Origin of the sequence: Rhodococcus sp. NPDC078407, assembly GCF_044542515.1 — a bacterium.
In the GTDB taxonomy this organism is placed as follows: Bacteria; Actinomycetota; Actinomycetes; order Mycobacteriales; family Mycobacteriaceae; genus Rhodococcoides.
In genome coordinates this window covers 56,423-112,347 of the sequence record NZ_JBITUQ010000018.1, presented here as the reverse complement: position 1 = coordinate 112,347, position 55,925 = coordinate 56,423, and the positions used below count along the sequence as shown (strand labels likewise).

60 protein-coding genes and 1 riboswitch (2 of these 61 running past the window's edge) are annotated in these 55,925 nt (G+C 64.9%); of the genes, 34 read left to right on the top strand and 26 right to left on the bottom strand.

From position 1 onward, the window contains the following. Positions 1-264, bottom strand: partial view of a type I methionyl aminopeptidase gene (gene map, locus ACIGGF_RS18315; RefSeq protein WP_397522581.1) — the 5' portion only. 504 nt of this gene lie to the left of the window's left edge; the window shows 264 of its 768 coding nt (coding positions 1-264); the start codon lies at positions 262-264; its stop codon lies off the left edge, out of view. Positions 265-366: 102 nt separating this feature from the next. Here map and ACIGGF_RS18310 point away from each other — a divergent pair, with 102 nt between their 5' ends. Beyond that, the gene (locus tag ACIGGF_RS18310) at positions 367-1,074 is read left to right on the top strand and encodes a GNAT family N-acetyltransferase (RefSeq protein WP_397522580.1); all 708 of its coding nucleotides are present in this window, start codon (positions 367-369) and stop codon (positions 1,072-1,074) included. Here the strand turns inward: ACIGGF_RS18310 and ACIGGF_RS18305 are convergent. After that, entirely contained in the window at positions 1,071-3,299 is a 2,229-nt protein-coding gene (locus ACIGGF_RS18305) for a DUF222 domain-containing protein (RefSeq protein WP_397522579.1), read from the bottom strand. The two genes, ACIGGF_RS18310 and ACIGGF_RS18305, sit on opposite strands and share 4 nt — an antisense overlap. A 125-nt stretch (positions 3,300-3,424) precedes the next feature. On the opposite strand from ACIGGF_RS18305, the gene ACIGGF_RS18300 reads away from it, so the two are divergent. The 3 genes from ACIGGF_RS18300 (at position 3,425) to fgd (ending at position 5,184) form a co-directional block, all read left to right on the top strand. Next, positions 3,425-3,778 (top strand): hypothetical protein, encoded by a 354-nt coding sequence (locus ACIGGF_RS18300; protein WP_397522578.1) that lies wholly within the window; start codon positions 3,425-3,427, stop codon positions 3,776-3,778. After that, a complete protein-coding gene (locus ACIGGF_RS18295) occupies positions 3,775-4,107 on the top strand; it encodes a YidH family protein (RefSeq protein WP_397522577.1) in 333 nt (110 codons plus the stop codon). Before ACIGGF_RS18300 ends, ACIGGF_RS18295 begins: the two co-directional genes overlap by 4 nt. 63 nt (positions 4,108-4,170) lie before the next feature. After that, positions 4,171-5,184: a glucose-6-phosphate dehydrogenase (coenzyme-F420) gene (gene fgd / locus ACIGGF_RS18290; RefSeq protein ID WP_397522576.1), complete on the top strand. Its 1,014-nt coding sequence runs from the start codon at positions 4,171-4,173 to the stop codon at positions 5,182-5,184. Positions 5,185-5,196: 12 nt separating this feature from the next. Here fgd and ACIGGF_RS18285 read toward each other — a convergent pair whose 3' ends face one another. Next, positions 5,197-5,709: a nitroreductase/quinone reductase family protein gene (locus ACIGGF_RS18285; RefSeq protein WP_397522575.1), complete on the bottom strand. Its 513-nt coding sequence runs from the start codon at positions 5,707-5,709 to the stop codon at positions 5,197-5,199. 104 nt (positions 5,710-5,813) lie between these two features. On the opposite strand from ACIGGF_RS18285, the gene pta reads away from it, so the two are divergent. Next, entirely contained in the window at positions 5,814-7,940 is a 2,127-nt protein-coding gene (gene pta, locus ACIGGF_RS18280; protein ID WP_397522574.1) for a phosphate acetyltransferase, read from the top strand. After that, positions 7,937-9,127, top strand: a complete 1,191-nt coding sequence (locus ACIGGF_RS18275; RefSeq protein WP_397522573.1) for an acetate kinase — start codon at positions 7,937-7,939, stop codon at positions 9,125-9,127. The genes pta and ACIGGF_RS18275 overlap by 4 nt, the downstream gene beginning before the upstream one ends. Here ACIGGF_RS18275 and ACIGGF_RS18270 read toward each other — a convergent pair. Genes ACIGGF_RS18270 through ACIGGF_RS18260 form a run of 3 tightly spaced genes read right to left on the bottom strand, consistent with a single transcriptional unit; the run spans position 9,124 to position 13,842 of the window. Next, a complete protein-coding gene (locus tag ACIGGF_RS18270; protein ID WP_397522572.1) occupies positions 9,124-11,541 on the bottom strand; it encodes a tetratricopeptide repeat protein in 2,418 nt (805 codons plus the stop codon). The genes ACIGGF_RS18275 and ACIGGF_RS18270 overlap by 4 nt on opposite strands. Before the next feature lie 28 nt (positions 11,542-11,569). Continuing rightward, positions 11,570-12,541, bottom strand: coding sequence for a glutamate ABC transporter substrate-binding protein (locus ACIGGF_RS18265; RefSeq protein WP_397522571.1), 972 nt, complete (start codon positions 12,539-12,541; stop codon positions 11,570-11,572). Next, positions 12,538-13,842, bottom strand: coding sequence for a hypothetical protein (locus tag ACIGGF_RS18260; RefSeq protein WP_397522570.1), 1,305 nt, complete (start codon positions 13,840-13,842; stop codon positions 12,538-12,540). Before ACIGGF_RS18260 ends, ACIGGF_RS18265 begins: the two co-directional genes overlap by 4 nt. Positions 13,843-13,928: 86 nt before the next feature. Here ACIGGF_RS18260 and ACIGGF_RS18255 point away from each other — a divergent pair, with 86 nt between their 5' ends. Further along, entirely contained in the window at positions 13,929-14,765 is an 837-nt protein-coding gene (locus ACIGGF_RS18255) for an NUDIX hydrolase (RefSeq protein WP_397522569.1), read from the top strand. On the opposite strand, the gene thiE is transcribed toward ACIGGF_RS18255, so the two are convergent. Next, positions 14,762-15,454: a thiamine phosphate synthase gene (gene thiE / locus ACIGGF_RS18250; RefSeq protein WP_397522568.1), complete on the bottom strand. Its 693-nt coding sequence runs from the start codon at positions 15,452-15,454 to the stop codon at positions 14,762-14,764. The genes ACIGGF_RS18255 and thiE overlap by 4 nt on opposite strands. Positions 15,455-15,489: 35 nt before the next feature. Next, positions 15,490-15,603: riboswitch (TPP riboswitch) on the top strand. Here thiE and thiO point away from each other — a divergent pair. The 7 genes from thiO to ACIGGF_RS18215 all read left to right on the top strand — a co-directional run bounded on the left by thiO (position 15,602) and on the right by ACIGGF_RS18215 (position 21,995). Further along, entirely contained in the window at positions 15,602-16,654 is a 1,053-nt protein-coding gene (gene thiO, locus ACIGGF_RS18245; protein ID WP_397522592.1) for a glycine oxidase ThiO, read from the top strand. (Overlaps the previous riboswitch by 2 nt.) Beyond that, the gene (thiS, locus tag ACIGGF_RS18240; RefSeq protein ID WP_397522567.1) at positions 16,651-16,866 is read left to right on the top strand and encodes a sulfur carrier protein ThiS; all 216 of its coding nucleotides are present in this window, start codon (positions 16,651-16,653) and stop codon (positions 16,864-16,866) included. The genes thiO and thiS overlap by 4 nt, the downstream gene beginning before the upstream one ends. Before the next feature lie 4 nt (positions 16,867-16,870). Further along, positions 16,871-17,656, top strand: coding sequence for a thiazole synthase (locus tag ACIGGF_RS18235; protein WP_397522566.1), 786 nt, complete (start codon positions 16,871-16,873; stop codon positions 17,654-17,656). 255 nt (positions 17,657-17,911) lie between these two features. Further along, the gene (locus tag ACIGGF_RS18230; RefSeq protein ID WP_397522565.1) at positions 17,912-18,874 is read left to right on the top strand and encodes an ABC transporter ATP-binding protein; all 963 of its coding nucleotides are present in this window, start codon (positions 17,912-17,914) and stop codon (positions 18,872-18,874) included. Continuing rightward, positions 18,874-19,644, top strand: coding sequence for an ABC transporter permease (locus ACIGGF_RS18225; protein ID WP_397522564.1), 771 nt, complete (start codon positions 18,874-18,876; stop codon positions 19,642-19,644). The genes ACIGGF_RS18230 and ACIGGF_RS18225 overlap by 1 nt, the downstream gene beginning before the upstream one ends. 25 nt (positions 19,645-19,669) lie before the next feature. Then, on the top strand, positions 19,670-21,136 hold the full coding sequence (locus ACIGGF_RS18220) for a M20/M25/M40 family metallo-hydrolase (protein WP_397522563.1): 1,467 nt from the start codon (positions 19,670-19,672) through the stop codon (positions 21,134-21,136). 37 nt (positions 21,137-21,173) lie between these two features. Beyond that, the gene (locus ACIGGF_RS18215; protein WP_397522562.1) at positions 21,174-21,995 is read left to right on the top strand and encodes an adenylate/guanylate cyclase domain-containing protein; all 822 of its coding nucleotides are present in this window, start codon (positions 21,174-21,176) and stop codon (positions 21,993-21,995) included. On the opposite strand, the gene thiD is transcribed toward ACIGGF_RS18215, so the two are convergent. Then, complete coding sequence (gene thiD / locus ACIGGF_RS18210; RefSeq protein WP_397522561.1) at positions 21,957-22,811, bottom strand: bifunctional hydroxymethylpyrimidine kinase/phosphomethylpyrimidine kinase; 855 nt, start codon at positions 22,809-22,811, stop codon at positions 21,957-21,959. The genes ACIGGF_RS18215 and thiD overlap by 39 nt on opposite strands. A gap of 291 nt (positions 22,812-23,102) precedes the next feature. Between thiD and ACIGGF_RS18205 the strand changes: the two genes are divergently transcribed. The 3 genes from ACIGGF_RS18205 to ACIGGF_RS18195 all read left to right on the top strand — a co-directional run bounded on the left by ACIGGF_RS18205 (position 23,103) and on the right by ACIGGF_RS18195 (position 24,564). Further along, complete coding sequence (locus tag ACIGGF_RS18205; RefSeq protein WP_397522560.1) at positions 23,103-23,429, top strand: GNAT family N-acetyltransferase; 327 nt, start codon at positions 23,103-23,105, stop codon at positions 23,427-23,429. Positions 23,430-23,532: 103 nt separating this feature from the next. Next, complete coding sequence (locus ACIGGF_RS18200; RefSeq protein WP_397522559.1) at positions 23,533-23,883, top strand: GNAT family N-acetyltransferase; 351 nt, start codon at positions 23,533-23,535, stop codon at positions 23,881-23,883. A gap of 84 nt (positions 23,884-23,967) precedes the next feature. Further along, positions 23,968-24,564, top strand: a complete 597-nt coding sequence (locus ACIGGF_RS18195) for a hypothetical protein (protein ID WP_397522558.1) — start codon at positions 23,968-23,970, stop codon at positions 24,562-24,564. On the opposite strand, the gene ACIGGF_RS18190 is transcribed toward ACIGGF_RS18195, so the two are convergent. From ACIGGF_RS18190 to ACIGGF_RS18180, 3 genes are all read right to left on the bottom strand, one after another. Beyond that, the gene (locus tag ACIGGF_RS18190; RefSeq protein WP_397522557.1) at positions 24,534-25,334 is read right to left on the bottom strand and encodes an exodeoxyribonuclease III; all 801 of its coding nucleotides are present in this window, start codon (positions 25,332-25,334) and stop codon (positions 24,534-24,536) included. The genes ACIGGF_RS18195 and ACIGGF_RS18190 overlap by 31 nt on opposite strands. 49 nt (positions 25,335-25,383) lie before the next feature. Beyond that, a complete protein-coding gene (locus tag ACIGGF_RS18185; RefSeq protein WP_397522556.1) occupies positions 25,384-26,259 on the bottom strand; it encodes a GNAT family N-acetyltransferase in 876 nt (291 codons plus the stop codon). Positions 26,260-26,321: 62 nt separating this feature from the next. Beyond that, positions 26,322-26,924 (bottom strand): peptide deformylase, encoded by a 603-nt coding sequence (locus ACIGGF_RS18180; RefSeq protein ID WP_397522555.1) that lies wholly within the window; start codon positions 26,922-26,924, stop codon positions 26,322-26,324. Positions 26,925-27,313: 389 nt separating this feature from the next. Between ACIGGF_RS18180 and ACIGGF_RS18175 the strand changes: the two genes are divergently transcribed. From ACIGGF_RS18175 to ACIGGF_RS18160, 4 genes are all read left to right on the top strand, one after another. Further along, positions 27,314-27,652 carry a DUF3263 domain-containing protein gene (locus tag ACIGGF_RS18175; RefSeq protein ID WP_032380761.1) on the top strand — a complete coding sequence of 113 codons (339 nt, stop codon included), beginning with the start codon at positions 27,314-27,316 and terminating at the stop codon, positions 27,650-27,652. A 60-nt stretch (positions 27,653-27,712) separates the two neighbouring features. Further along, complete coding sequence (locus ACIGGF_RS18170) at positions 27,713-28,261, top strand: LytR C-terminal domain-containing protein (RefSeq protein WP_397522554.1); 549 nt, start codon at positions 27,713-27,715, stop codon at positions 28,259-28,261. Positions 28,262-28,438: 177 nt separating this feature from the next. Next, complete coding sequence (gene sodC / locus ACIGGF_RS18165; protein ID WP_397522553.1) at positions 28,439-29,155, top strand: superoxide dismutase[Cu-Zn]; 717 nt, start codon at positions 28,439-28,441, stop codon at positions 29,153-29,155. A 1-nt stretch (position 29,156) separates the two neighbouring features. Further along, positions 29,157-30,287 carry a glutamate--cysteine ligase gene (locus ACIGGF_RS18160; RefSeq protein WP_397522552.1) on the top strand — a complete coding sequence of 377 codons (1,131 nt, stop codon included), beginning with the start codon at positions 29,157-29,159 and terminating at the stop codon, positions 30,285-30,287. Positions 30,288-30,297: 10 nt separating this feature from the next. On the opposite strand, the gene mnhG is transcribed toward ACIGGF_RS18160, so the two are convergent. Genes mnhG through ACIGGF_RS18130 form a run of 6 tightly spaced genes read right to left on the bottom strand, consistent with a single transcriptional unit; the run spans position 30,298 to position 36,684 of the window. Further along, positions 30,298-30,636 (bottom strand): monovalent cation/H(+) antiporter subunit G, encoded by a 339-nt coding sequence (gene mnhG, locus ACIGGF_RS18155; RefSeq protein ID WP_397522551.1) that lies wholly within the window; start codon positions 30,634-30,636, stop codon positions 30,298-30,300. Between the two features lie 22 nt (positions 30,637-30,658). Next, complete coding sequence (locus tag ACIGGF_RS18150; protein WP_397522550.1) at positions 30,659-30,916, bottom strand: monovalent cation/H+ antiporter complex subunit F; 258 nt, start codon at positions 30,914-30,916, stop codon at positions 30,659-30,661. After that, positions 30,913-31,545, bottom strand: a complete 633-nt coding sequence (locus ACIGGF_RS18145) for a Na+/H+ antiporter subunit E (protein ID WP_397522591.1) — start codon at positions 31,543-31,545, stop codon at positions 30,913-30,915. Before ACIGGF_RS18145 ends, ACIGGF_RS18150 begins: the two co-directional genes overlap by 4 nt. Positions 31,546-31,547: 2 nt before the next feature. Further along, positions 31,548-33,191 carry a Na+/H+ antiporter subunit D gene (locus ACIGGF_RS18140; RefSeq protein WP_397522549.1) on the bottom strand — a complete coding sequence of 548 codons (1,644 nt, stop codon included), beginning with the start codon at positions 33,189-33,191 and terminating at the stop codon, positions 31,548-31,550. Continuing rightward, positions 33,188-33,838: a Na(+)/H(+) antiporter subunit C gene (locus ACIGGF_RS18135; protein ID WP_397522548.1), complete on the bottom strand. Its 651-nt coding sequence runs from the start codon at positions 33,836-33,838 to the stop codon at positions 33,188-33,190. Before ACIGGF_RS18135 ends, ACIGGF_RS18140 begins: the two co-directional genes overlap by 4 nt. Then, entirely contained in the window at positions 33,835-36,684 is a 2,850-nt protein-coding gene (locus ACIGGF_RS18130; protein WP_397522547.1) for a Na+/H+ antiporter subunit A, read from the bottom strand. The genes ACIGGF_RS18135 and ACIGGF_RS18130 overlap by 4 nt, the downstream gene beginning before the upstream one ends. A 284-nt stretch (positions 36,685-36,968) precedes the next feature. On the opposite strand from ACIGGF_RS18130, the gene ACIGGF_RS18125 reads away from it, so the two are divergent. Together ACIGGF_RS18125 and ACIGGF_RS18120 are read left to right on the top strand one after the other, a co-directional pair. Beyond that, positions 36,969-37,322, top strand: coding sequence for an NUDIX domain-containing protein (locus tag ACIGGF_RS18125; protein ID WP_397522590.1), 354 nt, complete (start codon positions 36,969-36,971; stop codon positions 37,320-37,322). A 62-nt stretch (positions 37,323-37,384) separates the two neighbouring features. Further along, the gene (locus ACIGGF_RS18120; RefSeq protein ID WP_397522546.1) at positions 37,385-38,137 is read left to right on the top strand and encodes an isocitrate lyase/phosphoenolpyruvate mutase family protein; all 753 of its coding nucleotides are present in this window, start codon (positions 37,385-37,387) and stop codon (positions 38,135-38,137) included. A gap of 53 nt (positions 38,138-38,190) precedes the next feature. On the opposite strand, the gene ACIGGF_RS18115 is transcribed toward ACIGGF_RS18120, so the two are convergent. The 6 genes from ACIGGF_RS18115 to ACIGGF_RS18090 form a co-directional block, all read right to left on the bottom strand. Then, on the bottom strand, positions 38,191-40,365 hold the full coding sequence (locus ACIGGF_RS18115) for an AAA family ATPase (protein WP_397522545.1): 2,175 nt from the start codon (positions 40,363-40,365) through the stop codon (positions 38,191-38,193). A gap of 21 nt (positions 40,366-40,386) precedes the next feature. Beyond that, on the bottom strand, positions 40,387-41,241 hold the full coding sequence (locus tag ACIGGF_RS18110; RefSeq protein ID WP_397522544.1) for a CDP-alcohol phosphatidyltransferase family protein: 855 nt from the start codon (positions 41,239-41,241) through the stop codon (positions 40,387-40,389). An 8-nt stretch (positions 41,242-41,249) separates the two neighbouring features. Continuing rightward, on the bottom strand, positions 41,250-41,966 hold the full coding sequence (locus tag ACIGGF_RS18105; protein WP_397522543.1) for a phosphatidylserine decarboxylase: 717 nt from the start codon (positions 41,964-41,966) through the stop codon (positions 41,250-41,252). Positions 41,967-42,095: 129 nt separating this feature from the next. Next, the gene (locus tag ACIGGF_RS18100; RefSeq protein ID WP_397522542.1) at positions 42,096-42,368 is read right to left on the bottom strand and encodes a GlsB/YeaQ/YmgE family stress response membrane protein; all 273 of its coding nucleotides are present in this window, start codon (positions 42,366-42,368) and stop codon (positions 42,096-42,098) included. A gap of 87 nt (positions 42,369-42,455) precedes the next feature. Next, positions 42,456-42,920, bottom strand: a complete 465-nt coding sequence (locus tag ACIGGF_RS18095) for an SRPBCC family protein (protein ID WP_397522541.1) — start codon at positions 42,918-42,920, stop codon at positions 42,456-42,458. Positions 42,921-43,079: 159 nt separating this feature from the next. Further along, positions 43,080-43,856, bottom strand: coding sequence for a DUF1206 domain-containing protein (locus ACIGGF_RS18090; RefSeq protein ID WP_397522540.1), 777 nt, complete (start codon positions 43,854-43,856; stop codon positions 43,080-43,082). A 218-nt stretch (positions 43,857-44,074) separates the two neighbouring features. Between ACIGGF_RS18090 and ACIGGF_RS18085 the strand changes: the two genes are divergently transcribed. The 7 genes from ACIGGF_RS18085 to ACIGGF_RS18055 all read left to right on the top strand — a co-directional run bounded on the left by ACIGGF_RS18085 (position 44,075) and on the right by ACIGGF_RS18055 (position 49,425). Beyond that, complete coding sequence (locus ACIGGF_RS18085; protein WP_397522539.1) at positions 44,075-44,212, top strand: hypothetical protein; 138 nt, start codon at positions 44,075-44,077, stop codon at positions 44,210-44,212. An 87-nt stretch (positions 44,213-44,299) separates the two neighbouring features. Continuing rightward, a complete protein-coding gene (locus ACIGGF_RS18080) occupies positions 44,300-45,955 on the top strand; it encodes an FAD-dependent oxidoreductase (protein WP_397522538.1) in 1,656 nt (551 codons plus the stop codon). After that, positions 45,952-47,385, top strand: coding sequence for an ATP-binding protein (locus ACIGGF_RS18075; protein ID WP_397522537.1), 1,434 nt, complete (start codon positions 45,952-45,954; stop codon positions 47,383-47,385). Before ACIGGF_RS18080 ends, ACIGGF_RS18075 begins: the two co-directional genes overlap by 4 nt. Next, positions 47,382-47,726, top strand: coding sequence for a UBP-type zinc finger domain-containing protein (locus ACIGGF_RS18070; protein ID WP_397522536.1), 345 nt, complete (start codon positions 47,382-47,384; stop codon positions 47,724-47,726). Before ACIGGF_RS18075 ends, ACIGGF_RS18070 begins: the two co-directional genes overlap by 4 nt. Further along, positions 47,723-48,142: a DUF1801 domain-containing protein gene (locus ACIGGF_RS18065; RefSeq protein ID WP_397522535.1), complete on the top strand. Its 420-nt coding sequence runs from the start codon at positions 47,723-47,725 to the stop codon at positions 48,140-48,142. Before ACIGGF_RS18070 ends, ACIGGF_RS18065 begins: the two co-directional genes overlap by 4 nt. After that, positions 48,139-48,816 (top strand): GPP34 family phosphoprotein, encoded by a 678-nt coding sequence (locus ACIGGF_RS18060; RefSeq protein WP_397522534.1) that lies wholly within the window; start codon positions 48,139-48,141, stop codon positions 48,814-48,816. Before ACIGGF_RS18065 ends, ACIGGF_RS18060 begins: the two co-directional genes overlap by 4 nt. Positions 48,817-48,822: 6 nt before the next feature. Beyond that, a complete protein-coding gene (locus ACIGGF_RS18055; protein ID WP_397522533.1) occupies positions 48,823-49,425 on the top strand; it encodes a DJ-1/PfpI family protein in 603 nt (200 codons plus the stop codon). Here the strand turns inward: ACIGGF_RS18055 and ACIGGF_RS18050 are convergent. Then, positions 49,405-49,752: a DoxX family protein gene (locus ACIGGF_RS18050; RefSeq protein ID WP_397522532.1), complete on the bottom strand. Its 348-nt coding sequence runs from the start codon at positions 49,750-49,752 to the stop codon at positions 49,405-49,407. The two genes, ACIGGF_RS18055 and ACIGGF_RS18050, sit on opposite strands and share 21 nt — an antisense overlap. Before the next feature lie 79 nt (positions 49,753-49,831). Here ACIGGF_RS18050 and ACIGGF_RS18045 point away from each other — a divergent pair, with 79 nt between their 5' ends. Then, positions 49,832-50,161 (top strand): winged helix-turn-helix transcriptional regulator, encoded by a 330-nt coding sequence (locus tag ACIGGF_RS18045; RefSeq protein WP_397522531.1) that lies wholly within the window; start codon positions 49,832-49,834, stop codon positions 50,159-50,161. Between the two features lie 49 nt (positions 50,162-50,210). Here the strand turns inward: ACIGGF_RS18045 and ACIGGF_RS18040 are convergent, their stop codons facing one another. Then, the gene (locus ACIGGF_RS18040) at positions 50,211-52,076 is read right to left on the bottom strand and encodes a BCCT family transporter (RefSeq protein WP_397522530.1); all 1,866 of its coding nucleotides are present in this window, start codon (positions 52,074-52,076) and stop codon (positions 50,211-50,213) included. A 400-nt stretch (positions 52,077-52,476) separates the two neighbouring features. Between ACIGGF_RS18040 and groL the strand changes: the two genes are divergently transcribed. Both groL and ACIGGF_RS18030 read left to right on the top strand, forming a co-directional pair. Further along, on the top strand, positions 52,477-54,102 hold the full coding sequence (groL, locus tag ACIGGF_RS18035; protein WP_397522529.1) for a chaperonin GroEL: 1,626 nt from the start codon (positions 52,477-52,479) through the stop codon (positions 54,100-54,102). A 131-nt stretch (positions 54,103-54,233) separates the two neighbouring features. Further along, positions 54,234-55,136 carry an alpha/beta fold hydrolase gene (locus ACIGGF_RS18030; RefSeq protein WP_397522528.1) on the top strand — a complete coding sequence of 301 codons (903 nt, stop codon included), beginning with the start codon at positions 54,234-54,236 and terminating at the stop codon, positions 55,134-55,136. A gap of 9 nt (positions 55,137-55,145) precedes the next feature. Here ACIGGF_RS18030 and ACIGGF_RS18025 read toward each other — a convergent pair whose 3' ends face one another. After that, a complete protein-coding gene (locus tag ACIGGF_RS18025) occupies positions 55,146-55,469 on the bottom strand; it encodes a putative quinol monooxygenase (RefSeq protein ID WP_032382260.1) in 324 nt (107 codons plus the stop codon). Positions 55,470-55,579: 110 nt separating this feature from the next. On the opposite strand from ACIGGF_RS18025, the gene ligD reads away from it, so the two are divergent. Then, positions 55,580-55,925, top strand: partial view of a non-homologous end-joining DNA ligase gene (gene ligD, locus ACIGGF_RS18020; protein WP_397522527.1) — the beginning only. The gene runs 608 nt beyond the window's last position; 346 of the gene's 954 nt are visible here — the first part of the coding sequence; its start codon is at positions 55,580-55,582; the stop codon falls past the right edge of the window.

Here is a 55,925-nt window from a genome sequence, read left to right as displayed (position 1 = left end):
ATCGTGCGGAAGGCCATGCAGCACAGCATCGTTGACCGAGGTGCAGATGTAATGATCGAACGGACCGCGACCGAACGACGGCGCGTAGTCGACATAGCAGGACGTCGCACCGGCTCCGAGGATGATGTCCTTGGTCCACTGGTCGATTTCGAGCAGATTGGTGCCGACGGTGGCGCGCTCGCGGACGGTTTCGAGAATCTCGGCGACCAAGGCACCCGATTTACGTGCGAGAGGGATCTTGCTGGGCGGGAGAATCTCGATCATGCGATGCCTTTCGTCGTCCGACGAATAACTATACCGGTATAAGTATTGGTGACCGACTCGACGGTGCGTTGACCGACGACCGTTCGTGCGACTCTATTTGCTGTGTCTGCTCATCCTCTCGACGACCCCGTCCGCAATTCCCTCGACGGTGCGCTCTCGCGCTTCGCAGTCCGGCGCGGACGAATCATGCGGGCGGATCCCGAGGTGTCTCCGTTTCTCGCGCACCCCGACGTGCTCGAACAGCAGGATTGGAACGACATCGCTGCCCTGTTCGGCCCGCGGACAGTGGTGGGGCTGGACGGTCCGGAGCGCGCACTGCCCGGGGGATGGTCGCACGTGGAGACCTTCGGCTTGGTTCAGCTCATCGCAACGCATCTCGAGACACGGCCCTTCGACGACGCCGTCGAGCTGACGGCGGCAGATGTTCCGGAGATGCTCGACCTGGTTCGCCGTACCGAGCCCGGCCCGTTCCTGCCCCGGACCATCGAGCTCGGGACCTACCTCGGAGTCCGACGCGGTGGCGCCTTGATTGCCATGGCCGGTGAGCGCATGCACCCGCCGGGGTGGACGGAAATCAGCGCGGTGTGCACCGATCCGGCATTCCGAGGGCAGGGCCTGGCCACGGACCTGGTGCGCGCGGTCGGTCACGGAATCCGCGCCCGCGGTGAGAAGCCGTTCCTCCACGCGTCGGATGCGAATGTCCGTGCCATCGAGCTCTACCTCTCCATCGGATTCGAGCTACGCCGGACCTCGCATCTGACGCTGGTGAGAACGCCGGCATCGAATTCGACCGAGATAGCGCCGGCCTAGAAGGGCGGTTCGTCTGTGTCGTCGGTAGTCACTTGCGACTCAGGCTCCGGGCTTCGGGGTGTTTCGGGGTAGGCGATGATGCCGGATCTTCTGGGTTTGGTGGGGATATTGGGTCGGAGGTCGTTGCCGAGGATGGGCACAGTTGTTCCGTTGGCGGGCAGGGTGATTCGGGTGGTCTTGGAGGTGGAGGTCCACAGGATCGCGCCGCCGGGGAGCATGACGGCTTGCCAGTAGCCGGCGGTTTTGACGGTGTGGTGGTACTCGCAGAGGCATTGGAGATTGTTGATGGTGGTCCAGCCGCCGCCGCGGGGGTTTGCGTGGTCGAACGGTGCGATGTGGTCGAGTTGGCATTGTGCGGCGGGACGCTGGCAGCCGGGGAAGCGGCAGTGTCGGTCGCGGAGTCGGACTGCTGCGGTGGTGAGGGCGTCGGGTCGGTAGATGAGGGCGCGGTCGGTCAGTGGGTCGCGGGCGACGGATTTTCCGAGGGTGGGGTCGGCGGCGATCGCGGCTTCGAGTGCGGCGGCGAGGGAGGCGTTGCCGAGGTGGATGCCTGAGGGTGTACGGCCTGTGGGATGGATCGTCCGGTTGTTGCGCCGAATCTCGGTGGACAGGTCGAGGGCAGAGCTGTGCCGTGGGCCCCGGCCGACGGGTGTGTGAGTGCAGAACAGAGCCGCGGCGGAGGTCAGTGATCCGGGGCGTCGCTGGTGCCAGTTGTCGGTGGCGGCACCGGCGGTCGGGCCTGTTCCCGGTGCCGGGAAATCGGCTGACGTCGGAGTGGACGCTGTTGAGCCAGGCTGTATGAAGCCGGATGTCGTTGAGGGATTGGCTGGTTGGGAAAGGTTCGGCGCAGAGCGACGTGCCGAGGATACGGTGCTTTCGCCTGAGTGCGGATCTGGGACAACCTCCGTCGATTCTGGGCCGGTTTCCGGCACCGGCTCGGATGGAGGGTCGCTCAGCGCCGAGGCTGCGACTTCTGCTCGCTTCCGAACGGGATTGGTGGTGCCCGGATCGGCAGTTGCTGATGGGGCAATGGTGAGTTCGGGTGTCGACGCAGACTCGTCGTTCTTCTGGAACTCGTCGACGTCGTGCGCCGGTGCCGGTGGTGCCGTTGCGGAGGTGTTTCCCGGCGCAGGTGCCGGTGAATCGGCCGAGGTCGGTTCGGTCGAGGAATCAGCCTCTCCATCCGAATCCGTGGCCGACCCGATTGCCTCTTCATTATCAGTATCCGAGTCTGCGTCCGCCACCGTTCCCGCCTCGGATCCTGTTGCAGCATCGGTCGTTTGGGCGTCGGTGCGTTGTTCCCATTCCCCGGTCTCGGTGTTCTGTACCGCGAGGCCGAGTTTTTCGGCGAGGGTGACTGCTTCGGTGAGCAGGATCTGCCACTGACTTTTGCGCGCCAACTCCCGAGCAAGTTCCGGATCGATGGAGCCGTGGCCGGCCAAGTACGCGGGGTTCGCGCTCAGTCCGATGAGGGTGGCGATGTCGACGGTGACCATCGTCAACGGCACCCGCCGATCCGGCAGCTCAGCATCTGTCTTCGGGCAATCCTCGCGCTGGCACAGACACGCCAGGCGGGGTTCGCCGTGCATCCGGGCCATGAACGCATCGCACAGGCGTTCCTTTTTACCGCGGGGGTCTTTCGGGCAGAGGGTGTCGGCCATTTCTTCCAGGAGTTGCCATGCGGCCGCGGCTTCGGGTGCGGTCAGTTCCGCTCGGATGCGGGCGAGTTCGCCGGCGGGGCTGTAGGTGACGGTGCGGAATCTCTTGGCGAACTCGCGTAGCGCTGCTGCTTCCTCGGGCGCGACCCGTACCAGGATGTCCCAGATCTCCTTCTCGAGCGGACCCGGTGACGACCGCCGCGCTGCTTCGACGATCTCGGCTTCAACGGACTTGATGATGTCGTCGGACAGGTTGTCGAGGATTCGGCACACAGTCCGTACTCGTGGGAGGTCGATCTCGCCGGTCTCGAATGCCTTCTTCACCAGGGGCAGTCGGGTGTGCAGGGCGACTGCGACCGAAACGTAGGCCTCGGCGACGGTGGCCGAACACCCCAACGCCACCGCCATTTCGGTGCGTCCGTATCGGCTGTAGTGCTTGTGTTTGGTGTCGAGGGTGATCCAGTCGCAATGCACGCGATAGCACGCGGCGATCTTGCGGGCCGCTTGACGGTTTTCTGCTTGCGCGGCAGCGGTCAAAGCGTCCAGTGACACGGTCGGTATTGCCATCGTTTTCACCCCCCAGTGAACCGAACCAGAACTGATGTTCGAACTGAAAGAAGACTAACCCGAGCCACCGACAAGTTCTGGAATCTGCCGTTGCGAGACAGCTCCGCGGAGATTTATCGTTACTTGTGCAAATAAATCGCGACGTAATCTACGACGATGGACTGGTTCTTCTCGACGAGTCAGGCGTCACGTTGAGGCGGTACCACTTCCCTCTAGCCATCAGGAAGTTCGTTCCATACGACAAGATTCGCGCCGTCGACACTGCCGTCCTCGGCAATTGGAACGGTCGGTGGCGCCTGTGGGGTGCCTCGACTACGGACCAGTGGTTCCCGCTGGACGTGATGCGTCCTAAGAAGGACACTGCAGTGGTGCTCACCATCCGCCGCATCTCGCCGGTCTTCACCCCCGGCGATCCTGAATTAGTTGCCCATCTGATTCGCGAGCGCATCACCGCCCCGACATCGCGCGCTCAGACGTGACGCGACCCGACGAGCGGTTCACCCTCGCCAGCGAACGCACTTTTCTCGCCTGGCTGCGGACGTCGCTCGGTCTACTGGCAGGCGGAATTGCGATCGTCCATCTGGTTCCCGATTTCAGTACCGGATGGGTTCGGACGGCACTGGGCCTCATTCTCATCGGACTCGCGGCAGCGGCACCGATTGTCGGACTGCGCCGGTGGATGCGCGTCCGAGATGCCCTGGAGAACGGTGCGCCCATGCCCGAGTCCCGAGATCTGTGGATCTTCGCGGTCGGCATCGGTGCAGTAGCGGTGTTGGCAGCCGTGGTCACGGTTCTGGGGATCCAGTAGCGCGCTCTCAACCGCCGCAGGTGCACAATCGAGGTACTAGACGACCAACGACAGGAGTTCGGCGTGGCGCAGGGTCTCAAGCTCGGGTACAAGGCATCGGCGGAGCAGTTCGGGCCGCGGGAGCTCGTCGAACTCGGTGTTCTCGCCGAGCAGCACGGTATGGACTCCGCGACTGTCAGTGACCACTTCCAGCCGTGGCGTCACGAAGGCGGCCACGCTCCGTTCTCGCTGGCCTGGATGACCGCGGTCGGCGAGCGCACGAACACGATTCAGCTCGGTACCTCGGTGCTCACACCGACGTTCCGTTACAACCCGTCGGTCATCGCGCAGGCATTTGCCACCATGGGTTGCCTGTATCCCGGACGCATCATGCTCGGTGTGGGTACCGGTGAGGCACTCAACGAGATCGCCACCGGGTTCACCGGCGAATGGCCGGAATTCAAGGAACGTTTCGCTCGGCTGCGCGAGTCGGTCCGTTTGATGCGCGAGCTGTGGCTCGGCGATCGAGTCGACTTCGAGGGCGAGTACTACACGACGAAGGGCGCGTCGATCTACGACGTTCCCGAGGGCGGGATCCCGGTCTACATCGCGGCCGGCGGTCCCGTCGTCGCGCGGTATGCAGGACGCGCGGGCGACGGTTTCATCTGCACCTCGGGCAAGGGTATGGAGCTCTACACCGACAAGCTGCTGCCGGCCGTCGAAGAGGGCGCGGGCAAGGCCGAGCGCGATGCGGGCAAGATCGACAAGATGATCGAAATCAAGATCAGCTACGACACCGATCCCGAACTCGCACTGGAGAACTGCCGCTTCTGGGCTCCGCTGTCACTGACGCCGGAGCAGAAGCACTCGATCGACGACCCGATGGAGATGGAGAAGGCTGCCGACGAACTGCCGATCGAGCAGGTCGCCAAGCGCTGGATCGTGGCGTCGGACCCCGACGAAGCCGTGGAGAAGGTCAAGCAGTACACCGACGCCGGACTGAATCACCTGGTGTTCCACGCACCCGGCCACGATCAGAAGCGGTTCCTCGAACTGTTCGAGAAGGATCTGGCACCACGCCTGCGCAAGCTCGGCTGACGTCCGAAGAGGCTAGCGATCGGCCGAGAGTGCGAACAACCGCATGTCTCGGTCGGTCCTCGTTTCGTACTCGCCGTACACCTCGACCATCGCGTCGAACTGTCGGTAGATACGGGCCTTCTCGTCGCCGGTGATCCGGGTGGCCGTCACCGGAATCTTCTTGCCGCCGATGGCCACGACGGCTTTCGGGTCGGCGAGCAGATTCGACGTCCACGCCGGGTGGTGTTGCTGACCGAAGTTGGATCCGACGACGTAGATCTTGTCGCCTTCCCGGTAGTACAGCAGCGGACTCGTTCTGGCTTGTCCGGACTTACGGCCCGTGGTGGTCAGCAGCACCACCGGAGCCGCGATCGGTCCCAGGACGGTGAAACGGCCGTTCGACTTGGTCAGCAACCACCGATCGACTCCGGCGAGGTTTCTGATCACCCAGGAACCGGGCTTGGTCGAGGCGAACTTGACGGCGGGCTTTCGGATGAACGATGTCTCGCTGCCCCAACGAACATCCGGAAACGGTGATTCGGCCATGGCTCATAGGACATCGCGGTGCGTCCGGTGTCAACCACGGACTGCCCGTGCGCATGAATCCCGAGGAACCAGCCGCGCCGCTCTGGTCCCATTAGGCTGACACCATGGCTGAGTCCACCACCGCCGAGACGGCAGACATTTATCCCTCGAGCATCTATGTCGCGTCGCCGGAGGGCGACTCCGGCAAGTCCACGATCGCCTTGGGTGTGCTGCAGATGCTCGCGGCGACGGCCGCCCGGGTGGGTGTGTTTCGTCCCATCGCTCGCTCTACGGAGGAGCCCGACTACATTCTGGAGCTGCTCGTCGAGCACACCACCGCAGATTTGACGTACGAGCAGTCGCTCGGTGTCACGTACGAGCAGGTGCACGCCGATCAGGAGGCAGCGCTCAGCAAGATCGTCGATCGATACCACGAGGTGGCGTCCCAGTGTGACGCGGTCGTGATCGTGGGCAGCGACTACACCGACGTCGGCAGCCCCAGCGAACTCGGCTTCAATGCCCGCATCGCCGTCAATCTCGGCGCCCCGGTGTTGCTGGCGCTGCGTGGGTCCGGTAGGACGCCCGACGAGATCGCGCAGTTGGCCACGCTGTGCCAGGGCGAACTACGGCAACATCACGCGCATCTGGCTGCGATCGTGGCGAATCGTTGCGCGCCGGACGATCTGGACGCAGTCACCGATGCGTTGGCGTCGGTGGGAGTGCCGGCCTGGAGCCTGCCCGAGATCCCGCTCCTCGTCGCTCCGACCATGGCCGAACTGCTCGACGCAGTCGACGGAACCCTCTACAGCGGTGATTCTTCGCTGCTGCAGCGGGAAGCGTTGCGGGTGATGGTAGGTGGCATGACTGCCGAGCACATCCTCGAACGACTCACCGAAGGCGTGGTCGTGATCGCACCGGCCGACCGATCGGACGTGCTGCTCGCGCTGGTCAATGCCCATGAGGCCGAGGGCTTTCCGTCGTTGGCCGGCATCATCATGAACGGCGGCATCGAACCCCATCCGGCCATTGCACGTCTGGTCGCGGGGCTCGGTCCCCGGTTGCCGATTCTCACCACCGAACTGGGCACCTTCGACACTGCCTCTGCCGCCGCGCAGACCCGCGGCCGCGTAGCGGTGGGTTCGCAGCGCAAGGTCGACACCGCACTCGGTTTGATGGAACAACGAGTGGATGCGAAAACCCTTCTGGGACGGCTGGATATCGCCATACCGACCATCACCACGCCGCAGATGTTCGAGTACCAGTTGATCCACCGGGCCCGTGCGGACCGCAAGCACATCGTCCTCCCCGAGGGCGGCGACGACCGTATTCTTCGGGCCGCCGGTCGACTGCTGCAGCGTCAGGTGGCAGACCTGACGATCCTCGGCGAGGAAGGTCCCATTCGCCGACGGGCGTCGGAACTGGGCGTCGACCTCGACAACGCCACCGTCCTCGACCCGAACAACTGCGAGTACACCGAGGATTTCGCGGCCGAATACACCGAACTGCGCAAGCACAAGGGCATGACGATCGAACGCGCCCGCGAGATCATGGCAGACATCTCGTACTTCGGAACGATGATGGTGCACAAGGGTATTGCCGACGGCATGGTCTCCGGGGCGGCGCACACCACCGCACACACCATCAAGCCGTCGTTCGAGATCATCAAGACCACCGAAGGAGTGTCGACGGTGTCGTCGATCTTTCTGATGTGCTTGTCCGATCGCGTGCTCGCCTACGGCGACTGCGCAGTGGTGCCGGATCCCTCTGCGGAGCAACTGGCCGACATCGCTGTCTCCTCCGCGCAGACCGCGGCCCAGTTCGGCATCGAACCACGGGTGGCCATGCTGTCGTACTCCACCGGCGAATCCGGTTCCGGGGCAGACGTCGACAAGGTTCGTGAGGCCACCGCGCTGGTCCGCGAACGAAATTCGGAGCTACTCGTAGAGGGCCCGATCCAGTACGACGCGGCCATCGAACCGTCCGTCGCCGCGTCGAAGCTGCCCGATTCCGACGTTGCCGGTCGCGCAACGGTGTTCATCTTCCCGGACCTCAACACCGGAAACAACACCTACAAGGCCGTCCAACGCAGCGCCGGCGCCGTCGCCGTGGGACCGGTGCTTCAGGGCCTGCGCAAGCCCGTCAACGACCTCTCTCGCGGCGCACTCGTCGAGGACATCGTCAATACCGTTGCCATCACAGCCATTCAGGCACAGGGAATTGCCAACGCGACCAAGGAGAACAGCGAATCGTGAGCATCCTCGTCGTCAACTCGGGGTCGTCCTCGGTCAAGTTTCAGCTGATCGATCCCGGGTCGGGGGAGTCGATGGCCAGTGGACTCGTCGAGCGCATCGGCGAGTCCGACGGCCGCGTCGAGCTCGACTACCGGGGCGAGAGCACCGAGCGAACCCAGCACATCGAGGACCACGGTGCCGGTCTGGCCCTGGCCTTCGAGATGCTGTCCGACGCCGGCATCGAACTGGGCTCCGAGGTCACCGCCGTCGGGCATCGAGTGGTCCACGGCGGGAAGGTCTTCCACCGGCCGACGATCATCGACGACGCTGTCCTCCAGCAGATTTCAGACCTGAGCAGCCTTGCGCCGCTGCACAACCCGCCGAATGTCCTCGGCATCGAGGTGGCCCGGAAGCAACTGCTGAACGTGCCGCATGTGGCCGTGTTCGACACCGCCTTCTTTCATTCTCTGCCCGACGCGGCCGCGACCTACGCGATCGATGCGACCGTCGCCGCCGAGCACGACATCAGGCGCTACGGTTTTCACGGCACCTCGCACCAGTACGTGTCGGAACAGGTGGCGCAATTCCTGGGTCGCGATCTCGCGGAGTTGAACCAGATCGTGCTGCACCTGGGCAACGGGGCGTCGGCCTCGGCGGTCTCCGGTGGCCGGGCCGTCGACACCTCGATGGGCCTGACTCCGCTCGAGGGACTCGTGATGGGCACGCGCAGTGGCGATATCGATCCCGGGGTCATCATGCACCTGCGCCGCAGCGCGGACATGAGCGTCGACGATATCGATACATTGCTCAACCGTCGTTCCGGCCTGATCGGGTTGTCCGGGGTCAACGACTTCCGGCAACTCCGGCAACGCATCGACGACGGCGACGCATCGGCGCGGCTGGCATACGACGTCTACATTCACCGGCTGCGCAAATACATCGGCGCGTACATGCTCGGACTGGGCCGGCTCGACGTCATCACCTTCACCGCGGGTGTCGGTGAGAATGCAGTGGCCGTCCGTGCCGACGCGCTCGATAACCTGACCAACTTCGGTATCGAGATCCATGCCGAACGCAATGCTGTGCGCAGCAAGCAGGCTCGGGTGATCTCGACCGATTCCTCGCAGGTCACGGTGTTGGTGGTGCCGACCAACGAGGAACTCGCCATTGCTCGCGCGACGGACGATCTGGTGCGTACAACCGACTAGAACAGAGATCGGGGCCGGATGGCGTTCGCCAGGTCCACCAACGAGAAGCGGTGCGCGCGGTCGGTGGCGTTGCGAGCCAACGCCCGTAGGCCCTTTTCGGTGCCGCGCCGCAACCCGTCCTCGTTGAACGGCACGCTGAGTATGGGTTCACGCTCGGCGGTGGCGGCGTGCCCGGAGACGATCCAGTCCAGAGCCATGGCCAGCACCAGCGTTCGCATCTGCAGCGCGCGGCTCTCCGCCTTGGGTAACAGCGCCACTCGCCGTGCGGCAGAACGGAAGTCGGCCTCGGACAGTTCGGCCCGCGAGCGATCCATCAACAGCGTCAACACGCTGGTCATGCGTGCCATCGAGTAGTGCCGCGAACTGATGGGCACCTGATCGAGTGCAGCGATGGCCCCGGTCTGATCGCCGCGGCGCTGCAATTGCCGGGCCAAGCCGAACGCCGAGCTCACGATGCCCCGGTTGGTGCGCCACACCGCTCGGTAGAGGCCCTCGGCCCGGGCCCGCCACTCCTCGGCTTCCTCCGCTGTGCCGGCGGAGACATGACCGAGTAGTTCCGAGGTGGCACCGAGAGCGAGCTTGGGGGCCAGCTCTCCCGGCATCGCCCCGAGTACGTTGTCGAAACACGTGAACGCAGAATCGTATTCGTGATGCAGAAGGGCGATCAGCCCCGCGTACCACTGCACGCGCCATGGATCGGCGGCGTGGTCCTCGGACTGCACCTTGGCCAAGATCTCGGTTGCCTCGACGACGTTCCCCAGATCCAGATTGGCTTTGACCTCGGCGAGGGTGATCTCCACACCCAGGTCGACAGGGGACGCGGAATCCGAGCTCTTGTCCGCGCCCGCGGTGACGCGCTCGATGCCGTTACGTTTGGCGTGTTGCAACGAGTCCAAGGTCTGCTGAGGCTCGACGTGTACTGCCGCCGCGAGCAAGGGTGCGCTCGGGTCATTGGGGTCCACCAGCGGAACGGGAAGCGCCGCAACAACTTCTGCGGCGGTCATTCGTTGGTGACGCACCGTACCGTCCACGTAGGTATCGGTGCGGCCCACCGACTGCTCGGTCCCGAAGGTGGTGCGGGGCGGGCTGAACACCGTGGACAGTCCGGGCCGCTCGACTCCGGTCCGGATGGCCAGGATCTCGCGGAGTACGCCGGTTGCCTGCCCGGCGAACTCGTCCGCGGATCGAAACCGTCGAGCGGGATTCTCGTGGGTTGCGCGCAACAGCAGCCGGTGCAGCGACGGAAATTGCTGCAGCACGTCGGAGTCCTCGATCGACGGCAGGCCGTCGAGATACTTGCCGTTCTTCGACGGCATGTCCAGAGTCAGTACCGCAAGTGTCCGGCCCACCGTGAAGATGTCCGACGCCACCGTCGGCCCCGTCTTGACGATCTCCGGCGCCTGGTAGCCCACCGTGCCGTACAGGTAGCCGTAATCCTCGATGCCCGCGACCGCGCCGAGGTCGATGAGTTTGATCTGGTCGTCGGAGACCATGATGTTCTCGGGTTTGAGGTCGTTGTACACCAGGCCGATCGAATGCAGATAGCCCAGTGCCGGAAGCACTTCCAGTACGTAGGCGAGGGCTTGCTCGACGGGCATTCTGCCGCCGTCGCACGTGCCGAGGATGTCGCGTAGCGACCGTCCACCGACGTACTCCATGACGATGAAGCCGACGGTCGACCCGTCGCTGCGGGGTTGTTCGACGAAGTTGTAGATCTTGACCACGCCGGGATGCGCTACCTCGGCCAAGAACTGGCGCTCCGCGACCGCGACTGCGTGGGCCTCCTCGTCGCCGAAGTGCAGCAGACCCTTGAGGACCACCCAGCGGTCGCTGACGTTGCGGTCGATGGCCAGATAGATCCAGCCGAGTCCGCCGTGCGCGATGCAGCCCTGGACGTCGTACTGGCCGACCACTCGATCGCCCGGCTCCAGTAGCGGCGTGAAGTCGAACGTCGTGCCGCAGTGCGGGCATACACCTTTGGCGATGTTCGCTTCGCCCGGCTCGCTCCGGCCGACCTTCGCGTTGCACTTCCAGCAGAACCGCTTGTGCTGCGGCACCGTCGGATCGGACATCACCGCAGTTTCGGGATCGATCGGCTCCACCCTGGGCACGTCCACCAGACCACCGCCCAGTCGGCGCCGAACACCACCGCTGCGTGATCGCCCGGATCGGGACCTCCCCGTCTTGGCGCGGGTGGATGCGCTCAGTGCTGCAGCGGATTTGGCTGTTCCGCGCTCGATCGATCCGGCGATCGGCGCTTCCGGCCCCGGCGTTCGTGCTGTCCGATCGTCGATGGGCGCGGATGGCGCACCGGGGTTCCGCAGCACTGCTCGGGTGCGTTCGCCGGTGTCGGCCCGCAGAACTGCCTGTGTCCTGTCCGCGGGGGCAGTGGGTTGCTGTTCGTCGTCTGTCATGAGAGCCCGTCGTCCGTCATGTCGGCCCCTAGTCGCTGTACGACGCGCTGGGGGGACCGGGAGAGGGGCCGAGCACCGTCAGCCACCGGTTGTAGATGCTGTTCCAGGTGCCGTCGGCGCGGATGCGGGCCAACGTTGCGTTGACGAATCGCACCAGATCCTCGCTCTCTCGATTGATCCCGACCCCGTACGGTTCCGGGCTCAAGCTCTCGCCGACGATCTGGAGGTACGGATCCTGGACAGCCAGGCCGGCGAGAATGGCGTCGTCGGTGCTGATGGCGTCGACCTGTCGTTGTTGAAGCACCACAAGGCAATCCGACCACATCGGCACCGTGACCACGGTTGCCGCAGGTTGCACTCGCTGCAGTCTGCGAAGCGAGGTGGTTCCTTCGACGGCGCAGACGCGTTTGTTCGCCAGGTCGTCGACACCGCGGATGCCGGACCCTTGCACCACCAGAATGCGGTGTTGCGCTTGGAAGTACACGGTGGAGAACTGCACGTCCTGGCGGCGAGCGCAGGTGATGGTCATGGTCTTGACCACGATGTCCACCGTCGAATTCTGCAGAGCTTCCAGACGTTGCGCGGAGGTCAGGATGCGAAAGTCCAACCGGTTCGGGTCGCCGAACAGGTCTCGTGAGATTTCCCGCGCGATGTCGACGTCGAACCCCACCAGCTGCCCGCTCATCGGATCACGGAAGCTGAACAAATTACTGCCGGTGTCGAGTCCGACGACCAAGCGGCCCTCTGCGCGCAGTGCGTCGACGGTGGGCTGCGGTACCGGCGGGGCGTCCGTTCCGGTCGGCAGTGGGCGCAGGCTCGCGGTGGGACGGGCGCATTCGTCGTCGGCGGGGGTCTCGGTGGGCCGAGCGGCCACGGATGCGCCGTCCGGTAGCGGCGGTTCGGTGAACGTCGTATCGACCTGTGGCGCAGGGCTTTCCGGCGGCGCGCAGCCGACCAGCAGAGCGGTGGTCAGGATTCCGACGGCGAGCAGGCGTTTCACAGGTACTCACGCAATCTTGGGAACAAGCCGACGCCGAACGCCACCGAGGCGACGACGGTGAGCACGAACGCGCCGTTGGACAAGCCGGACAGCACCCACACCGAACGGTCGATGTTGGACCGGAGTTCGCGTCGAGCATTCTCTATGCCGTCGACCAGGACGCCGTCCAACGCCGCGAAGGCGGCCGCCGAATCGGACCGACCGGTACCGGCGGCGATGGCGACGGCACCGTTGAAGTCGCCGGCGTCGAGCGCGGAGTCGATGCGTGCATGCGACGCGGACCACGTGTTGAGTGCGTCGATCACCGCGGCGTCTCCCTCGAACATCTGCGACATCCGAGAGATGCTGGCGTCGAACGATTCTCCGTAATCCTGGCTGCCGCCGCGGCGCGCGAGATCGAGAGTCTCGTCGGCTCTGGCCTGTTGCGCCATGATGAAGCCGGTGGTGTAGGACTTCAGCGGTGACACGCCACGATCCAGGGCGCGGTCGGTGGCGATCGAGGAGATCACTCCCACCACCAGCATCCACCCGAGCAAACCGGCGACAGCGACTGTGGCACCGAGGAATCCGACGTTCAACGTTCGACGCGTGGTCCGCGAGAGGTACCACTGAGCCAGACCGGTCATCATCAGCAGAAACACCACGGAACCGATGGCGAAGAACGGCGGGCTGGTGAAGCGCTCCTGATCGGCGGACACCCGCGATGCCTGCTCGGTGTACAACTTCTCGGCCAGGGGCAGCAGGCTGGTCTGCATCGAGGTCGACGCCTCGCCGAGATACGCCGCGCCCACCGGGTTTCCGCTCCGGTTGTTGGCCCGGGCTGTCTCGACCAGTCCGCTGTAGACGGGCAGTCCGGCGGCGATCTGCGTCAGCACCGCACTGGTGGCCTCGTCGTTCTCGGTCACTCCGGCCGAGGCGGCGATCAGTTCGGACGACGCCTCGCCGAGCGCCTGCGAGTAGCGTTCGCGTACCTCCGGCGGCTCGAGTCCGCCGGCGATGAACGCGGTGGCCGCCGCTGCATCGGCCACCGACAGGGCTCCGTACAGATTCTGTGCCGAGTTCGCGAACGGCTCGGTCCGCACCAGCAGCGTCCCCAAGGTCTCCACCCGCTCGGTGACCGCGGTGGACGCGAGATTCCCGACCGTCAACGACAGCACCACCAGGGCGAGTCCCATCGCGACCAGACGGGCAGGCGTCGAGCGCATCGTGTGGCGCATCGGCGGCTTGCCGGCGGCAGCACCGACCGGGGTGGCCGTCGTCGGAGGCACGGCAGCGGAGGGGGTGGTGCCGGCCGCGATCACGCACCCGAGCATATAAGCAGGCGGGCCGTACTGCAGCCACTACAGCGCAGTCACTACCGGCCGATGATTCCCCTAGGGTGGTGACCATGCGAGGTGACGGGGACGGGTGGGTCATCGGTGACGACGGTTCTCGGCACTGGGGGAAACACGGTGCCGCCGGACTGCTGCTTCGGGCACCGTCGGACTCCGGAGAACCTCTCGTTCTGCTGCAGCATCGCGCGCTGTGGAGCCATCAGGGCGGAACGTGGGCGCTGCCGGGTGGGGCCCGTGATTCTCACGAGAGCACCGAACACGCGGCCGTTCGCGAGGCGCACGAGGAAGCCGGAATCGCCGCCGAACAGCTGTGCGTTCGCAGCGAACGGGTCACCGCGAGCGTCGCCAGCGGCTGGTCGTACACCACCGTCGTCGCCGATACCGACCATCCGTTGACCACCGTGCCCAACGGCGAGAGCACCGAACTGCGCTGGGTGCCGGAATCGATCGTCGCCGATCTTCCGCTGCATCCCGGGTTCGCGTCGAGCTGGCCGTTGCTGCGCACAGTGCCGCTGCGCGTGCTGCTGGACACCGCCAACGTGCTGGGTTCACGGCCGAACGGATGGTGGAAGGACCGTGCCGGATCCACCGGGGCTCTGCTCACCTCGCTGGCCGAGACGCTGCCACGCACCGTCGAACTACCCGGTGGCCAATACGGCTGGCTCACCCGCATCGAAGCGGTCCTCGAAGGTCAGGCCCGCGGCGCCGTGGTGGACGACCCGCGCATCCCGGTGATCGTGGCCGACGGCAGCGGAGACGACACCCTTGCCGCGCAGGCTCACCGGGACGGGGATCTGACGGCGCTGGTCACTGCCGACCGCGGACTGCGCGACCGGTTGCCCGAATCGGTGCAGGTGCTGACGCCGTCGTCGGTGCTGGCGTGGCTCTAAGCCTGTAGCGCCTGAACCAGTGAACGGGCGGCAGCCTGCGGATCGCGGGCCTCGGTGATGGCTCGAACCACCACGATGCGGTCGGCACCGGCCGCTCGAACCTGATCCACATTGGTGGCGTCGACCCCGCCGATGGCGAACCACGGCCGCTCCGGGAGCGCGTCCGCGGTGGCCCGCAGAGTTTCCAGACCAGCAGCGGACCGATTGGGCTTGGTGGGCGTGGGCCACACCGGGCCGACGGCGAAGTAGTCGACGCCGTCCTCGATCGCGGCGAGCGAGGACTGCGCCCGATTCTGCGTCGAGCGACCGATCACCACGTCCGGACCGAGGATCCGACGCGCGTAGTGCACCGGCAGGTCGCCCTGGCCCAGATGCAACACGTCGGCACCGGCGGCCAACGCGAGATCTGCGCGATCGTTCACGGCCAGCAAGGCACCGTGCCGCTTGGTGGCGGCGAGCAGAACGGCCAGCGCAGCAAGCTCGTCCTTGGCTTCGAGCGGACCGAATTCGCGTTCACCGGCGGAGTTCTTGTCGCGCAGCTGGATGATGTCGACGCCACCGGACAACGCGGCCTCGGCGAACTGGGCGAGATCGCCCTTGTCGCGCCTGGCATCGGTACACAGGTAGAGGCGAGCGGACGCAAGACGCTCACGGGGAGTCTGATTGCGGGCGGTCTGAGATGGATGCACAAACCGAACTGTATTCTCATGGTGGCTGTAAAACGAAGATTGATCGCGGGAGTCCCAGGGTTCGTGGGGCTGAGAGTGGGTTCGCCGCCCTTACCGTCAATACCTGAACCCGATCATGCGGGCGCAGGGAGTGAGGACGTGAATCGCGTGCACATCGTCGTGATCGGCGGAGGCGTCATCGGATTGTCGACGGCGCTGCGACTGTCCGGGGACGGTCACCGAGTGGAGGTGCACGATCCCGCGCTGGGTAAAGGCGCGTCCTGGGTCGCCGGCGGCATGCTGGCACCGTTGTCCGAGGGTTGGCCCGGTGAACACGAACTGCTGCATCTCGGAGCTGCGTCACTGGCGCGGTGGCCGGAATTCGCCCGACAACTCCCCGGACCCTCGGTGTTCTCCTCGACCGGATCGGTGACGGTTGCCCTCGACTCCGCCGATGCCGCCGACCTGCGGACCATCGCCGAATGGGTGGGCGAACAGGGCCACGAACTCGAGATTCTGGGCCGGGCGCAGCTGCGTGAGCTCGAACCTGCTCTGGCGCAGAACATTCGGCTCGGATTGCTGGCGCCGACGGAGCTTTCCGTCGACAATCGGGCCCTCGTTTCCGCGCTGGAGCAGGGATGTATCGACGCCGGAGTGCAGCTCTCCGGTCGTTCGGTAGACACCATTCCCGACGCCGATCAGGTGGTCCTGGCTGCCGGTTCTCGCTGCGCCGCGCTGTGGCCGACCTTGCCGGTCCGGCCGGTCAAGGGCGAGATCCTACGACTGCGTCGTCGACCCAGCGCCGCGCCGCCGCCGTCTCGCACCGTTCGCGGAACCGTGCACGGCAGAGCGATCTACCTGGTGCCACGCGGCGACGGATTGGTCGTCGGCGCAACACAATACGAATCCGGTGAGGACACCCAGGTGACCGTCGCCGGAGTACGAGACCTCATCGCCGACGCCGAACGACTCATGCCGAGCATCGGCGAATACGAGCTGTACGAAACGGCCGCCGGTCTGCGGCCCATGAGCCCGGACGGACTGCCGATCATCGGCAGGCTCTCACCCCGGTTGATCGTCGCCACCGGCCACGGCCGCAACGGCATCCTGCTCTCACCCATCACCGCCGATGCAGTGGCCGCACTGGTCTCCGGCGAGACGCTGCCCGAGGCGAAAGCAGCGACACCCGAACGCTTCTCACAGATCGAAAGGACACCATGACACAGGTCGCGATCGGCATCACCGTCAACGGTGAGGATCACTTGCTCACCGAGGACATGACCATGCGTCGGCTGCTCGAATTTCTCGGCATGCCCGAGAAGGGCATCGCCGTCGCCGTCGACGGTGCCGTGCTGCCCAAGAGTCGGTGGGACACCACCGACGTCGAAAAGGGTTGGACCATAGACATTCTCACGGCGGTTCAGGGTGGATGACGGCATGTCGACAGAAAGTACCGGTCGTTCCGCAGGCTCCACTCCTGGCCTGAAGATTGCCGATCGCACGTTCACTTCTCGTCTCATCACCGGCACCGGGGGAGCGGCCAACCTGGCGGTGCTCGAGGACGCCCTCGTCGCGTCCGGAACCGAACTGACCACCGTCGCGATGCGGCGCGTCGACGCCGCCGGTGGCACGGGAGTGCTGGATCTGCTGCGCAGATTGAACATCGCGCCGTTGCCGAACACCGCGGGATGCCGCGGCTCGGCCGAGGCCGTGCTCACCGCGCAGCTGGGGCGTGAAGCGCTCGAGACCGACTGGGTGAAACTCGAAGTGATCGCCGACGAGCGAACGCTGCTGCCCGACGCCATCGAATTGGTCAAGGCCGCAGAACAACTCGTCGACGACGGCTTCCAGGTACTGCCGTACACGACCGACGACCCGGTGCTGGCCAAGCGTCTCGAGGACATCGGCTGCGTGGCCGTCATGCCGCTCGGCTCGCCCATCGGCACCGGCCTCGGCATCGCCAACGCCCACAACATCGAGATGATCGTCGACGCCGCGTCGGTGCCGGTGATCCTCGACGCAGGCATCGGCACCGCCAGCGATGCGACCCTCGCGATGGAACTCGGCTGCGACGCGGTGCTGCTCGCGACCGCGGTGACCAGGGCGAAGGATCCCGCCCTGATGGCGTCGGCGATGCGTCACGCGGTCGCTGCGGGATACCAGGCGCGCCACGCAGGCCGAATCCCGAAACGATTCTGGGCGCAGGCCAGCTCACCCATGTAATCAGCGCGCCGCCCTGGTCCCGGCCCGGTCTCAGTCCCGGCAAACGCGCGCGCGTTTGCGAAACGCGAGCGGAGTAGTGGAGTATCCGACGGCAATTCTCCGCGCACCTGGCGAACGCGCACGCGTTTGCGACTGCGACCTCGTGTCACCGACGCAACAGGCAGCTGTCTCAGGGTGTGTGTCATCCGAAAGGATGATGGAAGAAGCGACTGTGGGGCGATGTGTCGACGCTCGCGATCGGGGAAGGTGGATCCCATGATCGAAGTGACAGGACTGACCAAGCAATACGGAGCGGTGACGGCGGTCGACAACCTCACCTTCACCATCAAACCCGGCATCGTGACCGGCTTCCTGGGGCCCAACGGCGCTGGCAAGTCGACCACGATGCGGATGATTCTCGGTCTCGACCGTCCCTCCTCGGGCACGGCGACGATCGAAGGCAAGAGCTACAGCCACCTGAAGCAGCCACTGCGAACCGTCGGCGCTCTGCTCGACGCCAAATGGGTGCACCCCAACCGGTCTGCGCGTGCACACCTGGAATGGATGGCCGCGTCCAACGGCATTCCCAAGTCTCGCGTCGACGAGGTGTTGCGGCTGGTCGGCCTGACCGACGTCGCGAAGAAGAATGCGGGCGGATTCTCGCTCGGCATGTCGCAGCGGCTCGGCCTTGCCGGCGCTCTGCTGGGCGACCCTAAAGTTCTGCTCTTCGATGAGCCGGTCAACGGCCTCGACCCCGAGGGCATCGTCTGGATCCGAAAGTTCATGCAGCGCTTGGCCGCCGAGGGTCGCACCGTGTTGGTCTCGAGCCACCTGCTCTCCGAGATGGCCCAGACTGCTGAGCATCTCATCGTCATCGGACGCGGCAAGCTGATCTCCAATTCTTCGGTGCAGGAATTCATCGACCACGCTTCCGAAGCGTCGGTGCGCGTGCGCAGCCCTCAGCTCGACGGGCTCCGTCAGGCCCTGACCACAGCCGGCCTCACCGTGCGTGAGCCGGACAAGACCGATGAACTCCAGCCCTCGCTCGTGGTGCTGAACTCCACGACCGACGCCATCGGCGATATCGCCGGACGGGCCGGAATAACGTTGCACGAGTTGGCCTCTCAGCGAGGGTCGCTCGAGGAGGCATTCATGAAACTCACCGGAGACACAGTGCAGTACCACGGCTCGGGAGCCGATGAGCAGAATTCTCAGCAAGCGATGGGCGGTGCACTCTGATGGGTGTCTTGGCAGCAGAAAGAATCAAGTTCACGTCGACCAAATCGCCGTGGTGGTGCAGCGCGATCGTGGTGGTGTTCGGGCTCGGCTTCGGAGCCATCCTCGGGTGGGCCGCGAAGACCGCGATCGGCCCGGATGCGCCGCAGGGGCTTCCGCCGACTACCGCGTACGACGTGGTCGGCAGCGGTGTGGGCGGGCTGGGAATCATGGTGTTGATGATCCTCGCGGCCCTTACGGTCACCAGTGAGTACCGCTTCGGCCTGATCCGAACCACGTTCCAGGCGGTCACCAATCGCGCGTCGGTGCTCGGGGCCAAGGCACTGATCGTCGGCGTGTACGGCGCGGTACTGTCGTTGATCCTGGCATTCGGTGCGTTGTTCCTGGCGAAGTCGATTGCAGGTGAAGAAGCCGGTGCGCTGCTGAGCTTCGACGTCGACGGCACCTGGCGCGTCATCTACGGCACTGCCGTGCTGGCGTTCGTGCAGATCGTTCTCGCGGTGGCAGTGGGTGCACTGATCCGTCAGTCCGCCGGCGCAATCGCCGTGTTGTTGTTGTGGCCGTTGCTGATCGAGAGCCTCGTCGGACTCATCCCGAAGGTCGGCGACAAGATTCAGCCGTTCCTGCCGTTCCAGAACGCCGACCATTTCCTGGGCGGCTCGTCGGGCGTGGACTTTCACTGGGGCCCGATCGGCAGTCTGATCTACTTCGTCGTCTTCACTGCGGTGATCTTCGGAGTAGCGGTGCTCGTCGTCAATCGCCGGGACGCCTGACGCCCATCTGGGTAGGGTGGCCGCTATGCGGATTTCCTTGCTTGCAGGTAGCGCCGTCGCCGTTCTGATTCTGGCCGGTTGCTCGTCCTCCTCCGATTCGGGGGGCGAGGAACCGGCCAGAGTTTTTGCGACACCCGACGGTCAGGGTCTGTCCGAGGCGGTCACCGAGGATGCCCTCGTCGGCCACCTCGAAGAACTGGAAGCCATCGCCGCCGAGAACGACGGAAACCGTGCCGCCGGTACCGCCGGATACGACGCGAGTGTCGATTACGTTGTCTCGCAACTCGAATCGGCCGGGTTCGAGGTGACCACCCCGGAGTTCGAGTTCGAGACCTTCGAGGCGCAGACGCAGACCCTGTCGCTGGCGGGCACCGAGATTCCGGTGTTCGCGCTCAGTTACTCGCCGACCACCACCGCCGAGGGGATCACCGCACGCGTCGTCGGAGCCCCCGCCGGTGCCGACGGGTGCGAGGCAGCCGATTACGCGGGCCTGGATCTGGCCGGTGCCGTCGCCGTCGTGCCGCGCGGAGTATGTCCGTTCGGCGCGAAGCAGACCGTCGCCGCCGAATTGGGTGCTTCCGCCGCGATCATCGTCAACAACGAACCCGGACCGCTCGACTCGGGAACACTCGGTGACTCCGAGACCGCGAAGATTCCGACCGGCGGCGTCAGCCAGGAGGACGGCGCGGCCGTGCTCGCCGCACCCGAGGTGACGCTGACGCTCGTCACCGAAACCGAGACGACCACCAGTCGCAACATCATTGCCCAGACCACCACCGGTTCCACCGAGAACGTGGTGATGACCGGCGCGCACCTCGACAGTGTGCTCGACGGCCCCGGAATCAACGACAACGGAACCGGCACCGCAGCAGTGCTCGAGACGGCACTGCAGATGGGCAGTGCACCCGAGGTGACCAACGCGGTTCGGTTCGCGTTCTGGGGTGCCGAGGAGAACGGCCTCGTCGGCTCCACGAAGTACGTCGAGGGCCTGTCCGACGACGACAAGCGAAACATCGCGCTGTACTTGAACTTCGACATGATCGGCTCGACCAACGCCGGCTACCTCGCCTACGACGGCGACGACTCCGACCAGGTCGGCGAGCCCGCCGGACCGGCCGGATCCGACGCCATCGAGCGGACGTTCGTCGAGCGGTTGGCCACCGAGGGAGTCGCTGTCGACGGCACCGACTTCGACGGTCGTTCCGACTACGGCCCGTTCATCGAGGTCGGCATCCCGGCCGGCGGTGTCTTCAGCGGCGCGGACGAGAACAAGACCGCCGAGCAGGCCGAGAAGTGGGGCGGCACCGCGGATCAGACCTTCGACGAGAATTACCACACCGACCAGGACACCCTGGCCAACGTCGACCGCGCCGCACTGGCGAAGAACGGCGCGGCGGTGGCTTACGGAATCGGCGTTTACGCGCAGTCGGTGGAGGGCCCCAACGGGGTACCGGTCGGTGCCGCCCGCGACGCTGCGCGCGCCGAAGGGTGAGCCGAAGTATGTGTAACCGTGGGTTACGCTCGATGCTGTGAACGCAGTGGTCTCCACGGTCGTGGAGTGGGTCCGCACCACCAACCGAGCGCCCACGGTGGTCGGGGCGGTCCGGCGCGTGCGTCGCGCACTCCCCGGCGACCCCACGTTCGGTGATCCGATGTCGATCGACGGTCCAGGCAGGGCACTGGCCGTCGCCCGCGTCGCCGACAGGTTCCTGGCTGCGAACGGACTCGACGACGAACCGGGCGCTTCCCGCGAAGTGGGCCTCGGTGCCCTGCAGGTATGGCAGGCGATCCTGGAGCGGGCCGGCCGTGGCCGCGGCGAACAGGACGTCACCATCGTCTTCACCGACCTCGTCGGATTCTCGACCTGGTCACTGCGCGCAGGCGATACCGCCACCCTGACACTGCTCCGAAGGGCCTCCAAAGCCGTCGAACCCGAGGTCGTGTTCCGCGGGGGCCACGTCGTGAAAAGGCTGGGCGACGGCATCATGGCCGTGTTCACCGATCCGGGAAAAGCCGTCGAGGCCGTGTTCGCGGCACGAGAAGCACTCACCGCCGTGAACGTCGACGGGTACACCCCGACGATGCGGGTTGGAATTCACACCGGCAGTCCGCGTCAGGTGGGATCGGACTGGCTCGGTGTCGACGTCACCGTCGCCGCCCGGGTGATGCAAACCGGCGGCAACGGCAACGTCATGATCTCCGCGGCGGCACTCGACGCGGTTCCGCTCGAGGTGCTCGACGCGGTGGACGTCGTCTCCAAGCCCTATCGCCGCAGCTTCTTCGCGCCGAAGATCAAGGGCGCTCCCGACGACCTACGAATCTTCCGACTCGTGCAGTCGCCACAGCGGTGACACCGGGCCGTGCCCCGCACCCAGGTCGTAGGACGCGGCCAGGCAACGCGTGACCCACTCCTTGCCGAACGCCACCGCGTCGGGCATCGAGTATCCATGTGCCAGTGCCGATGCAATCGAGGCGGCGAGAGTATCGCCGCCGCCGTGGTCGTTGCCGGTGTCGATGCGGTCACTGGTGAATTCGAGGAAGGTATCGCCGTCGAACAGTAGATCGGTGCTGTGGGTCGACGTGCGCAGGTGCCCGCCCTTGACCAGGGCCCACTGCGCGCCGAGCGCGTGCAGAGCCTCGGCGGCGCGGTGAGCGCTCGCGTCGTCGGTCACCTCGATGCCGGTGATCAACCGGATTTCGTCGAGGTTGGGGGTCACCAGCGAGGCAATGGGAAACAGGGTGTGGCGGATGGCGTCGAGGGCTTCGGCATGAAGTAACGGATCCCCGTGCATCGACGCGCACACCGGATCCACGACCAGGGGGACCGGCTGGTCGCGTCCGATACCCACCTCGGTACACACGGCCGTGACCGACTCGATGATGGCGGTGGACGCCAGCATCCCGGTCTTCGCTGCGCCGACGCCGATGTCCGAGACGACGGAGCGAACCTGGGCCGCGACGATCTCGGGTGGGATCTCGTGGAAGCCCGTCACGCCCACGGTGTTCTGAACCGTCACTGCTGCGACGGCAACGCACACGTGGACGCCCAGCATGGCCATCGTGCGACTGTCCGCCTGAATTCCGGCACCGCCGCCGGAGTCGGTTCCGGCAATCGTCAGCGCGCGGACGGGAGTCTCGCCGTTGGGCGTGAGCGGTAGGAACTTCACGAGAGACGACAGTACCGGCGAGGTACAGGCGTCGGTTTCGGTGGCCGAACCCGAACCTGTGATCAATCGACCGAAACGTGTAGCCGTAACGAATGTTGTTGTATCACAACGTCGAACAGGGCCACTTATGACCGATACCAGCATTCGAGTGGGGATGGACGGACAAACCTACGCAGCCGAAGGTTTGTTGGTAGAAAAGGTGACAGGGCCACCGAACGCATGTTTAATAGTGGTGCACGTCACATTCGATTCATTCGTTCACCACTCCACACACAGCGAAGGAGGCGTCCCATGCTTGCGAGTTCTCCTAGCGCTGATGTCTCGATCAACAAAGACCAGAACCGGTTCGAGCTTCGGTTGAACGGCGATCTCGTCGGGATCGTCGGCTTCTTCGAAGTGGAGGGGAACGGCACCCGCGCGACACGGACGCACGTCGTGTCCTTCATGCACACCGTCGTCACCGAGGACTTCGGCCATCAGGGTCTGGCCGGCATCCTGGTGCGGCGAGCGCTGGACAGTGCGCGCTCCTACGGTTGGAAGGTTCGGCCGGTCTGCACCTACGTGCAGCGATTCGCCGCGGCGAACCCGGAGTACAACGACATGCTCGTCGCGATCTGAGCATTCGTTCACACCGCTCGGCCGGTTACATTAAGGCCTCGACTCGGCGACGATCGAGGCACTCTTCTCGCGTCACACAGGTAACACTGGTCTCATAAGTGACATGAGTCACATCATCTCTCGCCGATCTGCCACGCAGCCCCCTGTGGAGCGACCCGTCGTCCTCATCGAGGACGACGCCGATCACAGCAGATTCGATCTTTTCGTCGACGACGAGCTCGTCGGAATTCTCGGCTACCGCTTCGGCGACGGCAATGCGGGGGACAATCCCGTCGTCGCGCTGATGCACACCGTCGTCAAGGAGGAATACGGCGACCGGGGGTGGGCCGGGGTGTTGGTACGAGCCTCCCTCAACACCGCGCGTGATCGGCAGTGGCGCATCGTCCCGATCTGCACCTACGTCCGGCGTTACCTGGCGCAACACGAAGAATTCATGGACCTGATTGCCGAATAGAGAGCACTGCTCTTGCCTGAAGTACGTAAAGGGTGAATACTGCTTCCTGAAGAGAGCGCCGCTCTCGAAAGGTTGGTACTCCCGATGCGTACAGCTCTTTACCTCTTCATCGGCCTCATGTTCGCCCTCTACCCCGCATTGCGGCCCTACTCGGACGAGGTGGGCAGCGCTGGAGCCGACGCCTTCGCGTCCGCGAGTTGGGTGCTTTCCCACACGTTCGCCATGCTCGGCTTCATCGCACTCGGACTGGCTGTCCTGTACGGCGGTCGACGGTCCGATCTCGCCGTGATCTCCACCTGGGTAGGCGTCGGGCTGGTGCTCCCGTACTACGGCGCGGAAACCTTCGCGCTGCATGCACTGGGTGTCGAGGCCGCAGCCAACGCCAACCCCGGCCTGATAGACCTCGCCGATCCGATTCGCTACTCGCTCGTTCAGTCGGTCATGTTCGGGTTCGGGCTCGTACTGATCGCCGTCGGGCTGGTGATGTTCGCGCTACGAAATCGCTACGCGATGGTTCTGGCCATCGGATTCGTGCTGTTTCTCCCGCAGTTCTACACTCCGCCGGCCGCGCGAATTGCGCACGGGTTGTTGATTGCGGTGGGAGCGATCCTTGCCGCTCGGGCGGTGGCCGGCAGTTCGATCCGGCCCGATCAGCCGATCTCGACGATCACCGGGGCGTGATCGCTGGCTCCCTTGCCCTTGCGTTCCTCGCGGTCGATCGACGCACCGGTCACTCGAGCGGACAAAGCGGGTGATGTCAGAGCCATGTCGATACGCAGGCCCTGCTTCTTCGGAAACCGCAACTGCGTGTAGTCCCAGTAGGTGTACGTCCTGGGCTCGGGGGTGAATTGACGCGTGATCTCGGTGAACCCGGCGTCGGAGAACGCGGTGAACGCATCACGCTCGGCCTGCGAGGTGTGAGTTTTGCCCTCGAACAGGGCGGGATCCCACACGTCGTCATCGGTGGGCGCAATGTTCCAATCACCCACCAGCGCGATCTGCGCCTGCGGATCGGCCGCGACCCACGCCTGAGCGTCGGCCTTCAGTGCGGCGAGCCACTCGAGCTTGTAGGTGTAGTGCGGATCGGCGAGCTCGCGGCCGTTCGGCACATAGAGGCTCCACACGCGCACGCCATCGCAAGTGGCTCCGATTGCGCGAGCTTCCTGAGCGGGGTCGATCTCGGGATCCTTGCTGAATCCGGGCTGATCCTCGAAGCCGACCTGTACGTCATCGAGACCGATGCGCGACGCGATCGCGACGCCGTTCCACTGACTCAGTCCGACGTGGGCCACCTCGTACCCGATGTCGGTGAAGCGCTCGTATGGAAACTGCGCGTCCTTGCACTTGGTTTCCTGCATCGCGAGTACATCGACGTCGGACCGCTGCAGCCAGTCGACAATTCGATCCTGACGAGAGCGGACGGAGTTCACATTCCAGGTAGCCACGCGCACGGGAAGGAACCCTATAGAACGCCGCCGACAGAGTGTCGGTCCGATCGCGTCAGAGTGAATTCGGTCGCGCGTAGCGATAGTGGTGATGGTCGGTGAAGCCCAGATCTCGGTAGAGCGAGTGAGCGACGGTGTTGTCGACGGCCACCTGCAGGTACGCGTGTGTTGCGCCGTTCTCGCGTCCCCACCGCACCAGCTCGCTGCACATCGCTGTGCCCAGCCCGTTGCGGCGATGCTCGGGAGCGACCCAGAGCGAGGTCAGGCCCACCCAGCATCGACCGTCGGGTGCGGTGGTGACGGCCGCTCGGCCGACCGCGAGCGTGCCGTGGGTTCTCGACGCGCGCACGCCGAAACCGAGCGTGCCCTCGTGTACCGCCGATGCCACTTCTGCAGCCCCGTGAGGTGCTGCTCGGCCCTGGTAGTGGAGAGATGTCAACCAGTCCGAGGTCGGTTCTGTGGTGACGACGGTATTCGAATCAGTCTCGAGCAGAGTCAGATTCGTGATCTCAGCGGCCATGACGGCGGTCTCGTTGTAGGACGTCCATCCGGCCGGGACGGTGCCGAGACGATCGGGCAGCGACAGCGTCGGCGTCAGTCCTCGTGCGGTGTATCGGCCGCAAATCCGCGTCAGCGTCTCGGCCGTCGTCGATGCGCCCGGCTCGAGGGGCGATGCAGAATTGGCGCGACCGGTGAAACCGTGACCGAAGCGCAGTTGCCAACCGTCGATCCACTCACGCTCGACGCCAGGCCACCCGTCCGCGGCCGCCGCCTCGAGCGCTCTGATCTCCGATGTCCGAATCGGCTTGGGACCCAACGGTTTCAACGCCACGACGCGATCGGCGGCTACACGTACCAACACGCCGTCCCGGGCGCGGACCGAGAGGGCATCGGCGTCGAACGCCACCAGTTCGCCGATCACGTCCGTCATCGGATGGGTATGCCCGGGCGGCAACCGGTAGCGAAGCATCACCCGCGTACCCACCGGAACGGTCAGTCTTCGTCCTCGTCGTCGTGGCCGAACGGATCGTCGACGGTGCCGGGTGTCCAACTCAGTCCCGGAACGCCCCAGCCGGCACGCTTGATTGCCTTCTTCGCGGCGCGCGCGTGTCGCCCGATAAGCACGTCGGTATAGAGGAAACCGTCGAGGTGGCCTACTTCGTGTTGAAGCATCCGCGCGAAGAAGCCTTTCCCTTCGATGTCGACGGGATCGCCGTTCGCATCGGTGCCGGTCACCCGGGCCCAGTCTGCGCGGCCGGTGGGGTGCTGCTCACCGGGAACCGACAGGCAGCCCTCGTCGTCGTCGTCGGGATCGGGCATGGTCTCGGGGATCTCGGATGTCTCGAGCACTGGATTGACGACCTCGCCGCGGCGGCGGAAAACCTTGCCGTCCTCGCCCTGATCGGGGCAGTCGTAGATGAACAGGCGCTTGCCGATGCCCACCTGATTCGCTGCGAGACCGACGCCGTTCGCGGCGGCCAACGTCTCGTACATGTCGGCGATCAACTCGGCCAGCTCGGCGGGTGACTCGGTGACCGGAGCGGTTGCGGTGTGCAGCACCGGATCGCCGACGATCCGGATGGGAAGAATTGCCATGGTCGATAAGGATACCGGGAGTGGAGCCTGCGGAATGACCCAGAGTTGTGGGTGGAGCCTGCGGAATGACCCAAGTGGTGCGGGAGTGGAGCCTGCGGAATGACCCAGAGTCGGGGGTGGCGCCGGGAGTGGAGCCCGCGGAATGACCCGGTTGTGCATGTGGCCGGTGTGCTGCCGGTGCTCGTGGAACACGCCACGCGCCGGTACCTCGCGAGAGCAGGGCCGCGGGGGTCGAGCATGGTTGAATGACTCTCGAAGTACAACTGTGTAATTAGGTCGGTGCTCGTACGGGTGCCGGCAGTACCGGGGGAAGCAGATTTCCCCAGGGTCTGTCTCGCACGAGTTCGATGTTCGTGCAGACCCAGGGAGTCGAGAAGTCGAGGAGTGGGATGGACGGCGCAGCAGCGCGTGACTCGAACCAGGCTCAACAACCGGGAAGTTCGGACGGCTCGCAGGATCCGAACGAAGTCGGTGCGGACGGCCTGAGTCGACGAGAGCACGACATCCTGTCCTTCGAGCGGCAGTGGTGGAAGTACGCCGGTGCCAAGGAAGAGGCCATCAAGGAACTCTTCTCCATGTCGGCCACCCGCTACTACCAGATCCTGAACGCATTGGTCGATCGTCCGGAGTCGCTCGCCGCGGACCCGATGCTCGTCAAGCGCCTTCGCCGCCTACGGGCGAGTCGGCAGAAGGCTCGTGCTGCACGCAGGCTCGGTTTCGACGTCTGAGCAGGCCCCACGGTCGGCGGGTTCGAGGGGCATCGTCGACGGTCGGCTAGTGTCGACTACGTGAGCAGCCCCAACCCGGAACAGACCGGACCACCACTGCGCGCCCTGGCCATGGTGTTGATCTCGCTCGCGATCCTGTTCGCGGCCATCGGTGCACTCTCGCTCACCGGTTCCGACTCCGAGGACACCGCTGCTGAGACCACCGCCGCGGAGACCACCAGCGCACCGTCCGCTGCCGCGCCGACGGCGCAGGTTCCCGCAGCCCAGGTACCCGCAGGTGACGCGACGACGAGCTCCGCGGTCCCCACCACGTCAGCCGCCACCACCTCGGTGGCGTCCGCCGACGTCGAAGTGCGGGTACTCAACAATTCCAACGTCTCCGGTCTTGCAGCCGGAACGGCCGAGACGTTGACGGCCGAGGGCTTCAACGTCGCCGGGACAGGAAACTTCAGCGAGGAGCAGTTCGCCCAGACAGCGGTGTACTACGGAACCGTCGCAGGCGAGGAACAGGCCGCGCAGTCGATTGCCACACAACTCGGGGTCGGGGCCGAGCCCAAACCGGCCTCACTTGAATCCACGGCCGGCGTGGTCGTCATCATGACCCAGTAGTTCCATGACCCAGTAGTTCCATGACCCAGTAGTTCCATGACGCAGTAGTTCCATGACCCAGTAGTTCTCTAGACCCGACAGTGCTGCACGTCGACGAGCCGCCCGGTTCGGTCGAATCGGGCGGCACGTTATTATTTCCGAGCCCGGCGAAACTGCCTGATAGAGGAGCGATTTCCGATGGACATGTTCAAGCGACGCACCCCTGCCACCCGATCGATGCGTTATGCGGTGCCGGTCCTCGCGATCGCAGCACTCGGGCTCTCGGCCTGCAACAGCGGTGAGGTTGCGTCCGACGTACCCGGCACCGTCCCGCCGGTCTGGACGGGTGAATCGGATCCGTCGGCCGAAGCGGTGGCAGGCGACGGCCGGGCGGAGTCCGAGTCGGGGTCGGCCGATTCCATCGAAGGCGCGTTGCGTGACGCTGCGGGTGCCGAGGTGGGCACGGTGACGTTCGCGGCCGAGGGAGACAAGCTCACCGTCACCGCCGAGGTCGAGAATATGACTCCCGGCTTTCACGGCTTCCACGTACACACCGTCGGTGTGTGCGAGGCCAACTCCGTGGCACCCACCGGCGGGGAGCCGGGTGCCTTCCTGTCTTCGGGCGGACACCTGCAGGTCGACGGCCGCACCGAGCACCCGTCCAGCGGCGACCTGACATCGCTGCAGGTCGGCGAGGACGGTACCGGCACGCTCGTCACCACCACCGACGCGATCACGCTCGACGATCTGCGTGCGGACGGGGCCGGAACTTCGGTGATCGTGCACGAGGGTGCCGACAACTTCGCCAACATTCCGCCGCGCTACACACTCCCGGACGGTGCTGCGGTACCGGATATGACAACGCTGATGACCGGTGACGCCGGTGGTCGGGCTGCGTGCGCGGTACTGCAGTAATTTGAGCGCTCCTCGGATCGACTTCCCCGGCTCACCGCGGCCGACGCTCGGCGTCGAATGGGAGATCGCACTGGTCGACAAGGACACGCGAGATCTGGTGAACTCCGCCGAGGCGGTCATGGACGGCGTCCGAGACCTGGCCGGGGACACTCCGCGGGTGACGAAGGAGTTGCTGCGCAACACCGTCGAGCTCGTCACCGGGGTGTGCGAGAACGTCGGGGAAGCGATGGAGGACCTGGGCGGCTCGCTCGATCTGGTGCGCCGCGCTGCGGACCCACTGGGAATCGACCTGTTCTCGGCGGGCACGCACCCGTTCGCCGAGTGGTCCACCCAGCAGCTCACCAGCTCGCCGAGCTACGACGAGTTGATCGCTCGCACCCAGTGGTGGGGGCGGCAGATGCTGATCTGGGGAGTCCACGTGCATGTGGGGGTCTCGTCGCCCCACAAGGTCTTTCCGATCCTGAACTCGCTCCTGCTGCAGTATCCGCACTTGTTGGCGTTGTCGGCATCCTCGCCGATCTGGGCCGGGAACGACACCGGATACGCCAGCAACCGGGCGCTGATGTTCCAGCAACTACCGACGGCCGGTCTGCCGTTCCAGTTCGAGGACTGGTCGCAGTTCGAGGGTTTTGTTCGCGACCAGCTCAAGACCGGTGTCATCGAGCAACTCGGCGGCATGCACTGGGACATTCGCCCCGCGCCGAAGTGGGGAACCATCGAGGTCCGAGTGTGCGACGGGGCGTCGAGCAAGCGTGAACTCGCGGCCCTGGTCGCGTTGACGCACTGCCTCATCGTTCACCTGGACGAGCGACTCGAAGCGGGGGAGACCCTGCCGTCCATTCCTCCGTGGCACGTGCAGGAGAACAAGTGGCGAGCGGCTCGGTACGGCCTCGACGCCGAGATCATCCTGGACTCGAGCAGCAACGAGCGCCTGGTCACCGACGATCTGCACGATTTGCTCGAGAAGTTGACGCCGACGGCCGTTCGATTGAACTGCGTCGACGAGTTGTCCGCGGTAGCCGACATTCCCCGCCGCGGGGCGTCGTACCAACGCCAGCGTGCGGTGGCTGCACAGTCCGGTGGCGATCTGCGCGCCGTCGTGAAGTCGTTGGTCGACGAACTCCGGACCTGATTCGATCGCGCTACTGATCCGATTCGGTCGGTTCCATCTCGTTGACGATCAACAGGCCGTCACGGCCCCTCTGCTCGCGGTACGCGACGCGTCCGACCGTGTGCGCGATCACCGGAGCGGTCACCAGGGTGAAGATGCCAACCAGCACGAGCATCCAGATGTCGACGTTGCCGCGCAGGCTGATGATGGCCCCGACCAACACCATGATCAGGCCGACGACCTGCGGCTTGGTCGCCGCGTGCATCCGCGACAGGGTGTCGGGGAAGCGCACGATGCCCACGGCGGCCGTGAAGGCGAACAGCGCTCCCAACAGGATGAAGACGGAGGCGATCCACTGGGCTGCGGTCATCGTTCGTTCCTCGCTGTATCGATCATTCGTCCCTCACCCTGAATCGTGCGATGCTGACCGATCCGACGAAGCTCACCAGCGACAGTGCGACGATGGCCGGTACCAGGGTGGTGTCGCGGCTGTAGACGGACCACACGCCGAGCCCACACATCGACACCGCGAGAATCGTGTCCATCGCGACGAGTCGGTCGAGCGTACTGGGGCCGTCGAGCAGTCGATATGCGGTGAGAATTGCCGCGGCGATCAAGAGGGTGCCGGCAATGGCGAGTACGACGGTCACGTCCAGTCCCCCTCTCTTTTGTCGTCGGTCTTCTTGTCGTCCCGAGGAACTTCCTGGACCGGGTCGTCGCCGAACACGCCGTGGTACTGCTCGTACTCCTGGTAGTGCAGCGGGCTCGGCTTCCAATCGGAGTCTCGCTCGAACGCCGCGATGAAGAGTTTCTCGAGGTTGCGCACGTAGGCATAGAAGCCGTCGACGGCCTTTTGGGTTCCCATATCCAGGACGTGCACGTACAGCAGGCGCCTGGTTCGGTCGATCTCGAGCACCATGGTGCCGGGGACCAGGTTCATCGCGTCGACGAACAGCGTGAGCACCAGATCGGACTTGATCGCGATGCGGCAGCGCAGTACTCCGGTGACCGGCGGAGCCTTGGGTCGGATTGCAAGCCAGGCCACGCTGAGGCTCGATTCCCCTGCGTAGTAGAGGAACACGACGGCGAGCTTGACGAGCGAGAACACATGGATGCGGCCCTCGACCGGAACGCGAGGCAACGGCAGCAACACCATGATGAGCAAGCCCACCCCGATACCGCCGAGGATGTTCGCCGCAGAGACGTTGCCCCACAACAGAACCCAGATGGCGGTCAGCCAGGCGAGGGTCCACAGGCGGAGCAGAAAGGAGCGGTTCATCTTCATCGAGTGCCTTCCTGGGTCTCGCGTGCCTGCTCGGCGGCCTGATCGCCGACGAATTCCGCACCACGCACCGCATCGATGTACACCGACCGATCGCGTAGGTCTGCCGCGGCACGATCGCTTATGTCGATGATGGGGCCGGCGAACACCGTCATAGCCAGGCCGACGGCCACCAGCCCGATGGTCGGGATCAACATGAAGGCGGGCATCCGGCCCACGTCCTCGCGATCACCGAACGCGATGTCCGAGGAATCGTCGAGCAGCGCGGACGGACTGTTGTCCGCCAGATCGCCTTCGGGAGCGTCGGCGCGGGCGCGCCAGAACGCCTTGGTCCACACCCGAGCCACCACGTAGAGCGTCAACAGGCTGGTGACGGTTCCACCTGCGACGAGCATCCAGGCCAACACACTGCCCTGTTCGCTACCGGCCTGCAGCAGTGCGACCTTGCCGATGAAGCCCGAGAAAGGCGGTATGCCACCGAGATTGAGGGCCGGTACGAGGAACACGATGGCCAGCACCGGGCTGGCGGCCGCGAGTCCGCCGAGGCGTCGAAGCGACGACGATCCGGCCTGACGCTCGATGAGTCCGACGACGAGGAACAGTGTCGTCTGCACCAGAATGTGGTGAGCGACGTAGTAGATCGAGCCGGACAATCCCGATTGCGTCGACAGCGCGACACCGAAGATCATGTAGCCGATGTGGCTGACAAGAGTGAACGAGAGCAGTCGCTTGATGTCGCTCTGGGCGATGGAGCCGAGGATGCCGACGAGCATCGTCAGCAACCCGCACACCATCAGGACGTTGTCGAGCGAACCGTCGGGGAACAGCAATGTGTGCGCGCGAATGATCGCGTATACGCCGACTTTGGTCAGCAAACCGGCGAACACCGCGGTCACCGGAGCCGGGGCGGTGGGGTACGAGTCGGGTAGCCAGGTCGACAGTGGGAACACCGCGGCCTTGATGCCGAACGCGACCAACAGCACCGCGAAGATCGCGGTCCTCGTGCCCGACGGGATGTCGTCCATCCGGACCGCGATGTGCGCCAGATTCAGCGTTCCGGTGGCACCGTAGACCAGCGCGATACCGATCAGGAAGATCAGCGACGACACCATCGACACCATCACGTACGACACACCTGCGCGCACGCGATCGGCGCTGGCCCCGAGAGTCAGCAACACGAACGAGGCCGCGAGCAGTACCTCGAAGCCGACGAACAGATTGAACAGGTCGCCGGCCAGAAACGCGTTGCACACGCCCGCCGTCAAGGCGAGATAGGTCGGCAAGAAGATCGAGACGGGCTGATTCTCGCTGCCGTCGCGAATACCCTGGCCGATCGAATACACCATGACCGCGAGCAGCACGATCGACGACACGACGAGCATCATCGCCGAAAGTCGGTCCACCACCAGGGAAATGCCGAGCGGTGAATCCCAACCGCCGACCTGCAGTGCGCTGATCCCGTCCCGGTCGGCCAGGTAGAGCATCATCGACGAGATCGCCACCACTGCGGTGAGCGCGACGAGCGTGATTACTCGCTGCACTCGGGGGCGTCGACCCAGCACCAGCGTCAGAGCCGCCGCAAGCATCGGAATGAGAACGGGCAACGGCGTCAGCGCATCGATGACGCCCGGGGACACAGTCACTTGTCATCCCCCTTCTTCTGGTCGCGCTCGTTCTGCGCGCTCGTGTCGTCCTTTTCGGAACTGTCGTCTTTTTCGGCATTGTCGAGACCGTCGAGACCCTGCACTTCGGGATCGTCGTCGTCGAAGTCGCCCTCCCGAATGTCCTCGTAGCACTCGAGGTCTTCGAGATTCTCGAGCTCATCCATCGGAATCGGGTTGCCCTTGGAGTCGAATGCGTCACCGCCGAAGCTCGGTTCGCCCGTCACCGGATCGTCCGATCGGTCGCGGTCGGGTGCTTCGGCCATCGACCGGCGCTTGGAGACCTTGGCGTCCTCGGGGTCGTTCTCGACGTGGTCCTTGGTGTTGAGCGTGAACGATCGATACGCCAGCGCCAGCACGAATGCTGCGATGCCCATCGTGATGACGATGGCCGTCAGGATCACCGCCTGGGCCAGAGGATCGGCCATCTCCTGATTGACGGCGTTGTCGCGGCCCACGATGGGAGGGGCTCCCGCGGGGCCGGCGACCGTCAGCATGAGCAGATTGACGCCGTTGCCGACGAGCAGCAGGCCCAGCAACATCTTGGTGATGCTGCGCTCGAGCAACAGGTACACGCCCGACGCGATGAGCACAGCGACGATGACGAGCATTCCGAGATCAGCGGTCATGGGGCGCTCACTCGGCCTTGGTTCTGCATTTCCACCTGTGCGTCGAGACGTGCGCCTAGACTACGGAGCACATCGAGTACCAACCCGACCACGATGAGATACACACCGAGGTCGAAGAACAATGCGGTGACCAGCTTGATGTCTCCGAGGATCGGCAACGTCATTTCCAACGTCGCCGAGGACAGCGCTGGGGCACCGAGGAACATCGATGCCACCGCGGTTCCCGCCGCGAAGATCAATCCGAGTCCGAGGATCTTCCCGGCGTCGATCGGCACAGCCTCGCCGAGCTCGTACCGTCCGCCGGCGAGGTATCGCAGCACCAGCGCCAACCCGGCGGTGAGCCCACCGGCGAATCCGCCGCCGGGGGCATTGTGACCGGAGAAGAAGAAGTAGATCGAGAGCACCATGATCGTAGGGAAGATCAACCTCGTGGTGACCTCGAGGATCAGCGAGCGATGCCGCGGATCGATCAGGTCTCCGCCGAGCAGCCACGTCGTCTCCGCCGTGAAGTTGGCATCCGAAGCGGATGCGGGGGCGTCGGACACCCGCGGAGCGCTGCCGAACCGCCGGTTGCGGAAGACCAGGCTGGCCACGCCCGTTGCGGCGACGAGCAGGACGCAGATCTCGCCGAGGGTGTCCCAGGCTCGGATGTCCACCAGGATCACGTTGATCACGTTCTTGCCGTCGCCCAGCTCGTACGCGGCATCCGGCAACAGCAACGACACCGGGGCCGCACTGCGGGCGTTCATCGCGAACGCGCCCAGGATGCTCACGGTGGCTCCCACGGCGACGGCGAGCACTGCGCGGGGTGCGCGAGAGCCGACCGAGCCTCGATCGTCGACCTCGGCAGGGAGCTTGCGCAGCACCAGCACGAACATCACGAGGGTCAGGGTCTCGACGAGGAACTGGGTCAGAGCCAGATCCGGTGCGCCGTGGATGGCGAAGATTACGCCGCAGCCGTACCCGGTGAGGCCCACGAGAATGACGCTGGCCAGACGGTTGCGCATCACCGTTGCGCCGAGGCCACCGGCGATCATGATCGCGCCGATGATGAGCTGCAACGGGCTGTTCGACAGGGTGTAGTCCAGGCCCGGTTCTGCGCCGAAGATCAGCACGAGCATCGGGAGCAGCACCAGCGTCAACAGGATGGTGCCCTGGGTGAGGGGAAGCGAACCGCGCTGCGTGGTGCCGGTGAGGCGGATCGAGAGTGCGTCCATCGACTTGAGGACGTTGTCGTAGATGCGGTCTGCGTTGCCGAGTGGGGGGTGCTCGAATTTGAGGCGGTTGACCACCCGATGTGCGATGAACAGCCCGATACCGCCGGTGACGACGACGGCCGACAGCGCCAACGGCAGATTGAACCCGTGCCAGAGCGCCAGGTGATACGGCTCCTGGCCGTAGGACGGCAGGGTGCGGGCGTAGGGGCTGACGATGTGGTCGACGACGGACGCGGCGAACCCCGCGACCAGGCCGAGAACCGCCAGGAATGCAGGTGCGGCCAGGAACAGCGCGGACGGGGCGTGCATGTTCTTCACCGACGGGCTCGGTCGCTTGAGCTGCTTGCGGCCGAACGCGCCCCAGACGAAGCGGATGCTGTACGTGACCGTCAGGATCGAACCGATCACCAAGCCTGCGACGACGATGGCCGCGACGGTGGGATCGAGTGTCGGGGTGCCGACCACAGCCGACAGGGCTGTCTCTTTCCCGACGAAGCCGATCATCGGCGGTATGCCGGCCATGCTCGCGGCAGCGATCGCCGCGACTGCGGCGAGCCACGGGGCCTTCTTGCCGAGATGAGCGAGCTTGCGGATGTCGCGCGTGCCGGTCGTGTGATCGACGATGCCGACGACCATGAACAGCGTGGCCTTGAACATCGCGTGCGCGATCACCATCGTCAGTCCCGCGAGCATGGCCTTCTCCGACCCGATGCCGACCAACACCATCAGGAAGCCGAGCTGGCTGACGGTGCCGAACGCCAGAATGAGCTTGAGGTCGAAGGCACGAAGCGCTCGCCACCCGGCCAGGATCATCGACACCAACCCGAGGGTGATGACGGTCGCCCGCCATGGGCCGGAATCGGCGAAACCCGGAGCCAGACGCGCAACCAAGTAGATTCCGGCCTTGACCATGGCTGCGGCGTGTAGGTACCCGCTCACCGGCGTGGGTGCAGCCATGGCACCGGGGAGCCAGAAGTGCAGTGGCACGATGGCCGACTTGCTCAGTGCGCCGATGAGCACCAACACGATGGCAACGCCCGGCAACCAGCCTCCGGGTGCATCCGCGACCAGTTCGGAGAGGTTGTAGGTGCCGGCCACCTGGCCGAGGATGATGATGCCGACCAGCATCGCCAGTCCGCCCGCGGTGGTGACCAGCAGGGCCTGGGTGGCGGCGCGTCGGCTCGACGCCCGTTCGGCGTAATGGCCGACGAGCAGGAACGAGAGAACCGTCGTGATTTCCCAGAAGATGTAGAGAACGAGCATGTTGTCGCTGGTGATGAGACCGAACATGGCTCCGGCGAAGGCGACCATCTCGGCGGCGAACAGACCGAGCCGTGGCTCGTCGTCTTCGAAGTAGCGGGCGCAGTACAGCAGAATCAAGGCACCGATGCCCAGCACCAGCAACGACATGATGGCCGCGAGAGAGTCGAAGCGCATATCGATGTTCATCGACAGGCCGGGCACCCATTCGATGCTCAACTTCTGCTCGGTGTTCCAGTTGCCGAACACCCAGATCAAGCTCAGTAGAGGAACGAGCGCGAGCGGGAAGAAGGCATTGCGACCCCACCACCGGACGAGAAGCGGCGCGAGCAGCGCAGCGGCAGTGTGCGCAAGAAGGATGGCGAGCAAAAATCACTCCGTCGTCTCGGTCGCATCGGCCAGGCCGAGGCGGTGGTCGTAGGGCGGCGATGAGTAGGGTTTCGGTATCTGTGTGAAATTCGACCAATGGCTTTGAGAAATAACGAACCGGCCACCGAACGATGGAACCCGAGTTGTCGGTATCGATCCTACTTTGCGTGGTCGGCGGCGGACTCAGCGGTACAAAGCGGTCGATCTCGGATGGAGGAAGCGTGGCGGTGAGTGATCCGAGGCTCATTCGCACAGCCGGATTGGCTTACGTTCGGGACCGTCGAATGATTCAGACGCGATCGGTCGGTAAGTCCGTCTTCTACATGGCCGGCGGCAAGATCGATCCCGGTGAGACTGCCGAGCAAGCGCTGCACCGAGAGATCAGGGAAGAGCTCGACGCGGCGGTGACCGACGTCGAACTGCTCGGGGTATTCGAGTGTCAGGCATGGGGGCATCCGGCCGGTACCCCGCTCGAGATCACCTGTTTTCTGGCCGATCTGGCGGGCGAACCGACGCCGACCAGCGAGATTGCCGAGATCGGATACTTCACTCGCGACGAGTATGCGGCGATGCCACACGTGGCCCCCGGGTCGCTCATGGTGTTCGACCGAATGAAGGCCCTCGATTTGATCGACTGAAGCGAGTACGTTGTCGAGTGAGAGAACGTACGTTCTCCGCCGGCCATCGCGAAGGAGCCTCCATGACGAACCTGTCCCAGAAAGCCACCACCCTGCTCGAACTGCACCAGCCGGGCAATCCCGTCGTGTTGCCGACAGTGTGGGACGCCTGGTCTGCCAACCTTGCCGTGTCGGCCGGATTCACCGCGCTGACCGTCGGCAGTCACCCTGTCTCGGATTCCATCGGCAAGCCGGACAACGAAGGCATCACCTTCGACGAACTGCTCACTCGCATTTCCCAGATCTCCGCAGCTGTCGATGCACCGCTTTCGGTCGACATCGAATCCGGTTACGGCGAGGACCCCAAGCGCCTCATCGACGGACTGATCTCCGCCGGAGCCGTCGGCCTCAACATCGAGGACACCGTGCACAGCGAGGGCGGCCGACTCCGTGAAGCGCAGGAACACGCCGACTTCGTCGGAGCTCTGCGCGCGGCATCCGACGCCACCGACGTGCACGTGGTCATCAACGCCCGCACCGACCTGTTCGTCAAGGCGATCGGTGACGAGAACGACCGCGTCGACCGCGCCATCGCACGCCTGAAGCTGGCCGCCGCAGCCGGAGCCGACTCGCTCTACCCCGTCGGATTCCACAACGACGCCGATTACAAGCGTCTCGCCGACGAGCTTCCGCTGCCCATCAACGCGATCGCCAACCCCGCCGAAGGCGATCTTTCACACTTCGCATCGCTCGGAGTCGGCCGCATCAGCTTCGGCCCGATCTTCCAGATGGAATTGGCCAAGCGCGCAGAGGAAATCCTCGGCCGCTGGAAGTGAGAGCGGCTGCGCCGCATGTGAGTGAAACTTCGTAGCCTGCTACGAGTTTCCGCTCACGACCCGTAAGCCCGCAGATGCGCCACCTGCTCGGGATCGAGTGACGGCTTGACCGTCGCCCGAGCAGCGGCGACATCGGCGGCGGTGACGTCGGCGGCATCCATCGACCGACGCATCGCCGTCAACGCGGCCTCACGCAGCAGTGCCGCGCAATCGGCGGCAGAGTAGCCGTCGAGATCGCGGGCGAGTGATTCCAGATCTACGTCCTCGGCCAGCGGTATGGATCTGCCCGACGCCTTCAGAATGTCCACTCGGGCATCGGCGTCCGGCGGCGGAACGAACACCAGACGTTCGAGTCGGCCGGGCCGCAGTAGAGCGGGGTCGATCAGATCCGGACGATTCGTCGCACCGAGAACCACCACGTCGCGCAGCGGCTCGACACCGTCGAGCTCGGTCAGCAGCGCTGCGACCACCCGATCGCCGACGCCCGAATCGGAGCTCTGCCCGCGCCGGGGTACGAGTGCATCGACCTCGTCGAGGAAGATCAGTGACGGCGCTGAGTCACGGGCACGCTGAAAGAGCTCTCGCACAGCCTTTTCCGAGGAACCGACCCACTTGTCCATCAACTCCGCGCCCTTGACCGAATGCACGCTGAGTTGACCGGAGCTGGCCAGCGCTCGCACCAGAAATGTCTTGCCGCATCCCGGTGGGCCGTACAGCAGAACCCCGCGCGGCGGCTCGATTCCCAAGCGCGCGAACGAGTCCGGATGTCGTAGCGGCCACAGCACTGCCTCGGTGAGTGCCTGCTTGGTCTCGACCATGTCGCCGACGTCCTCGAGTGACAGACTGCCGATGGCGAGTTCCTCGCTACCCGAACGCGACAGCGGACGGATCACCTGCAGAGCGCCCACGAGATCGTCCTGGGTCAGTGAGGCTGCGGCCGAGTTCTCCGACGCGCGGGCCGCCGCACGCAACGCCGCCTCCCGCGTCAGTGCAGCGAGATCTGCGACCACGAAACCTGGTGTTCGTGACGCTATCTCGACGAGATCGACATCGGCCTGGGGAACCTTCTTCAGCAGGTGCTCGAGCAATCCCTTGCGGCCGGTGGCGTCGGGCAGGGTGAGGGTGAGCTCGCGGTCGCACAGGTCCTGACCGCGCAGGCGCGAGTCGGTCGCCTCGGGATGAGCTGTCGTGGCGATCAGTGCGAGACCGGGTGTGTCGACGGCCCGGCGCAGCACGTCGAGCACGAACGTCGACGCGGGTTCGGGATCGGACGGCAACAGTGCATCGACATCGGTGATCAGCAGGACGCCGGAGCCGGCGAGTTCGTCAACCGCGGCAGTGACCTTCTCGACCCGAGCCGACGCTTCCAGCGCGCCGATCGACGGGCCGTCCAGCACGACGCAGGCGCGCTCGCCGATCACCGCGCGAGCCAGCGTGGTTTTGCCCACCCCGCCCGGTCCGGTGACCAGCACCCCCAGATGCGGCGACGCACCCAGAGTGGCCAGCAGTTCCGATTCGTCCAACGCCAGCCGCAGCCACTCGGTGAGCTTCGCGGACTGCACGCTCACGCCCACCAGATCGGCAGCGCTCACTCGTGGGGGAGCAGTCTCGGGTGGGCGCATCGACGTCGACTGTGTCGCGGCGGCGGCCGTGACGGTGCCGGTACCCCAGCTCACTGCCGAGTTCGGCTGCACACTCACCGGCCCACCCGACGGGTCGACGGCCGAGACCGTCAACAGTTCGGTGGTCCAGGCAACCCCGAACGTCCTCGACAGGGCTTGTGTGGCCGAACTCGACGATGTGCCGGGGCCCAGATCGCGGGGCAGCAGCGACACCGTGTCGCCCACCGTCAGCACCTTTCCGAGCAACGCTTGCCGCAGGGTGGCGTCGGAGATGGAACCGGTGGCGAGCGCGGAGCCGGTCACCGCGACGGTCTTGGCTCCGTAGACCGTGACCGGGGCGACTGCGACAGAGGCGTTCTCACGCAAACCGGCATTGGAGAGGGTGACGTCGTCCAGCAGTGCGGTGCCCTGCGGTGAACCCTCGGGAGCCGCCGCAACGACGGCAGCAGTGCGGCGAGAACCGACGAGAGACAACGCATCCCACTCTCGCAGGCCGAGGGCGGCGAGTACCTCCGGATGCAGCCGCACGACGCCGCGTCGGGCATCGGCAGCCGAGGTGTTCAGGCGTGCGGTCAGAACGAGCTCGGAGGTTCGGGAGGCGGTCACCGCTCCAACCTAACGGGGTGGTCAGCTGCGTGGGCGGCGCAGCCCCAAGCGAGCCTGCGAGCGGCGTGCATTACCTGGAGCGCGCCGGATGGCACGTCGTTCCGCGCGGCGCTCGGCCGGCTTGGCGTCCCAGGTGTACGGGCGCGCCGCAGTCCAGCGCTGCGAGCGCACCGCGAACGGAATGTGCACCAGGTAGGCCAGCACCAAGCCCATCAACAGGATCAGTGGGAACGTGATCAGTGCGGCGGCGAGCAAGGCCACCATGACCAGCAGAATCGCGGCCAGTCGCGGCGGCACCGAGACGGTCTTGAGCGCCAACGTGGGGATACGACTGACGATCAGAGCCGCCGTGAGGATCGACCAGCCGGCGACGACGTAGAACGATGCCCACCAGCCGTCGCCGAACTCCTGGAAACCTGCGATCGGAGCCAGCGCGATGAGGGCACCGGCGGGGGCCGGAACTCCGGTGAAGTACTCCCGCGCGTACGCCGGGGTGTCGTCCTCGTCGAGCAACGTGTTGAAACGAGCGAGCCGGAGCACGATGCTGACCGCGTAGACCAGGGCGACGATCCAGCCGCCGCTGCTGCCCTCGAGCAACGTCACGTACAGCACCAGTGCGGGGGCGACGCCGAACGAGATGGCATCGGACAGCGAGTCCAGTTCGGCACCGATCTTGCTGGTGGCGTCGAGCAATCGCGCGATGCGTCCGTCCAACGCGTCGAGAATTGCGGCGGCGCCGATCATTGCGAGTGCGGTTCCCAGTTCCCCGTCGAGGGCGAACTTCACGGCGGACAAGCCCGCGCACAGCGCGAGGATCGTGACCACCGACGGGAGCAGACGGATGGCGGCAGGCGGCTTCGCGCGTCTGGTGATCATCTCGGTTTCTACTGTGACAGCTCGGCGAGGACCGTCTCGGCACCGACCGCACGTTGGCCGCGTTCCACCAGGAGCGTGGTGCCCGAAGGGAAGTAGGTGTCGACGCGTGAGCCGAATCGGATCAGTCCGTACGTGTCGCCGATCGACAGTGTGTCGCCGACCTTGGCGTTGTTGACGATGCGTCGCGCAATGAGGCCGGCGATCTGCACGACGGCGACGTCCTGCCCGGATTCGGTCCTGATGTGCATGCTGTTGCGCTCGTTCACCTCGCTGGCTTCGGCGAGGTCCGCGGACTTGAACTGGCCGCGGCGGTGCACCACTTCCAGGACGCGACCGCCGACGGGAACCCGCTGGACGTGCACGTCGAGAACCGACAGGAAGATGCTCACGCGCGGAACCGGCTGGGAGCCGAGGTCGAGCTCGGCCGGGGGGACGGCAGTATCGACGAGTGTGACCAGGCCGTCGGCCGGAGCGACGACGACGCCCGGGCGGTTCGGCGGCACTCGGGACGGGTGCCGGAAGAAGGTGGCGCATGCTCCGGCGGCAACGAGGCCGGCGTTGCGGACCCACTTGGACCGGCGGCCGAGAACTGCGACGGCGAGCGGACCACCGACGAACGGCAGCCCGGCGGGGTGGAGGGGTGGAACCGTTTCACGGACCAGGTCGACTATGTGAGCCACTCCCGTGCGGGGCGGTTGACCAATCGGGGCGGGACGGCGTGCCACGGTCTCCTCTAACTTTTCGTAGGACTGGTGTCGGCAGGTCGTGGTGCTGCGATCGAGGGGCAGACGCACGACTGCCGAGGCCCTCACAGCGTACGTGAGGTGCCCCGGCAGTCGGGAGCTGCGAGTCGATCAGACGCGGCTGCTGCGACCTGTCACGAGCTTGACCAGGAACAGCAGGATGCACGCACCGGCGATGCAGGTGATGAAGCTGAAGATCAGGCCGCCACCCTCGACGTCGACGCCGAAGACCTTGAGCAGGTATCCACCGATGAGGCCACCGATGATGCCGACGACGATGTTCAAGATGATGCCCATCTGCGCATCGGTCTTCATGATCTTGCTACCGATCCAACCTGCGAGTCCACCGATGATGATCCAGCCGATGATTCCGAGACCCAACATGTGTTGCCCCCACTTTCCGTTCGTATCGTTTGCTTGTCGAAACGCCGGATGCCCGAGAGAACAAACCTGAAACCTTCCTGAGAAAGTTTATTCTTTTCCCAGCTTCTCGCTCTCGGTCTTGATTCTCCGCAGGGTGGCGTTCATGCCCTCGACGAGCTCGACGTCGAACTCGTCGGTACCCCCGAGGACACGCTTGACCAACAGCGACGACAGGGCCGACGTGCCGCTGGGTGCTCGACGCTTCTCCACGACCGTCGTCCCGGTGGCCGAGGGCGTCAGGGTGTAGGACCAGATCGTCTTGTTCTCGACGATGCGGAAGGCGAGTTCCCGGTTGGGCTCGAACGTGACGACTTTGGAAGAGGTCGGCCAGACGAGCAGACCCTTGCGGTTGACGTTGAGCGTCTTGGTGCCCTTGCCGACCGGGCCGCCGAAGACCTTCATCTTCTTGCACTGCGGGCTCCACTCGCCCATTCGCTGCAGGTCGGAGACGATGGACCAGACGGTTTCGGGGGTCGCGGCGATGTCGATCGTGGCTTCGAGAGTCTTACTCAACGTGGGCCTCCATGGTCGTGAGGTAAATGCAACTGACTGTCACACTCAATCGCGTGCATCTTATGTGGCCGTCACCACGCGCGGCCACCATGTGCGTGAAACCTCGTAGCCCACTACGAACTTTTACTCACATGCGAGCGAAGCGAGCTCCCCTCCTGCTCACATGCGGGCGCGGCGAGCCAGTACGAAGGCATACAGACCGTAGAGCGCGATTCCCACCCCGGCGAGGATCAGCAGAACCTGTCCATACGGCTGTGCGCCCAGGGTCTTGACCGCGCCGTCGATGCCGGTGGCCTTGGAGGGATCGGACTGGACGACTGCCACCACGACGAGGATGCCGGCTCCGACCAGTGCCGTGCCCTTGGCGGCGTAGCCGGCGATGCCCAGTTTGACGACAGTTCCGCTCTGGTGTCCTTGGAGATCGTCGAGGAAACTCTTCGACACACCCTTGTAGACGTGGTAGCCGCCGACGCCGATGACGACGAGTGCCACGACGATCAGGACGAGCTTGCCGCCACCGGATTCCATCAACCGGGCCGAGTAGCCGGCGTTCTGCTGGCCACTGGATTCACCTGATCCGGTGGCGAAACCGTAAGTCGAGAACGCGAACGCGATGTAGACGACGGCCAGTGCCGCCGCCTTGGCACGATCGAGCGCACTGCCGGCGTCGGCGTCGGACTTCTTGCCGACGATCGCTTCGACGATGCGCCACAGTGCCAGCGCTACGAAGGCGACGACAGCAACCCAGAGGGCGATTTTTCCGCCGGGCTGTTCGGCCAGCTCGGCGAGCGCGCCGGACTGGTCGGCGTTGCCTCCACCTCCGAACGCCAACCTGACGGCGATGTAGCCGATCAAGATGTGCAGCACTCCGCTGATGAAGTGGCCGCCCCGAGCTGCGTACTCGAATGCTGTGTTGTCCTGTACCGAGTTGGCCACAGAATTTCCCGACGTATTCACTACGTTCCCCGATCAGTTGATTTGGCCAGCTGTTTACCCCCAGTAGAGCAGCGAGAAACTGTCTTGCGCCGCGAAACGCCGCACGAGATCCCGCCGAGGCGTTAACACCGGGCGGACACTGATCGATGTAGCAAGCGGAGTGTCGGGACCAACGAAGAAATTGTTCGGAGTGATCCACCGTGAAATTACAGTCGATAATGCGTCGTACCAGCAGTGATCTACCCCTGTTGAAGACCGCCCGGATGAGCGGCAGCCCGCGCACCTGGCCGGCCGAGAAGCTCGAACGACTGCTGACCCCACAGGAGATCGATCTCATCCGGAGCGGCCGAATCTGACCGACGGTTCCCAGGCCCGCTCGCCTCCCATTCGGAGCGCGCCGGTGGCATGCTCATCAGGTTGGTGAGCATCAGCCCTGGAGGATCATGAAACCGGTCATTCTCAGCGTCGACGACGATCCCGGAGTATCGAGGTCGGTGGCGCGCGATCTGCGTCGTCGCTACGGGGAGCAGTACCGCATCGTGCGGGCCGAGTCCGGTGCCGGAGCTCTCGACGCCTTGAAGGAACTGACGCTGCGCGGAACCCCGGTGGCCGTTCTGTTGGTCGACTATCGCATGCCCCAGATGAGTGGCATGGAATTCTTCGAACAAGCGATGGACCTCTTCCCGACGGCCCGTCGCATTCTGCTCACCGCATACGCAGACACCGACGCAGCGATCGACGCGATCAACGTCATCGATTTGGACTACTACCTCCTCAAGCCGTGGGATCCACCCGAGGAAAAGCTCTACCCCGTGCTCGACGCTCAACTCGAGGCCTGGTGTGCGTACGACCACCGAGCTGTCGAGGACACCAAGATCGTCGGCCACCGATGGTCTGCGCGATCGTCCGAGATTCGCGAGTTCCTCGCGCGCAATCAGTTGCCCTACCGCTGGTACATGTCCGACGAGTCCGAGGGTGCCCGGTTGCTGGCCGCGGCCGGCGTGGCCGACGATCGACTCCCGGTCGTCATCACCACAGAGGGCGACGCTCTGATCGAACCGTCCGATGCCGAACTCGGTAACCGGCTGGGTCTGACGGTTCTTCCGTCCGAGGAGTTCTACGACCTGGTGGTCATCGGCGGCGGACCGGCGGGTCTCGGAGCGGCGCTCTACGGTGCGTCGGAGGGCTTGCGGACGACTCTGATCGAACGGACCGCCACCGGCGGCCAGGCCGGCCAGAGCTCACGCATCGAGAACTATCTGGGGTTTCCCGACGGGGTGTCGGGCGCGCAGCTTGCCGAGCGAGCCCGGCGGCAGGCGCTCAAGTTCGGTGCCGAGGTGGTCACCACCCAGGATGTCGTCGGGCTGGAAACCAACGGTGCCGCGAGAACCGTACGGTTCGCCGACGGCCGCAGCATCAGTGCGCAGACGATCATTCTGTCCACCGGCGTCGCCTATCGACGGCTGGACGCACCCGGGATCGACGACTTCACCGGACGAGGCGTGTTCTACGGATCGGCGATGACCGAGGCGGCGCGATGCGCCGAGCAGGACGTCTACATCGTCGGCGGCGCGAACTCGGCCGGTCAGGCGGCGGTGTACCTCGCGCGCGGGGCAAAGTCGGTCACCATCTTGATTCGTGCCACCTCGCTCGAGGCATCGATGTCGTACTACCTGATCAAGCAGATCGAGGAGAACCCGAAGATCAGCGTTCTGCCGTGCACCGAGGTCGCGGGCGTGTCGGGAGACGGCCACCTGGAGTCGATCATGCTGCGCAACAGGGCAACCGAGGAGACGACGACCGTCGACGCGCAGTATCTGTTTCTGTTCATCGGAGCGGCACCGCGTACCGAGTGGCTCGACGGGGTGCTCGTTCGAGACGATCATGGATTCGTGGTCACCGGGCCTGATCTCCTCGTCGACGGACGCGGACCGGCGGGGTGGACGCCCGCTCGCCTCCCGCATCACCTCGAGACGAGTGTGCCCGGGGTGTTCGCAGCCGGCGACGTTCGATCCGATTTGGCCAAACGCGTCGCGTCGGCAGTGGGAGAGGGAGCAATGGCCGTGATGTTGGTGCACAGATATCTGGCGAACCCGTGAGTGGACCTGCGTGTGATCCGGACGAGTTGAGGACGCTGTTTCTGTTCGAGCACCTCACCGACGCGCAGTTGGCGGAGCTGTGTCGGGACGGGCGCATCGAGACCATCGAGCCGGGGCCGGTGTACGCGGAGGGCGACCCAGCCACGTGCTTCTACGTGTTGATCGAGGGCTCGGTGGTGCTCTCGAAGCTGTCGGGCGGGGAGGACCTGGTGGTCAATCGCACCTCGCAGCGCGGGGTGTATGCCGGTGCGTGGCAGGCGTATCTGGGCGATCGAGTACCGCAGACCTATCAGGGTTCGATGCGGGTGACCGCGCAGTCCCGGTTCTTCGTCCTCGATGCCGACTGCTTCGCCTCGATCGTGCGCGAGTGGTTCCCGATGGCCCTGCATCTGCTCGAGGGATTGTTCTTCGGCAATCAGAACACCAAGCAGATAGTGGAGCAGCGAGAGCGGCTGTTGGCGTTGGGTTCTCTGTCGGCGGGCTTGACGCACGAGCTGAACAATCCGGCAGCCGCTGCGGTGCGGGCGACGTCGGCGTTGCGTAACCGGGTGGCGCACATGCGGCAGAAGTTGGCGATGATCGCCGGCGGCACTCTCGATCGCGGCAGCATGGCGCATCTGGTCGGACTGCAGAACGAGGCCGTCGAGCTCGTGGCCAAGGCCCCGAAGCTGACCGCGATGGAAGCGTCGGACCGCGAGGACGAACTCGGAGAGTGGTTCGAGGACAAAGGTATCGGTGACGGTTGGGATCTGGCTCCGACGTTCGTTTCGGCCGGTCTCGACGTATCGTGGCTCGACAAGGTTTCGGCGACCGTGGACGATCCGACGATGCTCGAGGGTGCCGTTCGGTGGCTCAACTACACCGTCGAAACCGAGTTGTTGATGAACGAGATCACGGATTCGACCACGCGGATATCCACACTGGTCGGTGCCGCGAAACAGTATTCGCAGATGGACCGCGCGCCGTACCAGACAGTGGACATCCGGGAATTGCTCGACAGCACCCTGATCATGTTGGGCCGCAAGATCGGTGACGATGTTCGGGTGGTCAAGGAGTACGACCCGGCTCTACCGCCCATTCCCGCCTACGCTGCCGAACTCAACCAGGTCTGGACGAACCTGATCGACAATGCCGTGCAGGCGATGGAGGGCTCAGGAGTTCTGACGGTGCGGACGTCGTTGGACGAGGATCAGGTTCAGATCGAGATCGGCGATACCGGACCCGGTGTGCCACAGGAGATTCGGTCCAGAATCTTCGAGCCGTTCTTCACCACCAAGGCCGTCGGCGAGGGTACCGGCCTCGGCCTCGACATCTCGTGGCGAATCGTGGTGAACAAGCACCAGGGTGATCTGCGCGTGGTGTCCGAACCGGGGGATACACGTTTCATCGTGCGGCTACCCGTCAACCCGTCGATCGAGGAGGCATCATGACCATCGAAGGCATCGACCCGAAAGTTCCGCCGTCCGGCCCGGGTTGTGTGGAGTGCACGGAAACGGAAGGCTGGTGGGTGCACCTGCGCCGCTGTGCGCAGTGCGGCCATATCGGGTGTTGTGATTCCTCGCCGTCGCAGCATGCCAGCAAGCACGCCGAGTCCACTCGGCATCAGTTCGTGCGCAGCTACGAGCCCGGCGAGGAATGGTTCTACAACTACGCCGACGAGCAGATGTACGATGGGCCGGAACTGGCTCCACCGCAACACCATCCACTCGATCAGACGGTTCCCGGCCCGCGGGAGCGAGTGCCGTCCGACTGGCAGAGTCTGATCAATTGAACGAGAACCTGACCCGACCCACCGACGTATCGGTCCAGGACTTTCTGGCCGCCGTCGAGCATCCGGTCAGGCGTGCGGACGGCCTGGCACTGTCCGAGATGATGACCCGTGTCACCGGGCAATCGGCCGTGATGTGGGGTCCGACGATGGTGGGTTTCGGAAGCTATCGCTACACGACAGGGAGCGGTCGTCGGGGAGAGTATTTCGTCGTCGGGTTCTCCCCGCGCAAGTCGAGTCTGTCGGTGTACGGCGCCACGTACGCGCCGGAATCGGACGCGTTGCTCGAACAACTGGGTAAGCACAAGCGAGGAGCGGGTTGCCTGTACGTGAACACACTTGCCGATGTGGACACTGCGATTCTCGAGCAACTGGTGGCACACAATTACCCGTACATACTGGGTAATCTCGCGTCATGACCTTGATTGCCGAGGACCTGCTGTTGTTGTTGCTCGACGACGACTCGGGCAAACCGCTGGCCGACAGTACGAAGTTGCCGCGCGTGCTGGCAGGTGCCCTGGTGGTGGAGCTCGCGATGAACGGTGCACTGCGCGTCACCGGCCCCAATGAACAGATCAAGAAGGATCATGTCGTCGTCGCAGGCTCCGCTCCTGACGATGCGTTGTTGCGTCGGGTGTTCGATCTGGTGGCAACCGCGTCACGGCCGATGAAGCCGCAGAAGGTGATCGAGAAGTCGCAGAAGAATCTGTCGAAAGAACTGGTTGCGCGACTGGTGGCTCAGGGCTTCGTCCACGAGGAGAAGGACAAGGTGTGGGGGCTGTTCCCGACCACGACGTGGCCTGCGCGGGACACCTCACGCGAGAAGGTGTTGCGAGATTCCTTACGCAGCGCGCTGGTCGACGGTACGACGCCATCGCCCCACACGGCTGCGTTGATCTCGTTGATCTCGGCGGTGGACCTGACGCACAAGGTCATCGTGGATGCAGACAAGAAGGTTCTGAAACAACGGGCGAAGCAGATCGCCGAGGGGGAGTGGGCCGGCACCGCGGTGCGCAAGGCCGTCTCGGATGTGAACGCCGCGGTGATGGCTGCGGTGATGGTGCCCGTCATCGTGTCGACGACGAGCAGCTGAGGTCGGATGAAGAAGATTGCGATTCTGTTGTTCGACGAGGTCGAGGTGCTCGACGCGTGTGGGCCGTTCGAGGTGTTCTCGGTCGCCAATCGAGTCGCCGAACGTGCCGGTAACGCAATGCCTTTCGAGGTGGCGCTCGTCGGAATCGACGACGCAGCGGTACGTGCGCGTGGCGGAATGAGAATCGGCGTCGACACCACGATCGACGACCCGCGGCCCTACGACCTCGTCCTGGTTCCCGGCGGCGTCGTCGACGCGGTCTCGGCGGACGGCCGGGTTCTGCAGTGGCTGCAGCGACTTCGGCCCGGTGCCGAGGTGGTCGCGTCGGTGTGCACGGGTGCATTCGTGCTCGCGGCGGCGGGACTGCTCGACGAGCGTCCGGTCACCACGCACTGGGAGGATCTGGAGTCGCTACGCGACAGGTGGCCGGAACTCGTTGTGCACGAGGGCGTTCGGTACATCGACCACGGCGATCTGGCCACGTCCGCCGGTATCAGTGCCGGCCTGGATCTGGCGCTCCACCTGGTCGCGCGGTGGGCGGGAGCGGATCATGCTCTCGTCACCGCGGGCCAGATGGATTACGACTGGTCAGGCGCTGAGCACCCGTAGGACCAGCGCGACGACGGCGAACACGGCCAGTCCGGCGGCGGGCGCGAAGTCCTTGTCCTTGGCGCGCAGGTGTGCGGCAACGGCTCCGGCGAAGTAGAGGATGACGCCGACGGCGGCTGCGACGCCGATGGGCCAGACGGCCAATCCCACCAGCAGGCCGACGGCTCCGAGTAGTTCCGCGTAGGCGAGCCAGGGAATTTTGTCGGCGGGAACGCCGACCTGCTCGAGCATCGGGATGACGGAGGGATTCTTCGTCAGCTTCCCGATCGCGGAGAACGTGAGTGCGACGGCGAGCAGAACCGAGACGACGACGGTTGCGATGAACATGATCCCTGCTTTCATTTCTGGGGCCACTAGTAAATCAGAAGTAGCAAGGCGGACTGTAGCACCTCGGTAGGGTGGAAGCATGGTCATCAACGAGCAGTCTCACGATCCGCGTGCCTGCGACGGAGCGCTGACCAAAGCGTTCGGCTTCCTCGGTAAGAGATGGAACGGGATTCTTCTTGCGACGCTGATGAACGGGCCGATGGGATTCTCGGACCTTCGACGCGCGGTCGGTGGCATCAGTGACTCTGTACTGTCCGAGCGTCTCGGAGAACTCGGCAAGGCGGGACTGGTGGCGCGCGCCGTCACGGACGGGCCGCCCATCTCGGTGGAATACAGTCTGACGGCGTCCGGAGAGGCGCTGCTGCCGTCGCTCGAGGCGCTCACCGATTGGGCTTCGAAAAACCTCTGACCCCCGCAACAGTGTTGCGAGGGCCAGAGGTCTGTGATCGCGAGTCGGATCAGCCGGGGCTGTTGTTCTGGTTGTGTCCCTCGGCCGAGTCTGCGAACTCCTGGGTGTCGAATACTTCGCCGCCCAGAGGGTCGACCGGCGCGTTGTCGCCGGAGTACTCGACTGCGCCCGTGTCGGGATGGATTTCGAGTTGTTCGGTGGGTACCTCGTGTACCGCCAGTACGACGCTGCCGTCGCTGCGTGCCGGTGCCACTCCCTCGCGTGACGGTGTCAGTCCGGAGAACGTCGACGATATTCCGGCGCTCACTCGCTTGCGTTGCGCCGGCGGTGCGGACGCAGCAGGCTCGTCCTCCCCGACCTCGGGCGTCGTGGTCACGCGTAGGTAGCGCGGGGTGGTCGCGACGTCGTACCGGAACGCCTTGAGCATCGACACACACGCCAGCGCCAACACGATCGAGAACGGTACTGCCGTGGCTATCGACATCGTTTGCAACGCCGTCAGAGAACTGGTTCCACCGACGAGGAGCAGGACTGCTGCAGCCACGCCCTGGAGGACGGCCCAGTAGACGCGAGTGATCTTCGGGGTCTCCAGCTCGCCACCGGTTGCGAGGATGTCGATCACGAGCGATCCCGAGTCCGACGACGTCACGAAGAAGAACACGATGACCGCGATGGCGATGACGCTGGTGAGGACGGCGATGGGCAGGCCGTCGAGCACCTGGAAGAGGCTCGTGTTGTTGTTCACGGCCCCGTCGGCGTCGAGCAGATCCCCGTCGTTGCGCTGACGCAGGATGCCGGTGTCGCCGAAGATGGTGAACCACAGCGAGCCGACGATCGTCGGAGCGAGCAGCACGCCGAACACGAATTCACGGATGGTGCGCCCACGGGAGATGCGGGCGATGAACATACCGACGAAGGGTGCCCAGCTCATCCACCAACCCCAGTAGAAGATGGTCCAGCCACCGGCCCAGCCGTCGTCGGAGAAGGGGGAGGTGCGCAGGGCGAGCTCGGGCAGAGCCTGGACGTAACCGCCGAGGTTCTGTACCCAGGACTGCATCAGGAACAGTGTCGGCCCCAGGACCAACACGAACAGGGCGAGTGCAGCCGCGAGGCCCATGTTGATGTTGGAGAGCCACTTGAGGCCCTTCGAGACGCCGGTGATGACCGAGAACGTGGCGATACCGGTGATGACCGCGATGAGCGCGACGATGAACCAGTTGGACGTGTCCACCCAGCCGAGGAATTCGAGGCCGGCCGAGATCTGCTGAACACCGAATCCCAGCGAGGTCGCAACGCCGAACAAGGTGCCCACGATCGCGACGGTGTCGATGGCGTGACCGATAGGCCCTTCGATGCGCTTACGGCCGAGCAGTGGCTCGAGCAGCCAGCGGACGGTCAGCGGGCGTCCCTTGCGGTAGGTCATGTATGCCATGCCGAGGCCCACGACGACGTAGATGGCCCACGCGTGCAGACCCCAGTGGAACAGCGTCAGCTCCATGGCCTGGCGCGCAGCCGGGTCGGTGCTGCCGGCGACGCCGCCCGCCTCGGGGGGCGTGACGTAGTGCGAGAGTGGCTCGGCGACACCGTAGAACACCAGGCCGATGCCCATGCCCGCGCTGAACAGCATGGCGAACCACGACAGAACGCCGAATTCCGGCTTCTCGTCGTCACGCCCGAGGCGAATGTTGCCCACTCGACTGAGGCCGCAGTACAGGGCGAACAGCACGAAGCCGGTGGCGGCGAGGATGTACCACCAGCCGACGCCGGACGTGATGGCCTTGTTGAGTCTGTCGAACGAATCTGCCGCCGTGCTCGCGTAGATCACGGAGAAGGCGATCATCACGAAGATGATGATCGACGCGGGGACGAAAACCGGCTTGAGCAGGCCTCCCCAGGCTTCTTTTATTGCTTTCACTAACTTGACTTCCTTACAACTCGAGTCGCCATAATCGGCTGACCAGTATCGGTTTGCCGTTCTTGTTCTCTTGTATCGGTCAAGTACCGCTCATCACCCTAAACGACATCCGCCCAGGTGGCGAAACACAAGACCCGCCCGATGCTGTATAGCAACCGTGCGTCGGTGATCTGTCGACGCAACGCGAAGTGCCCCGGTGGGCAACGGGGCGTTGCGCCGTCGGCGGACGACCTTGCACTCGCCATGGGCGAGTGCTAGAAATGCAGTTGGCACTCTCGACACGTGAGTGCCAGGTCGGGACACGGTGAGGCCGGGGAATCAACGACACCCCTGGTCGTCCGTCGCGGGCACCGAGCTCGGCCAGCAATGTGTCACCCCCAATCCGGAGGATCACTTCGCAATGGCCAAGATCATCGCGTTCGACGAAGAGGCACGCCGTGGCCTCGAGCGAGGCCTCAATGCCCTCGCCGACGCAGTAAAGGTGACGTTGGGCCCCAAGGGTCGCAACGTCGTACTCGAAAAGAAGTGGGGAGCTCCCACGATCACCAACGATGGTGTTTCCATCGCCAAGGAGATCGAGCTCGAAGATCCCTACGAGAAGATCGGTGCCGAGCTCGTCAAGGAGGTCGCCAAGAAGACCGACGACGTCGCAGGCGACGGCACCACCACCGCTACCGTTCTCGCTCAGGCACTCGTCCGTGAAGGCCTGCGCAACGTCGCAGCCGGCGCGAACCCGCTCGGCCTCAAGCGCGGCATCGAGAAGGCTGTTGCAGCCGTCACCGAGTCGCTGCTGTCGTCCGCCAAGGAGATCGATACCAAGGAGCAGATCGCTGCTACCGCTGGCATCTCCGCAGGCGACGCGTCCATCGGCGAGCTCATCGCCGAGGCAATGGACAAGGTCGGCAAGGAAGGCGTCATCACGGTCGAGGAGTCCAACACCTTCGGCCTGCAGCTCGAGCTCACCGAGGGCATGCGCTTCGACAAGGGCTACATCTCGGCGTACTTCGCCACCGATGCAGAGCGTCAGGAAGCCGTCCTCGAAGACGCGTACATCCTGCTCGTCAGCTCCAAGATCAGCACCGTCAAGGACCTGCTGCCGCTGCTGGAGAAGGTCATCCAGTCCGGTAAGCCGCTCGTCATCATCGCCGAGGACGTCGAGGGCGAAGCTCTCTCCACCCTCGTGGTGAACAAGATCCGTGGCACCTTCAAGTCCGTTGCCGTCAAGGCTCCCGGATTCGGTGACCGTCGCAAGGCGCAGCTCGCCGACATCGCCATCCTCACGGGCGGCGAGGTCATCAGCGAAGAGGTCGGCCTCTCCCTGGAGACCGCCGGACTCGAGCTGCTCGGTCAGGCACGCAAGGTCGTCATCACCAAGGACGAGACCACCATCGTCGAGGGCTCGGGAGATTCCGACGCCATCGCCGGTCGCGTCAACCAGATCCGCGCCGAGATCGAGAACTCCGATTCCGACTACGACCGCGAGAAGCTGCAGGAGCGCCTGGCCAAGCTGGCCGGTGGCGTTGCAGTCATCAAGGCCGGAGCGGCAACCGAGGTCGAGCTCAAGGAGCGCAAGCACCGCATCGAAGATGCCGTGCGTAACGCCAAGGCAGCCGTCGAAGAAGGCATCGTCGCCGGTGGCGGCGTGGCACTGCTCCAGGCAGCGCCCGCACTCGACAACCTCAAGCTCGACGGTGACGAGGCAACCGGCGTGAACATCGTTCGCGTCGCGCTGTCCGCTCCGCTCAAGCAGATCGCATTCAACGCAGGCCTCGAGCCCGGCGTCGTTGCGGACAAGGTTGCCAACCTGCCCGCCGGTCACGGCCTCAACGCCGCGACCAATGAGTACGAGGACCTGCTCGCTGCAGGCATCAACGACCCGGTCAAGGTCACCCGCTCGGCACTGCAGAACGCAGCGTCCATCGCGGCTCTGTTCCTCACCACCGAGGCCGTCGTCGCCGACAAGCCCGAGAAGGCCGGAGCGCCCGCGGGCGATCCGACCGGTGGCATGGGCGGCATGGACTTCTGAGTCCCTTGTTGCACTGAAGAAGCCCGACTCCGCTCCGCGGGGTCGGGCTTTTTCGTATTCGAATCGGGTGCAATGAACCGCGCTCAGCGCGGTCAGCTGCACCCGATTCGCAGTGGTGCGAACATGGATCCATGATGATTCGCGCAGGGGTGCTGGATGTGGCCTACGACCGCGTCGGTGATCCGTCCGGTCGCTCGGTGGTGTTGCTGCATGGGTTTCCGTACGACCCGCGCAGTTACGACGACGTCGCGAGGCTGCTCGCCGACTCCAATTACGACGTGGTGGTGCCGTACCTACGCGGTTTCGGACCGACCCGGTTCGTCGACGCGAACACGATGCGCTCGGGTGAACAGGCCGCAATCGGCCACGATCTGCGCGAGTTGATCCTTGCTCTGGAGTTGAACAAGCCCATGGTCGCCGGCTACGACTGGGGTGGCCGAGCGGCCTGCGTCGTCGCCGCGCAGTGGCCGGAGCTGGTATCGGGCCTGGTGAGCGTGTCCGGGTACCTGATCCAGGACATCGAGGCGGCTGTATCCACACCAGTACCGCCGCACCTCGAGAAGCGGTACTGGTACCAGTACTACTTGCACTCCGAGCGGGGCCGAGCCGGGCTGGCGGCATATCGCGCGGAGATCGCGCAGACCCTGTGGACAGACTGGTCGCCCACGTGGCGGTTCGGGGACTCCGAATTCGCGGCCACCGCACCCTCGTTCGACAACCCCGACTTCGTGGACGTGTCGGTGCATTCCTACCGACACCGATACGGCCTCGAGGCCGGGGATGCTGCCTATGCGTCGACGCAGGATTTCTTGACGCGGCAGCCGACGATCACGGTGCCCACGGTCGTGATCGATCCGACCGAGGACACCGTCGCCTCGTTGTACGGCCGCCCGGACCACGCGGCGCACTTCGCCGATCTGATCGATGTTCGACTGGTCGATTGCGGCCACAATCCGCCGCAGGAGTTACCGGGGCAGTTCGCCGACGCCGTCATGACGCTGGGCCAGGTGGTCCGGGATCGCGAACGGGACTAGACGAACGAACTAGTCGACCGCGAGCTCGCCGAGCTCGTTCCAGTCGGTGCCGTCGACCTCCTGGCTGATGATCTTCGGGGTCTCCTGCAGGTACGGCGGGAGATCCTTCTGAGCTTGCTTGAAGTGATCCGAGTTCACGTGCGCGGCACCGGCATCGGGGTCCTTGAATGCTTCTACCAGGACGTACTCGGTGGGGTCGTCGAGGGTGCGTGACCAGAAGTACCAGAGGCATCCTTCTTCGGCCTGGCAGGCCTCGGTGAAATCGCGTGAGATCTCGGGCCAATTGTCGGCGTGCTCGGGCTTGACCTTGAATTTGGCGGTGATGAAGATCAACGGTGCTCCCTGTGTTCGATGTGACCGTGGTCGGGATGGTGCTGCGGGGTACTACCCGCTTTGGTGCGAGAGCAAGCGTGCCGCCGCGCTGATCGCTTACCCTCGCTCTCATGGCCAGTAGCTCACCCTCGATCGAGTTACCCGTCGGTGACCGCATCGTTCGCATCTCCAATCCCGATCGGGTGTATTTCCCCGAGAGCGGAGCCACCAAGCTGGATTTGGTGAACTACTACCTGAGCGTGGGCGACGGCATCGTGCGTGCGCTGCGGGAGCGCCCGTGCATGATGCACCGCTTTCCAAAGGGCCTCGCCGGCGACAAGGTGCACCAGAAGCGCGTGCCCAACGGAGCGCCGCCGTGGCTCGAGACCGTTAAGGTGACGTTCCCCCGGTACAACCGCACCGCCGACGAGCTGTGCGTGACGGAGTTGGCGCACGTGGCGTGGGCAGTGCAGATGT

What these genes read in the sequence shown, in the direction of transcription:
- ACIGGF_RS18305 (WP_397522579.1), bottom strand. Translation starts at nt 3,299, where the DNA reads ATGGCAATACCGACCGTGTCACTGGACGCTTTGACCGCTGCCGCGCAA.
- ACIGGF_RS18285 (WP_397522575.1), bottom strand. Translation starts at nt 5,709, where the DNA reads ATGGCCGAATCACCGTTTCCGGATGTTCGTTGGGGCAGCGAGACATCG.
- pta (WP_397522574.1), top strand. Translation starts at nt 5,814, where the DNA reads ATGGCTGAGTCCACCACCGCCGAGACGGCAGACATTTATCCCTCGAGC.
- ACIGGF_RS18270 (WP_397522572.1), bottom strand. Translation starts at nt 11,541, where the DNA reads ATGACAGACGACGAACAGCAACCCACTGCCCCCGCGGACAGGACACAG.
- ACIGGF_RS18255 (WP_397522569.1), top strand. Translation starts at nt 13,929, where the DNA reads ATGCGAGGTGACGGGGACGGGTGGGTCATCGGTGACGACGGTTCTCGG.
- thiS (WP_397522567.1), top strand. Translation starts at nt 16,651, where the DNA reads ATGACACAGGTCGCGATCGGCATCACCGTCAACGGTGAGGATCACTTG.
- ACIGGF_RS18235 (WP_397522566.1), top strand. Translation starts at nt 16,871, where the DNA reads ATGTCGACAGAAAGTACCGGTCGTTCCGCAGGCTCCACTCCTGGCCTG.
- ACIGGF_RS18230 (WP_397522565.1), top strand. Translation starts at nt 17,912, where the DNA reads ATGATCGAAGTGACAGGACTGACCAAGCAATACGGAGCGGTGACGGCG.
- ACIGGF_RS18225 (WP_397522564.1), top strand. Translation starts at nt 18,874, where the DNA reads ATGGGTGTCTTGGCAGCAGAAAGAATCAAGTTCACGTCGACCAAATCG.
- ACIGGF_RS18220 (WP_397522563.1), top strand. Translation starts at nt 19,670, where the DNA reads ATGCGGATTTCCTTGCTTGCAGGTAGCGCCGTCGCCGTTCTGATTCTG.
- ACIGGF_RS18205 (WP_397522560.1), top strand. Translation starts at nt 23,103, where the DNA reads ATGCTTGCGAGTTCTCCTAGCGCTGATGTCTCGATCAACAAAGACCAG.
- ACIGGF_RS18200 (WP_397522559.1), top strand. Translation starts at nt 23,533, where the DNA reads ATGAGTCACATCATCTCTCGCCGATCTGCCACGCAGCCCCCTGTGGAG.
- ACIGGF_RS18195 (WP_397522558.1), top strand. Translation starts at nt 23,968, where the DNA reads ATGCGTACAGCTCTTTACCTCTTCATCGGCCTCATGTTCGCCCTCTAC.
- ACIGGF_RS18185 (WP_397522556.1), bottom strand. Translation starts at nt 26,259, where the DNA reads ATGACGGACGTGATCGGCGAACTGGTGGCGTTCGACGCCGATGCCCTC.
- ACIGGF_RS18180 (WP_397522555.1), bottom strand. Translation starts at nt 26,924, where the DNA reads ATGGCAATTCTTCCCATCCGGATCGTCGGCGATCCGGTGCTGCACACC.
- ACIGGF_RS18175 (WP_032380761.1), top strand. Translation starts at nt 27,314, where the DNA reads ATGGACGGCGCAGCAGCGCGTGACTCGAACCAGGCTCAACAACCGGGA.
- sodC (WP_397522553.1), top strand. Translation starts at nt 28,439, where the DNA reads ATGGACATGTTCAAGCGACGCACCCCTGCCACCCGATCGATGCGTTAT.
- mnhG (WP_397522551.1), bottom strand. Translation starts at nt 30,636, where the DNA reads ATGACCGCAGCCCAGTGGATCGCCTCCGTCTTCATCCTGTTGGGAGCG.
- ACIGGF_RS18145 (WP_397522591.1), bottom strand. Translation starts at nt 31,545, where the DNA reads ATGAACCGCTCCTTTCTGCTCCGCCTGTGGACCCTCGCCTGGCTGACC.
- ACIGGF_RS18135 (WP_397522548.1), bottom strand. Translation starts at nt 33,838, where the DNA reads ATGACCGCTGATCTCGGAATGCTCGTCATCGTCGCTGTGCTCATCGCG.
- ACIGGF_RS18125 (WP_397522590.1), top strand. Translation starts at nt 36,969, where the DNA reads ATGATTCAGACGCGATCGGTCGGTAAGTCCGTCTTCTACATGGCCGGC.
- ACIGGF_RS18120 (WP_397522546.1), top strand. Translation starts at nt 37,385, where the DNA reads ATGACGAACCTGTCCCAGAAAGCCACCACCCTGCTCGAACTGCACCAG.
- ACIGGF_RS18110 (WP_397522544.1), bottom strand. Translation starts at nt 41,241, where the DNA reads ATGATCACCAGACGCGCGAAGCCGCCTGCCGCCATCCGTCTGCTCCCG.
- ACIGGF_RS18100 (WP_397522542.1), bottom strand. Translation starts at nt 42,368, where the DNA reads ATGTTGGGTCTCGGAATCATCGGCTGGATCATCATCGGTGGACTCGCA.
- ACIGGF_RS18085 (WP_397522539.1), top strand. Translation starts at nt 44,075, where the DNA reads ATGCGTCGTACCAGCAGTGATCTACCCCTGTTGAAGACCGCCCGGATG.
- ACIGGF_RS18080 (WP_397522538.1), top strand. Translation starts at nt 44,300, where the DNA reads ATGAAACCGGTCATTCTCAGCGTCGACGACGATCCCGGAGTATCGAGG.
- ACIGGF_RS18070 (WP_397522536.1), top strand. Translation starts at nt 47,382, where the DNA reads ATGACCATCGAAGGCATCGACCCGAAAGTTCCGCCGTCCGGCCCGGGT.
- ACIGGF_RS18060 (WP_397522534.1), top strand. Translation starts at nt 48,139, where the DNA reads ATGACCTTGATTGCCGAGGACCTGCTGTTGTTGTTGCTCGACGACGAC.
- ACIGGF_RS18055 (WP_397522533.1), top strand. Translation starts at nt 48,823, where the DNA reads ATGAAGAAGATTGCGATTCTGTTGTTCGACGAGGTCGAGGTGCTCGAC.
- ACIGGF_RS18050 (WP_397522532.1), bottom strand. Translation starts at nt 49,752, where the DNA reads ATGTTCATCGCAACCGTCGTCGTCTCGGTTCTGCTCGCCGTCGCACTC.
- ACIGGF_RS18045 (WP_397522531.1), top strand. Translation starts at nt 49,832, where the DNA reads ATGGTCATCAACGAGCAGTCTCACGATCCGCGTGCCTGCGACGGAGCG.
- groL (WP_397522529.1), top strand. Translation starts at nt 52,477, where the DNA reads ATGGCCAAGATCATCGCGTTCGACGAAGAGGCACGCCGTGGCCTCGAG.
- ACIGGF_RS18030 (WP_397522528.1), top strand. Translation starts at nt 54,234, where the DNA reads ATGATGATTCGCGCAGGGGTGCTGGATGTGGCCTACGACCGCGTCGGT.